Below are 57,671 nucleotides of genomic sequence, written 5' to 3' on the forward strand. Positions count from 1 at the left end.
CCTCGACCCGACCACGGTGCGCGGCGGCGCGCAGCGCCGCCTCGGCGGCCTCGACCTGCCCGAGGAGACCACCGTCGGACCCGGAATCCGGGCCGGCGAAGTCATTCCCGTACATGCCCACAGTGTTACAGCTTCCTGACACACAAGCCAGCACCTGTAACAACTCCGTGGCCGTGTATCACGCAGAGTGAGCGGATCATTGCCTTGTGCGTCACCCGCATCCACTGAGGACAATGAATCACGCCACTTGTGAGATTTAGATTTTCCTTAAGTGTGCAACGCCAAGGCGCCCGAAACAGGGTGTTTCAGGGCGGCTTGTGGACTTTCCACCGATGCCACCAGCGCGTATGCGGCTGTAGCCTTCGAAACGGTCGATCGCCAACCCCCGGCGGTCAGTTACCGAGAGCCACTCCCCGGCCTGAAAACAACCGGAGATCACCCCTCATGCGTCCTCGCGTGGTTATGGTGCTCGCTATCGCCGCATTGCTGCTCGGCGGTGTGCTGTTGGTGCCCGCTGCCTACGCCAAGCTGAACGACGACAGCGGCGCGGGTTCCACCGCCGCCGCGGCAGCCGGACCCGCGCCGACAATTGCCCCGAAGCTCGTCGAACCACCCCAGCCGACGCTCGCGCCCGGCCCCGTCTCGGTCAAGGTCGACGGTTTCTACGCCTGGGCGCTGATGGACCTCAAGTCCGGCAAGATCTCCGGCTCGAAGAACAGCGCCACCCAGACGAGCTCGACCGAGTCGATGATCAAGACCTGGATCGTCTCGGATTACCTCCACGCGCTCGACAAGAAGGGCGCACCGCTCACCAGCAGCGCGAAGAGCATGATCGAGCGGACGATCCGGGACAGCAACGACACCGACGCCAGCAAGCTCAACGCCGCCATGGGCGGCACGGCGCAGACGAAGCGGATGATCAGCACCTGCGGGCTCAAGAACACCAAGCTCGGCACGGTGCCCGACTACGTCGGCTGGTGGAGCTTCACCGAGATGTCCGCGCAGGACGTCACCCGGCTCGGCCAGTGCATCCAGTCCGGCAAGGCGGCCGGCGAGAAATACACGCCGCTGGTGCTCAGCGAGATGAGCAAGGTGCGGGGCACCGTCACCCAGCAGGCCAAGACCCAGGGCGGCGGGCGCTGGGGCATCATCGACGGCCTGCCCAAGGAGATCGTCACGCGGGAAGGGCCGATCAGCATCAAGAACGGCTGGACCCCCCTCGTGTACGACGGCGACTGGCACATCAGTTGCATGGCCATCAGCAAGGACTGGGTGCTCGCGGTCCAGACGCGCTACCCGGCCTCGAAGCCCCTCTCCTACGGCGCGAAGGTGTGCCAGGACACGGCCACCCAACTCGTCACTCCGAAGGTCGGCGCAGCCCTGCGGATCCCCTCGTCCGGCGGCAGTCAAGGCTGAGCATTGAAAACGCCCCCCAGGAAGCGCCGGTCCCGGCGCGCGACCACGATTGTCGCCATATTCGTCGTCCTCGCCGCCCTCGGCGTCGCGGGCATCCGGCTGTTGCCCGGCTCGCCGATGGCCAACCGGGCCGCGGCGCGCTGGGAAACCCCGCCGGGCCTGACGGGCGCGACCGGCGGCCCCGAGTCGGCGGCACCGGACGCACCGCCGGCCGAGCCCGAGAAGGCGCTCGCGCCGCTGCCGGTCAAGGCCACCGACGTCGAGATCGACCACTCCGGCTGGTACTCCTGGGCGCTGCTGGACACCCGTACCGGTGAGATGTCCGGACCTGCCGACCGCACCGAGCTGAGCACGACCGCCTCCCTGATCAAGTCGTGGATCGGCGCCGACTTCCTGCGCCGCTCGGCCGAGCAGGGCAAGGAGCCCAGCGAGTCGCGGATGGCCCAGGTCGAGACGATGATCCGGGACAGCGACAACAACGCGGCGCAGTCGCTCTTCGAGGCCAACGGCGGGACACCGACGATCAAGCGGGCGATCTCCATGTGCAAGCTCGAGGACAGCAAGGTCGCGGCCGACGGCGGCTGGAGCCGCACGATGCTCTCCCCGGCCGACATCACCCGGCTCGGCGCCTGCATCGCGAACGGCACCGCCGCGGGCCCGAAGTGGACCACGTACCTGCTCGACGAGATGCGGGCGGTGCGCGGCACGGGCGACTTCGGCATGCGCAAGGCGTTCCCGGCGGCCGACCAGAAGAAGATCGCCATCAAGAACGGCTGGGTCGACCGGACGCGCGAGCAGGAATACCACGTGAGCTGCATGGCCATCGGCGACGGCTGGGTCATCGGCGTGATGACCAAATACGACATCAGCAAGGGCTACACGTACGGCGCCAACATCTGCAAGCAGGTCGGCGTGCAGCTGCGGGCAGCCGCGACCAAGGGCTAGCTGCCGCGAGTTCCGGACGCGCCCCTGTCCGGCTCGATAGGTTAGCGGTGGTTCATCACCCTTTGTCCGGCGACCCCCGGGGCTGACAGTGAGCGCTAGCCATAGGCGTCGCCGGCATCGGCGCGCCGCGACCGTGACGGCCATCGTCGGAGCGCTCGCCGCGATCTGCGTCGCGGGCACGCTGGTCTGGGCGGCCGGGTCGCCGGTGGTCTTCCGGTCGACCACCCGCTCGCGGCCGCACCTCGGCGCCGCCGACCGGGTCCCCGAGGCGGCCCTGATCGCCCCCGTGGCCACCCCGGCATCGGGGCCCGAGAAGCTGCCGGTGAAGGCGACCGAGATCAACATTCCGCACAGCGGCTGGTTCTCGTGGGCGCTGTTGGACACCCGTACCGGACAGCTCTCGGGTCCGTCCGACCGCACCTCGGTGAGCACCACCGCGTCCCTGATCAAGGCCTGGATCGGCGCGGACTTCCTGCGTGGCGCGGCCGAGCAGGGCCGGACGCCGAGCGCCGACGACCTCGACCAGGTCGAGTCGATGATCCGGGACAGCGACAACGAGGCCGCGGCGGCGTTCTGGGCGGCCAACGGCGAGACCGCCTCGATCGGCCGGCTGATCTCGATCTGCCGGCTCGAGAACGCTCGGGCCGCCGCGGACGGCGGGTGGAGCCGCACCCTGCTCTCCCCCGCCGACATCACCCGGCTCGGCGCCTGCATCGCGGACGGGCGCGCGGCCGGGCCGGCCTGGACGGGCTACCTGCTCGACCAGATGCGCGGTGTCCGCGACGAGGGCGACTTCGGCATCCGAAAGGCGTTCCCCGAGGCCCAGCGCGGCGCGATCGCCGTGAAGAACGGCTGGATCGAGCGCGAGGAGGAGCGGGAGTACCACGTGAGCTGTCTGGCCATCGGCAACGGCTGGACGGTCGGGGTGATGGCCAGATACGAGATCGACAAGGGGTACGGCTACGGCGCCGCCATCTGCGAGACGGTCGGCGCCCGGCTCCGCGAGGCCGCGGGGCGCTAGTCGGTGTAGAAGGCCGGACCCGTCGGGGGCAGTTCCGGGACCTCGCCCGCGAGGGCCGCGCGGCGGGCGAACTCGCGCAGGCCGGCCACCTGGCGGTCGCCGAGCGAGAAGTCGAGCACCCGGAAGTACGACGCGAGCGTGGCGGCGTCGAACGGCTCCCAGCGGGCGGCGGCGGTGGCCACCTCGTCGAGTTCCGCGAGGCTCAACTCGCGCGACCGCAGGAACGCCTCGTGCACCTCCTTGACCTGGCCGGGGTGGCGCTGCGCGAAGTCGCGCCGGGCGGCCCAGACGGCGAACACCATCGGCAGCCCGGTCCACTCCTTCCAGGCCTGGCCGAGGTCGACGACGGTGAGACCGCGGCCCGGCGCCTCGTACATGGCGCGCAGGGCTACATCGCCGATCACGACGGCGGCGTCGGCCTCGAGCAGCATCTGGGTCAGGTCGGGCGGGCAGCGGAAGTACTCGGGCGTCACGCCGTACCGCTGGTCGAGCAGCATCTGCGCGAGCAGCACGCCGGTCCGCGAGGTCGAGCCGAGCGCCACCTTCGCGCCGTCGAGGTCGGCCAGCGGGCGGGTGGTGACCAGGTTGACCGAGAGCACCGGCCCGTCGCTGCCGACCGCGAGGTCGGGCAGCAGCACGAGGTCGTCGGCGTTGCGCAGGTATTCCACGAGGGTGATCGGTCCGATGTCGAGGTCACCCGCGACCAGGTCGGCGCTGAGCTTCTCGGGGGTGTCCTTGTGCAGGTCGACGTCGAGCAGGGCGCCCGAGCGCATCAGGCCCCAGTAGATCGGAAGACAGTTCAGGAACTGGATGTGCCCGACGCGGGGCCTGCGAATCTCCGGCATGGTGCCCCACGCTATCCCGAGCAGTGGGACGCCGCTCAGGCAACCGCTGCGGATGTGACTTCCTGCTGGCGGATCGCCCTGGTCACCGGCACGGCGGCGGCGAGGACGGCCAGGACGCCGGCCAGGCCGAACGCGAAGACCAGGGCGCGGGGTGAGAACGGGCCGAGCAGGGCGCCGGCCAGGACGTAGCCGAACATGGCTCCGCCGTTGGCGGCCGCGTTGAGGCCGGCGAAGGCGCGGCCGCGGGCGCGTTCCGGCACCCGGCGGGCGACCAGGATGTTGCTGAACACCCCGAGACCGCCGTTGAGCAGGCCGCCGGCCAGCCAGAGCAGCACGACCAGCCAGACGCCGGGTGCGGCCGCGCTGATCACGACCGGCACGCAGGTGGCGCCGAGCAGCAGGAGCACGCCGCGGGCCAGCGCGTTGTCGTCCTCGTACCGGCGGATGATCCGGGCGAAGACCCACGCGCCGACCGCCATGCCCGCGGTCCACGACGCGGTGACCAGGCCGAACGCCGACGCCGAGGCGCCCAGGGTGTCGCGGACGAAGAAGACCTCGATGACGTTGACGGCGCCGACGCCGGCGACCACCACGCCGAAGGCGATGAACGTGGCGAGCAGCAGGCCGTCGGCGCGCAGCCGCCAGGGTGTCTCGGCCTCGGCCGCGGCGTCGACCGTCGCGGTGGCACCGCCGCGCCGCGTCCGCAGCAGCAGGCCGGCGCCCGCGACGGCGAGGTAGGTGAACGCGTCGATCAGCAGCGGCGGCCGGGTGCCGAACGCGCCGACCAGGAACCCGGCCGCCGCCGGGCCGAGCAGGGTGCCGATCATCGACGCGGTCTGCCCGATGGCGCTGGCCCGGGGCAGGTCGTCGCGGGTGACCATGGACGGGACGAGGGCCGCGAAGGTGGGGTTGGTGATCGCGAGGCCGGCGGCGAGCAGCGCGATCAGGCCGATCATCGCGAGCGGGGCCGACACGAAGGCCAGCGCGGTGCAGACGACGGCCTGGGCGAGGCCGGTGCAGACGAGCAGCGTACGGCTGTCGAAGCGGTCGGCGAGCCGCCCGGTCAGCGGGGCGAGGGCGACGATCGGCAGGGTCGCCGCGAGCCAGAGCCCGGACACCGCGAGGCCGCCGGCGCCCTGGTCCTGCAGGGCGAGCGCGAGCGTCGTCGCCGCCAGCGCGTCGCCGGCCATCGACAGCGCCCGCGACCCGGCGGTGAGGTAGACGTCGCTCCAGCGCGAACGCGTACCCGCAGATGTGAAGGACATACTTCGAAAGTAATCCTTCACATCTCTGCTTCGCAACCCCTCAGTCAGTCATCGGGGAAGAGCGCGATGTGTACGCGCACGGTCCGCGCCCCCGGCGGCGCGGTGTCCTTGCGGTCCCGCACCCGCAGCGGCTGGATCATCTGCTCCATCCGCGCGAAGAGGTCCTGCAACTCGTCGGCGGTCGCGAGAATCGTCGACGTGTTCAGCCCGGCGGCGTCCCGCCACTCCGCCGACTCGTCCCGCGACCGGGACATGAAGGCCTGCAGCCGGGCATGATCGCGCTCGACGTAGACGGCCACCAACGCGTCCTCCGCGGCCCGGGCCTCCGCGTCGGCGCCGGGTTGGAGGTCGACACCCCAGGAGTGCACGGGGCTCTGCCAGACGCGCTCGCGCCCGTCACCCCGGCTGGGCGCCTGCTCGATCATGCCGACCTTGGCCAGCTCCCGCAGGTGATAACTGGTGGCGCTGGGCGACAACCCGACGATCTCGGCCAACTCGGTGGCCGTACGCCCCTCACCGGTCGTGTTCAGATCCTCGATGATCGCCACCCGCGCCGGATGCGCCAACGCCCGCAACACCTTCGGATCCGAGATCCGGCGCCGCTCCTGCCCGACCTCCGTCATACGCCCATCGTCCCACCGTGCTCCACGACCGCCCGCCGGGCTCACGCGATCGCGGCGACGTCTCCATCATCGAAGTAGATGGCCTGCTGTAGTCGGCCACCGAGGGCTACCGCGAAACGGGCCACCACGTCCTGGCCCGAGATCTGGCCCTGCTCGATCTGCGACACCCGCCCCTTGGTGACTCCCATCCGGTCCGCCACCTGCTGCTGGGTGAGTCCACGGGCGCGGCGGATGTCGGCCAGTCGCCGCCCGACGACCTCAGCCAGCAACTCCTCCTTGCCTTCGGCGACGGCGGCCTCGCCACCCGCCCGCCGCACGTGCTCATCGCGGATGTCCTTCCACCGCACGTAACTGCTCATCGGCATCCTCCTGCTCCGTGCGTTCTTTCACGTAGATCTCGTACCGCTGCTCGGCCGGGTATAGCAATCGCTATACCCGCGCACGATATTCGGTGGAACGATCTCGGGGGGCGGCGTAGCGTGGATCGCCGCCGCGCTGTGGGTGCGGTTACCGGGCACTGCCGGCACCGGCGGGCGTTTGCGAGCGCCTCGCATGGAGTTCCGGGCGGCCCAGGTCTTCCCGATACAAACCCCGGAAGGTTTCTCGGATGACCCTGCCCGCTGATCGTCTTGTCAATGCCGACGCCACCGAGCCCGCGACCGATCTCGAGACCGACCTCGGCGCCGAGCGTGCCCATCTCGGTGCCTCCCGGGCCGCGCTGCAGCGCATGCGCCTGCGCGCCGAGGCCCTGTTCAGCACCGGCGGCAACGTCGCCGGTGACTCCTACACCGCCGAGACCCTCGGGCGTACGCTCGCCCGCCGCGTCGCCGAGCTGGCCGACGACCCGGACACTCCGCTGTTCTTCGGGCGCCTCGACTTCGGTTTCGGGCCGGCGGCCGAGGACCACGCCGGGCACCGCTACCACGTGGGTCGCCGGCACGTGACCGACGACGACGGCGAGCCGATGGTGCTCGACTGGCGGGCGCCGGTGTCCCGGTCGTTCTACCGCGCCAGCGCCCGTGACCCGCAGGGCATCGCGGTGCGCCGCCGGTTCGGGTTCAGCGCCGGGCTGCTGACCAGCTTCGAGGACGAGCACCTCGACCGCGGTGAGGAGCTCGGCACCAACAGCCGGATCCTGACCGCCGAGATCGAGCGCCCGCGCGTCGGGCCGATGCGCGACATCGTCGCGACGATCCAGCCGGAGCAGGACGAGCTCGTCCGGGCCGACCTCGACGTCTCGATCTGCGTGCAGGGCGCGCCCGGCACCGGCAAGACGGCGGTCGGCCTGCACCGCGCGGCGTACCTGCTCTATCTGCACCGCGAGCGGCTCCGCCGGTCGGGCGTGCTGGTGGTCGGGCCCAACCGGGCGTTCCTGTCCTACATCTCGGCCGTGCTCCCGGCCCTCGGCGAGGTCGAGGTCGAGCAGGCCACCGTCGACGACCTGATCGCCGCGGTCCCGGTCCGGGCGCAGGACACCCCCGCCGCCGCCGCGGTCAAGCACGACGCCCGGATGGCGACCGTGCTCGCGGCGGCCCTCGAAGCGCACATCCGGACCGAGACGGAGCCGATGACGGTGCCCGACGGCTCGTACCGGTGGCGGATCGGCGCCGAGGTCCTGCGCCGGCTGGTCGAGGAGGTCCGCGCCGAAGGGCTGCCCTACGGCACGGCCCGCGAGCGGGTCCGGGCCCGGGTGGTCAGCCTCCTGCAGCGCCAGTCCGAGGCGCGCCGCGGCGACTCGCCGAACGACGCCTGGCTGCGCCGGATGGGCAAGGCCAAGCCGGTCACCGATTTCCTCGACCAGGTCTGGCCCGCGATGACACCGGAAGGGCTGGTCGCGGAGATCCTCACGGACCCGCCGGCCGGCGTGCTCTCCGACGAGGAGCGCGACCTGATCCGCTGGGCGGCGGCGCCGCGTTCGCTGAGATCGGCGAAGTGGACCACCGCCGACCTCGTGCTGATCGACGAGGCGGCGGGTCTGATCGAGCGCCGGCCGAGCTTCGGCCACGTGGTCGTCGACGAGGCCCAGGACCTGTCGGCGATGCAGGCCCGGGCGATCGCCCGGCGCAGCGAGCACGGCTCGATCACCCTGCTCGGCGACCTGGCCCAGGGCACCGCGCCGTGGGCGGCCGCCGACTGGAAGGAGACGCTGCGGCACCTGGGCAAGCCGGACGCCGAGGTGGTCCCGCTGACGATCGGCTTCCGGGTGCCGGCCGCGGTGGTCGCGTTCGCCAACCTGCTGCTGCCGGCCCTGGCGGTCGACGTGCCGGTGGCCCGGTCGCTGCGGCACGACGGCGGCCTGACCATCGACGCGGTCACCGACCTCGACACGGCGACCGCCGCGGAGGTCCGCGCGGCCCTGACCCACGACGGCTCGGTCGGCGTGATCGCGGCCGACGCCGCGGTGGCGCAGGTCCGCGCGGCGCTGAGCGCCGCGGGCATCGACTCCGCGACGGCCGACGACGTCGAGTCGCAGGCGCGGGTCACGGTCGTGCCGGCCTCGGTCGTCAAGGGCCTGGAGTACGACCACGTGGTGGTCGTCGAGCCGGCCGAGATCGTCGCCGCCGAGCCCCGCGGCCTGCACCGCCTCTACGTCGTCCTGACCCGCGCCGTCAGCCGCCTCTCGGTGCTGCACACCCAACCGCTGCCGGGCCCGCTCGCAACTGATCCTGACTAACCGAGGGATACGGCACGAAGGGAAGTCCGGGAGGCGACATAAATGAACGGTCCCGGCTGGTTGAGCAGGGCGGCGATAGCCCGCCACTGGCACATCACGATTTCCAACTGCTCGAACGTCCCGTGGGCCTGCCCTGTCGCTAGGGCAACCATCCGCGCGCCATGCTTTCGCACCGCATTCAGCTCAGCGGAGTGAGCTTGGATCTGACCATCCCTGGTGATGATCAGCCAACCCATAGCGCTCACTGGTCCGATCCAGTCAACGTCCAGCTGATGCGGACCCTCCACAATGCATGCCGGCCTTTCCTTCCGGTGAACAACCCCGCCCGGGTCTCCCGGGTAGGTCACATCCGGACGGAGACGAGCGAGAACATGGCCGAGCCCGAGAATGTCGGCGTCTATGTAATACCGAACTTTTGCGGGCTTCAGCCTGCTCACGCGGCCGAGCGAGCCGATTCGGCTCGCCTTGAGTTCTCGTATGCCAAAGCCCAGCGGACGTCGGCTATCGAGAGTTCGTATAGGTTGGCCAGCGACTCGACATCTTCGCCGGAGTCTTCCTGCTCCCAGATCGCAGCAGTGCTGATGCCGCCCACCGCAGGGCGCCCGAAACGTGCGCTGGGCCGGATGCGGACGGTCGAGGCTTCGTCCTCCGCCGGGCGCCACCCCGCGGGACTGTCGCCATCCCAGTCGACCCGCTCGTAGAACTTCTCGGATGGGGCCGTCAAGATTAGCTGTCCGCTGATCTGAGCGACGAGGTGGAACTCCGGATCGAGGCCGCTCGACTCCTGCGCTCGGAGGACGAGTTCACGGTTGATCACGTAAGGGCGTCGATCCGCGAGCGGATAAGGCACCCCGAGCCCTTCACGCATAAGTCCGATGAAAGCGCGAAGCTCAGCCATTGGGACGTTCTTCTCCCGACGGTACTGCCCGAGAAGTCCCGCCTCCACAAACTCAGCCCACGTAACCACGCGTCGACCTAGCGGCTCGGTACGAAGGATGGGCTTGTATTCCCGGCCGCGCCGCTCTCCACCCTCGAGCCAGTAATGCAGCGTGCCCTGACTGACCCGCAGGAGCCGGGCGGCTTCTGCTTCGGAGAACATCTCGCGGTCGAGAACGGTGGCCACATCAACAGTTTGGCACCGACATGCTGCCGTGACAGCCCCACCGTCAGCTCCATGATGCCAACCTTCATCGATCGTGCTCCCCGGCGCAGTTGCCTACCAGCGCAACCTAGCGATGCGGCCCTGTTCGCCGGAGGCGAAGCAGACCGCCAGGCCCGCGCACTCCACCGCGTCGAAGCTGCCGCTGTCGAAGAGCGACCAGTGGCGGCCCCCGTCGAAGGAGATGTCGCTGCCCGTCGGGCCGACCGCGAGCACCGGGCCCAGCCTGGTCATCCAGGCCGCGCCCGAGCGGTACTCGCCCGGCTCCCGGGGCGCCGGCGTCCAGGTGCGGCCGCCGTCGCGGGTCAGTGCGACCCCGTCCGGTGCGGCGGACGGGGTCGCGTAGTCGCCGCCGACGGCGACGCCGTGGTCGCGGTCGCGGAACGCCAGCGAGTAGATGCCCGCCGACGGGCCGCTGGGCACCGGCGTGTCCGACACGGTCCAGGTGCGGCCGAGGTCGTCGCTGCGGAAGACCCGGGCCGTCGCGCCACCGCCCGTCGCGAAGTAGGCCCGGCCGCCGACCGAGACCAGGCACGTGCCGCTCGCCGCGAACGCGAACTCGCCCGGCAGCGCCGCCGGCATGCCGGCCGACGGGACGACCGACCACGAGCGGCCCGAGTCCGCGGTGGCCAGGATGCGGAACCTGCCGTCGACGGGGTCCGACAGCGCCAGGCCGTGCCGCTCGTCGAGGAACGTCAGGCAGTCGTAGAACGCGGCCGGGTCCTCGTTGCGGAACGTCTCGGCCCAGCTTCGCCCGCCGTCGGCCGTGCGGTAGACCCGGGAGTCCGTGCCCGTGCCGATCGACAGCGCGACCGCCCGGCGGGCGTCGAACGCCGCGATGTCGCGGAACTGCAGCGCCGCGGCGGACGGTGGGCCGACCGACGACCAGGTGCGCCCGCCGTTGACCGTACGCAGCACCGTGCCCTCACTGCCGCTGGCCCAGACGGTGCTGGCGCTGACCACGGACAGGCCGCGCAGCCGGGCCGTGCTCCCGGTCGGCGACAGTTCCCACGACGGCGACGGGCTATGGGTGAACCCCGCCGAGACGGCCAGCACGCCGAGTGAGACGGCGGCCATCGACGCTCTCCGCATCCACATGCCGTGTCAACTTACCCGCGATATCGACCTACTTCCACGCCCGCTCCGCCAGGTCGCCGAGGCGCCGTAGGGCGTTGGCCCGCGAGCCCAGGGCACACAGGCTGCCGAGGATCACGTCCTTGTCCCGATCGGACGGTCGCAGGTCGCCGAGGATCCGCTTGGCGCCGTCGGCACCGAAGCCGCGGGTCCAGCCGTTGTTGTCGAAGAAGTGGATGCGCGCGATGGCCTCCCGCAGCGCCGCGCTGCGGGTGTCCGCGGTGACCTCGCCGGTCGTCAGGTCGAGGGCCCGCGTCTCCATCGCCCAGCCGATCAGTGGAGTCCCGCCCGACTCCACCGCGGCGAACGCACCGAAGCGCGCCGCCTGGATCGCTGTGCAGACGTCGTGGTAGTCGGGTTGGACGGCGAGCACGGCGTGACCTCGCCCGGGGTGGCCCTCCACGAGGCGCAGGAGGGGCTGGAGCGCGTGGGTGCGCGCCTGGTCGAGCACCCACGCTGCCGCCAGGTCGGCGGCGTCGTTTCGAGGGGTGAGGTCGTTCGGCACCCATGCGGTGCGGTAAGCAACACTCACGAATGCTGACGTAACCACGAAACGCGTCGAAACTCACGAATGACTACTAGTCATCTCGGCCAATCTCTACTGACCGGACGGATTACCTCGATACGGGACAACGAGCGGGCCGTCGACGCTGTCCACCACCCGCACGCGGGCGCGGTAGAAGCGCGACAGGATCTCCTCGGTCAGCACCTCGCGCGCGGTCCCCGCGGCCACCACGACGCCCTCGGCGAGCAGCACCAGGCGGTCCGCGTACCCGCCGGCGATCGACAGGTCGTGCATCGTCGCCACCACCGTCAGCCCCTGGTCGCGCCGCAGCGTGTCGACCAGTTCGAGCACCTCCTGCTGGTGCCCGATGTCCAGCGCGCTGGTCGGCTCGTCGAGCAGCAGCAGCGACGGCTCCTGGGCCAGCGCGCGGGCCAGGAACACCCGCTGCCGCTCGCCGCCGGAGAGGGTGTCCAGCTCGCGGCCGCCGAACCCGGCCAGGTCGAGACGGTCCAGCAGCGCGCGCACCGCGGCCAGGTCGGTGGCCGACTCCCGGCCGAGCAGCGAGACGAACGGCGTCCGGCCGAGCAGGACATAGTCGAAGACGGACATGCCCGGGGGTACGACCGGCGCCTGCGCGACGGTGGCCACGGTGCGCGCCCGGGCCCGCCGCCGCATCCGCTCCACCGGCGTGCCGAGCAGGGAGACGGCGCCCGCCGTGGGCAACAACCCGCCGAGCGCCCGCAGCAGCGTCGACTTCCCGGCCCCGTTGGGCCCGATCACCGCGACCCACTCGCCCGCCGCCACCGACAGGTCGATGCCGCGCAGGATCGGCGTCTTCCCGAGGGTGACGTGCAGGCCGTGCACGTCGACGGCGGCGGTCACGTCAGCACCCGCTTCGCGGTGCGCAGCACGAGCACGAAGAACGGCCCACCGACGAACGCCGTGACCACGCCGATCGGGATCTCGGCGGGCGCGGCGAACGTCCGCCCCGCGAGGTCGGCCAGGGCCAGGAACGCGCCGCCGAACAGCATCGACAGCGGCAGGATCGACCGGTAGCTGCCACCGGCGAGCATCCGCACGATGTGCGGCACCACGATGCCGACGAAGCCGATCAACCCCGAGACCGAGACCGCCGCCGCCGTGCCGAGCGAGGCCGCCGCGATCAGGATGTAGCGGGACCGCTGCGGGTGCAGGCCCAGCCCGCTCGCCTCGTCGTCACCGACGGAGAGCACGTCGAGCTCGCGGCGCAGGGCGAGCACGACGACCGAGGTCACGACGGCGTACGGCAGCAGCAGCCGCACCTCGTGCCAGCCGTTGGTGGCCAGCCGCCCGAGCAGCCACGAGTAGATGGCCCGGATGTCGTCGGCGTTGCGCTGCATGAGATAGGTCTGCCCGGCCGCGAGGAACGCGGACACCGCGACGCCGGCCAGGATCAGCGACGCCGGGCTGCGGTCACGGCCGGCGACGCCGAGCAGATAGGTCAGCCCGACGGCGACGAGGGCACCGGCGAAGGCCGCCAGGGGTACGCTCGGCGGCAGCGCGCCGATGTCCATGTCGGACCCGCGGAACGCCACCACCGCGGTGACCGCGAGACCGGCGCCGGCCGCCGCGCCCAGCAGATACGGGTCGGCCAGCGGGTTGCGGAACGCACCCTGGTAGCAGCCGCCCGCCAGGGCCAGCATCGCGCCGGCGAGCAGCGCCAGCACCACCCGCGGCAGCCGGAGCTGCAACAGGATCGCCGCGTCGCGCTCCGAGAGTCCACTGTGGATGTCGACGCCCGGGATCAGGTCGAGCAGCTCGGCGGCCACCCCGCCGGGCGGCAGCGAGACCGGGCCGAAGGCGAGCCCGGCGATGGCCGCGACCACCACGGCGAGCACACCGCCGAGCAGCCACGGCCACCGTACGCCGGGGATTTTCAAGGGTTTCAGGCCGGCACCTTCGAGACCGCGTCGGCGACCTGGCGGAGCAGGTCGACGGTGCGCGGGCCCCAGCGCGAGCCGATGTCGTCGTTGAGCGGCACGATCTGCCCGGCCTTCACCGCGGTGATGCCGGCCCAGCCGGGACGGGCCTTGACCGTGTCGGCGCTCTGCTGGCAGCACACCGTGTCGGACAGGAAGATCAGGTCGGGGTCGGCCTTCACCAGCGCCTCGGCGGAGAGCTGCGGGTAGCCGCCGTTCTTGCCGTCGGCGTCGGCGGGGTCGGCGATGTTCTCCAGGCCGAGCTGGCCCAGCAGCGAGCCGACGAAGGTCTTGGAGGTCAGCGAGTAGAGCTCCGGGCCCAGCTCGTAGTAGTAGGTCAGCTTGGTCGCGCGCTTCGGGACGTCGGCGACGAGCTTGTCGACCTCCTCCTTCATCCGCTTGGCCAGGTCCTCCGCGGCCGGCTTGTTGCCCGTCAGCGCGCCCAGGTCGGTGATCTGCCGGTACGTGTCGTCGATCGTCTTACCGGCCGCGGCGAGGTACACCGGGATCTTGAGCTGGGTGAGCTGGGCGACAACGTTGTTGGTGTCGTTCGAGACGACCACGAGGTCGGGCGACTTCCCGGCGATCGCCTCGGCGTTGGGCTGGAAGCCCGACAACTCGCTCTTGGGCGCCTCGGCCGGGAAGTTGGACTGGTCGTCGACCGCCAGCACCTGCTGGCCGGCGCCGACGGCGAAGAGCATCTCGGTCGCCGTCGGCGAGAGCGAGACGATCTTGGTGGGCTTGGCGGCGACGGTGACGTCACCGATCGTGACCGGGAACTCGGCCGTCGCGCCGACGTCCTGGTTCGGGGGCGTGCCGCCGTTCTCCGTGTTGCCGCCCGACCCACAGCCGGCGAGCGCGAGGGCCGCGCCGAGGGTGAGGGTCAGCAGACGAGCCTGATATCGCATCGATGCCTCCTGTCGGTCGAGGTCTGGTGCTTCGCCGACAGGGGTTCCGCCCGTCCGCGAGGCGCCCTTCCTCGAGAGCGCTGGTTCGCGACCTCGGCAGGCGACCTGGCTTGTCCCCTTCCACGAAGAAAAGGGGCATCACAGTTGCGGGACAGCGCCGGGTTCACACCGGCTTCGCTGCGGTCGGTCGGGAGCACGGTAACCCAGTGGTCACCATGGTCGGGAGAGCGATTGCGCCCTCGTTAGATACGCCACCGGCGCCCCGCCGCGGATCGGACGGGACGCCGGTGGCGTGGGATGCCTAACTCCGGGTGATCCGGACGTCGTCGACGCCCGCCTCGACGAGGGACGCGGTCGACGCGTCGGCCGCCTCGATCAGGATCCGGACCGACTGCCCGGCGTACGCGGACAGGTTGGCGTTGGCCACCGCCCAGGCGCCGTTGCGGTTGGTGGCCGCGCCGGCCTGGCTGAACACGGCCGTGGTGCCGCCGTTGTGCTGCACGCTGACCCGGAAGTAGTCGGCCGACGACGAGTTCGAGCCGTGCGCGAGGTACCACGACAGGCTCAGCGTCAGCGTCCCGCCGGTGGGCAGCGTGATGGCCGACGAGCGGATGCTGGTCACGCCGCCGTCGACGTCGAAGTCGCCCGCCGCCGAGCCGGCTGACGCCCCGGTGACCAGGTCGTTCGTGCCGCTGACGGTCGTGCCGAGCTGCTTGGCACCGCTGGACGTGGTCGCCGCCGGGTCACCGCGCACCCACTGGCCGCTGGTCGCGGTGTCGGTGCCGGACGGGTTCGCGGCCCAGCCGGTCGCCGACTCGAAGGTGTCGGAGTAGACCGTGGTGCCGCCGCCACCGCCGCAGTACTGTGCCTCCTTGCCGATCACGCGGTACGGGCAGTCCGCCTGCTCCGCGAGCATCAGCACGGCCTCGCGGTTGCGGCTGGTCTGCGCCGGGATCACCTCGTCGGGCGGGTAGAAACCGCCGCCACCGGACGAACCGGGATACATCTCGAACGTGTACGCCCAGATCTTGTGGGTCGCCCACATCCAGTCGATGCTGTCGCCGTCGGTGATGTAGAGGTCGGACGACTGCTCGGGTGTGTAGCCGTTGGTCGCCGCCATCTGCTGGCCGAGCGTGGCGAACGTGTTGTATTCGTCGGCCGTCATCCCGGGCGCGGTGTTCGCGGTCGTGTAGCCGTAGGGCCAGAGCACGAGCTGCGAGTACGTATGGAAGTCGATGTTCGCCTTGATCTGCTGCACGCCGCTGACGACCCGGCTGTTGACGAAGTCGCGCAGGCGCGAGGTCTCGGGCGCGCTGAACGCCGACGGGCCGCGGTAGGTCTCGGAGCTGGTCGTGCCCGACGAGCCGCCGCAGCAGCCCCAGTTGTAGCTCCAGTTGCGGTTGAGGTCGGTGCCCACATTGGACGATCCGGCGTTCGGCTGCCGGTTCTTGCGCCAGCTCCGGTAGGAGCCCGTGGCGATGTCGTACTCGCTGCCGTCGGGGTTGACCGTCGGCACGATCCAGATCTCCCGGCTGTTGACGATGTTGGTGATCCGGGAGTCCGAGCCGTAGCTGTCGGTCAGCAGGTTGAGCAGGTAGATGGCCATCTCGACGGTCAGGTGCTCGCGGGCGTGCTGCTGGGCGTTGAACAGGATCTCCGGCTCGGCCTCGTCGAGGTTGACGTTGTCGGAGATCTTGATCAGCATCAGGTCGCGGCCCTCGTACGAGCTGCCGATCGAGAGCTTGCGGGCGATCGACGGGTGGTCCGCGACGACCTGGTTGACCACGGCCGTGAGCTCCGCGTAGTCGTGGTAGTTCGAGTCGGCCGGCGGGAACGCCAGCGTGGTCGGCCCACCACTGGCCGCGGGCGGCGTCACCTTCTCCAGCGTGAAGCCCAGCCGCCCGATGGCCGCGGCCTCGCTCGCGGTGGCGGTGACGTTGAGGACCCCGTGCTCGACGTAGTCGATGGCAGCGCCGGTGCGGGCGACCGCGTTGCGGTCGGCGACGGTCTTCGGGCCGAGGACGCGGTATTCGGCCGAGGTCGCCGCGGCGCCGCCGCCGGGCGCCGGTGCGTGCGCGCCGACCGGATTGGCCGAGGCGACGAGCAGGCCCACGATCGCGGCGCTGACCAGTGCGGTAGCGACACGACGCCGACCCAGGGAGTTGGCCATGCATGACCTCCGGGGGTTGGTGGAGGAACGATGGTCGAACTCCACCACCGGATTCATGGTCATATCAATATGGGTCTTTGCGCGAATCCATGCCAAGCCGATCATCCTGCCGGCAATGAACTTCAGCGGAACGAACTCTGGTGAAACTTCCTTTCAACAGCGATAGTGACAGCCATGAACGCTTCAGCACGGGCGGCCGTCGCTATCTGCGGGGCGGTTGCCTTGATTGCCGGGATGGCGGCGCCGGCCGGTGCCGCCGTTACCCCGACGCCCGTCCATGACGAGCAGATCACGTATCAGGGCTGGTCGACCTATCGCGACTGGCGCACCGGCACCCACCAGGGCACCCTGGCGCTGCCGGGCATTCCGGGCGTTCCCGGCCTGCAGGGTGGTGTCACCATCCTGCGTCCACAGGGGACGACCGACTACGCGGACCCGCACACCGGTGTCACCCGGAGCTGGAACTACGCCACCTGGACCTCGCCGAAGCGGGAGGTCGGGTTCGACGCCAGCGAGCTGATCGCGTCGTGGAACGCGGAGACGCCGCGCGGCACCTGGATCCAGGTCGAGATGCAGGGCACCTACAACACGGGCAACCTCACCCCGTGGTACGTCATGGGGCGCTGGGCCTCCGGCGACGAGGACATCCGGCGCACGTCGGTGAACCGGCAGGGTGACCCGTACTCGACGATCTGGACCGACACGTTCTCGATCGACGACGTGGCCAACGGCGTGATGCTGAGCGCCTACCAGCTCCGGCTGACCCTCTACCGGGCGCCGGGCCAGCTCGCCTCGCCGCGGGTCTGGGCGCTCGGCGCGATGTCGTCGTACGTGCCGGACCGGTTCGAGGTGCCGGCCAGCGCCGGGCGGATCGCCTGGGGCAAGGAGCTCGCGGTGCCCCGCTATTCACAGAACATCCACGAAGGGCACTACCCGGAGTACGACGGCGGCGGCGAGGCCTGGTGCTCGCCGACCTCGACGGAGATGGTGGTCGAGTACTGGGGCCGTAAGCCGTCGGCCGCGGACACCGCCTGGGTCGACCCCACCTACCCCGACCCGACCGTCAACCACGCGGCCCGGATGACCTACGACTACACCTACGACGGCGCCGGCAACTGGCCCTTCAACACGGCGTACGCGGCGTCGTTCGCGGGTCTGGAGGGCAAGGTCACCCGGCTGCACTCGCTGGACGAGGCCGAGCGCTTCATCGCGGCCGGCATTCCGCTCGTGACCTCGCAGTCGTTCCTGGCCAGCGAGCTGGACGGGGCCAACTACGGCACCTCCGGGCACCTGTTCGTGATCGTCGGCTTCACCAAGGACGGCGACGTCATCGTCAACGACCCGGCCAGCTCGTCGAACGACGTGGTGCGCAACGTCTACAAGCGCAGCCAGTTCGAGCAGATCTGGCTGCGCACGAAGCGGATCAACGCGTCCGGCGGCGTCTCGGGCGGCACCGGCGGCATCGCGTACCTGATCAAGCCGTGGTGGAAGCCCTGGCCGAAGGTCGCGGGCTCGACCAACTGGTAACGAGTAAGGAACGGTCCGTTGTTAACGCATAGCGTTAACAACGGACCGTTCCTTACTCGTCGTCGTCGCCGGCCAGCGCGGAGCGCAGCTTGGCCTTGTCGGCGCGGCGCTTGTCGACGCTGTCGGCGAGCTGCTGCGCCATCTGGTCGCGCCAGGTGCGCAGGAAGAACCACGAGACCGCGGCCGAGAAGGCCAGCGCCAGGATGAGCTTGAGGAACAGGCCCATCGGTACGGGCAGCAGCGCGGCGAAGACGACCACGAACAGGCCCAGCCGGGCCAGCGTGTACTTGACGGTGGGGCTCACGACATCACGTCCTGGGGAGTGGCGCGGCGTTCGGCCAGCGACGGGGCGGCGTCGTACTCACGCACGACGTTGTAGCGGGTGTCCCGCTCCACCGGGCGGAAGCCGGCGTCCCAGATCAGGTCGAGCAGGTCCTCGCGGTGCATGGTGTTCGGCGTGCCGTACGAGTCGGCGTCGTGGGTGATCTTGTATTCGACCACCGAGCCGTCCAGGTCGTCGACGCCGAAGTTGAGCGAGAGCTGGGCGACCGACAGGCCGTGCATCACCCAGAAGCACTTCACGTGGGGCACGTTGTCGAACAGCAGGCGGGACACCGCGAAGGTCTTGAGCGACTCCGCCGGAGAGGCCATCGTCGTACGCGCCTGCAGCTTGTTGCGGACCTTGCCGTCCTGCGAGTCGACGAAGTCGTGCTGGTAGCGCAGCGGGATGAAGACCGCGAACCCACCGGTCTCGTCCTGCAGCTCGCGCAGCCGCAGCACGTGGTCGACGCGGTGCCGGGGCTCCTCGATGTGCCCGTACAACATGGTCGACGGGGTCTTCATGCCCTTGCTGTGTGCCAGCTTGTGGATCCGCGACCAGTCTTCCCAGTGGGTGTCGTGGTCGACGATGTGCTGCCGGATCTCCCAGTCGAAGATCTCCGCGCCGCCGCCGGTCAGCGACTCGAGGCCGGCGTCCATCAGCTCGTCGAGGATCGCCTCGGCCGGCAGCCCGCTGATCTTCTCGAACCACTGCACCTCGGTCGCCGTGAAGCACTTGAGGTTGACGTTCGGCAGCGCCGCCTTCAGCTCGCGCAGCACCTTGGGGTAGTAGCGCCACGGCAGCGTCGGGTGCAGGCCGTTGACGATGTGCAACTCGGTGAGCTGCTCGCTCTCCATCTCCTTGGCCTTGCGGACGGCCTCGTCGATGCGCATCGTGTACGCGTCCTTCTCGCCCGGCTTGCGCTGGAACGAGCAGTAGGCGCAGCTTGCCGAGCAGACGTTCGTCAGGTTGAGGTGCCGGTTGATGTTGAACATCACCCGGTCGCCGTTGAGCTCCGTGCGCTTGTGGTGAGCCAGCCGGCCGAGCCAGGCCAGATCGTCGCACTCGTAGAGGTCCACACCGTCCTGACGGGTAAGTCGGATCCCGGCGTAGACCTTTTCCTCGAGCTCGTGCTTACGTGCCTCGTCCATGCAGGCGAGCGTACGTGTCGGCGGCTGGTGATCACCGTTGGGCCACAGCCGTTCATCCGTTCACAGCGTCTCGTTACCGCTGCTGCCATCGACAGTCGCCACAGTTTTGCGGTAGTAACGAGTGTGACGGGATACACCAGACGGGCGCTCGGCAGCCAGCCGGTGCGTAAGGTGCCGCGTGGTGTTCGGTCGTCACAAAGCGACATATCGGGGAGGATCATGTCGAGCCGGCAGCCCAACAGCCGCGACTACCCGCTGCACATGCGGGTTTTGAGACCCGTGGCCTGGGCAGCGTTGCTGACCGCGACCGCGACCGCTGCGGCCGGTTTCGGCACGCCCGCGTTCGCCGACCCGCCCTTCCCCGCCACCGCGCCCGACGACGGCGCCCGCCCCCAGGCGATCGGCACGGTCCAGGTGCCCGGCCAGGCGCCGGTCACGAGCCTCCCGCAGGTGCCGCCCGCGACCACCAGCGGCCCGCTGGCCGCGCGGATCAACTCCAGCCAGATCGAGGTCGCCGCCCTGGGCGAGCAGGTCCTCGAGATGCGGCAGCAGCGCGACCAGGCCGAGACCGACCTGCAACTGGCCGACGCCAACCTGCGCCAGATGCGCGACGCGCTCACGCAGGCCCAGCGCAACGCCGACAGCGCCGCGGGGGAAGCCCTCAAGGCAGCGGCCGCGATGCCGCCCGGCGTTTACGACCGCGACCTGCAGGACCTCGACATGCTGCGGCGGATGGTCACCGGCCAGTCCGCCGGCCCGCACCCGGAGATCGCGGGCGACGGGGTCGAGCGCGCGCGGGTCGCCGAGCAGAACGCCACCGCCTACTACGCGGCGATGCGCACGAAATACGACGAACTGGCCAAGAAGACCGGTGATCTCGAGAAGACGCGTACGACGAAGGAAGCCGCGCTGCGCCAGTTGCGGGCCGACAACGTCGAGGAGCTCGAGGAGATCGAGCGCGCCGAGGACCGGGCCGAGCAGCGCAACGGCGCCCAGTGGGTCCAGAACGAGAGCGCCGCGGGCATGCGGGCCAACCCCCGGGCGCTCAAGGCGGTCCAGTATGCGCTGGCCCAGCTCGGGGATCCGTACGTGTGGGCGGACGAGGGGCCGAACTCGTTCGACTGCTCCGGCCTGATGTGGGCCGCCTACCGGTCGGCCGGCTACCAGCTCCCGCGGGTGGCCCGCGACCAGTACTACGCCACCCGCACCCGGACGGTGCCGCAGGGCGCGATGCTGCCCGGCGACCTGATCTTCTTCAACTCGGGGCCCAACTGGTCGACCATCTATCACGTCGGCATGTACCTGGGCGGCGGCAAGATGGTCCAGGCACCGACCACGGGCGACGTCGTGAAGATCTCGTCCGTCCGGTGGTCACGGTTCTACGCGGCGACGCGGGTGTTCCCGGCGATTCCGGCGCCCACGACGCCGCCAACCACGCCGCCGACGAAGCCCCCGACCACGCCGCCCACGAAGCCGCCGACCACGCCGCCGACGAAGCCGCCGGTCCAGGGGACGAAGCCGCCGACGCAGGAGCCGACGAAGCCGCCCACCGAGGAACCGACGAAGCCGCCCACGGAGGAGCCCACCAACCCGCCCGCCGAGGAGCCCACCACTCCGCCCGCGGGCGAGGAGCCGACCGACCCGCCGGCTCAGGAGGAAGAAGAGCCCACCACCCCGCCGGCGGCACCCTCGGCGACCCGCGACAGCACGCCGTCGAGCGATTCGGCGGCCACGCCGACGGGCACGTCAGGGAGTTGAGGCCGCTTCCCGGCGAACCGGGGTGTGCGGTTGTGCCACGATGTGGCATTGGCACGCCACGCCGGGCGGGCATCTGCGCGCCCGGCGGTGGGCAGGGAGGCAGCGATGGACGACAAGCCGCAGCGGTCCAGCGACGCACGACCCGACCCCGAGGTCGACGAGTCGGCGCCGCCCGGCAGCCTGGCCGCGGAGCTACCGCCGCTGCCACCACCACCGCCGGTGGGCACCGCGTTGCCTGAGCAGGTGGTGGAGGAGCTGCCGGACGCGTACGAGCCACCCCCGCCGCCGGCCGGCGGCGGGGCACTCTGGCCGTCGGGCGCGCCGGGTGCCTCGGGCGCCTCGGGCTCGGGCTCGGGCGACAAGCCCGGCTGGACGCGGCCGACACCGGTGTCCGAAATTTCGTATATCCCGACCGCACCCGCGGGCGGGACGCCGACCGGCGCGGCCGGACGGGCGTCGGTCCGCACGAGCGCGGCGCCCGAGGGTGGATATGTCGCTCCGCCGGCAGTGCCGGGCACCTACCGGGCGGGCGAAGCAGCGGCGGCCGCGGCTGCGCCGCCGACCGCGCCCGCGGCACCACCGACCACGCCCGCCGCACCACCGACCGCGCCCGCCGCACCGCCGGCCTCGCCCGCCGCCGGCCCGATCCAGCCGTTGCCGGCCAGGGGTCCGGTGCCACCGCTCGACCGCCGGGTGCCGAAGGTCCCGGTAGCCGACGAGTCGCCGTGGTCGGGTTTCGCGGTGCCGTTCCGCAAGGCGGAGCAGGCGGAGGCCCAGGGCTATGTGCGCCCGCCGGCCGAGCCCGGTCCGCAGGCCGAGGCGCCGAGCTATGGGCGCTCTCCCGCTGAGGCCAGTCCGCCGGCGGAAGCCCGCGCCTATGGACGCCCGCAGACGGAGGCCGGGTCGCCGGCCGAAGCCGGGGGCTATGGGCGCCCGCAGGGCGAGGCCGGTCGGAGCGCTCCGCCGACAGCGGCCGGCTACTCGCTGCCGGGCGTCGAGCCGGTGGCCAGCGAGGGCGAGGCGCCATCAGCGGAGCCCGCCGCGTCCGCCATCCCGGCCCAGCGGACGGGGTGGTCGGCCAGCACGCCGGCTGGGCTACCCACGACCGACGCGCCGGCCGACGAGGCCGCGGTCAAGGCGCGCGCCACGGTGCCGGGCACCCGCCGGCCCTCGGTGGCGGAACTCGCCTACGGCGTGCCGGCCGTAGCCAGCGGCAGCGCCAAGGTCTACCGCGCCGGCGCGGCCGACCTGCTCGCGGGCCGCGGCGGCGCACCCCGCCAGACCTCGGGCGGGCCCGCGGGCACAGGCAGGCCGGACGAGTCAGGCCCGGACCCCGACCCCGACCCAGCCCACCCAGGCCCCGACGCCGCCCAACCCACCGCCAACGAGCCGTCCCAGGACGACCTGAACCCTGCGGCCGCCGACGCAGATCCCGGCGACCCGCACGCCGCTGACCCGGAGCGCGACGAACCGCAGCTCGCCGACCCGCAGCCCGACCAACCGTTGTCCGGCAAACCGCAGCTCGGCGACCCGCGACCAGGCGAACCGCAGCTCGGCGACCGGCGTCTCGGCGACCCGCAGCCCGACAAGCCGCAGTTCGGCGAAACGCGGCTCGGCGACCCGCGCCCCGGAGAACCGCAGCCTGACCAGCCCCAGCCCGGTGAGCCAGAGCCCGGCGAACCGCAACCCGACGAGCCAGCGCCCGGCGAACCGCGGCCCGGTGAGCCACAGCCTGGTGAACCGCGGCCCGGTGAGCCGCGGCCGGGTGAGCCGGAGCCTGAGCCGGGTGAGCCCGGTCCCGGTCGTCCTACGCCGGGTCGGCGGCCCACGCCGGCGCCGACCGAGCCCGAGCCGGAGCCGCCGCTGCGGCCGCAGCCGCCGTTCCCGGGCCCGGAGCCGACGCCGGGACCGGCCCCGTCGCCGTTCCCGCCTGCGCCGCAGCCGCCGGGTCCTGGACCGACACCGCCTGGGCCGACACCGCCTGGGCCCCCGCCTGTGCCGCCCTCGCCGGTGCCACAGCCGCCTCCCTCGCCCGTTCCGCCGCTGCCGGAACCGCGCCCACCGGTCCCGCCCGGGCCGCCGGTCCCGCCACCCGGCCCACCGCCGGGTCCGTCGCCGGCGCCGCCGTTCCCGCCGCCACCGGCGGTGGTCCGGCCGACCGGAACCGCACCCGCGCCCGCCCTACCGAGCTGGTCCGATACGGCCGGCCCGGGCTCGACCGGCGCACCGGACGTCGGTCGGCCGGTCGAGGCGGCGCCGCGCTGGTCCGAGTCGACCAACCCAGCCGCGCCCGGCGCGCCCGCGGTTGGGCGGCCCGCCGAGGCAACGCCGGCCGCCGCCCTGCCGAGCTGGCCCGAGCCCACCAACCCCGCCCCGCCCGGCGGACCCGCCGCTCGGCGGCCCGCCGAGGCAACGCCGGCCGCCGCTCTACCGAGCTGGCCCGAGCCCACCAACCCCGCTCCGCCCGGTGCACCCGCCGCTCGGCGGCCCGCCGAAGCAGCCCCAGCCGGCGCCGCCCTGCCGAGCTGGCCCGAACCCGCCAACTCCGCCTCGCCCTCGGGTGGGCCGAACGCCGACGCCGCGCCGACCGCCGCACTGCCCGGCTGGCCGGAGCCAGCCAATCCGGCCCCGCCCGCTGGGGCCTTGCCTAGTTGGCCCGAGGCGACCAATCCCGCCGCGCCGGGGGCGTCCAACGTCGCCGGGGACTATCACCGGTGGGCGCAGGGGCAGCGGGGTGGGCGGCTCTATGGGCAGCAGGACGAGCAGGCCACTTCCGCCTACCCTGCCGCCACCCTGGAGAACTCCGGGTCTTTGACCGGGCACATTCTGGCTCAGGGCACCAGCACCGAGGGGATTCCGGTCAAGCGGTCCAATGCCAAGGTCATCCTCTTCCTGCTGATCGCCCTTGGGGTGTTGGTGGGGTTCGGCGTGCTGGTGGTGCTCTTCGTCAGCAACTCGATCACCGGCTTCCTGGGGTGACCACTCACCCGCTCGCGTGATGCCGCACACGGGAGGCCGCCTCGATGCGGCGTCGGGCGGCCACGCACCGTACACTCGTCAAGTTCATCGACCGGCGCGCCGCAGCGCGCGCCCCATGGGCGATCTTGCCGAGCGTGCACCCCCGGACCTGACGCGCGAGATGGCCCACCACGAGAGGCCCTACTTGACCGCGTTCGCTGACCCCAGCACGTTCCCGTCCATTTTCGACGCCGCACAGGCGGAGACCACGACCCAGAGCACGACCGAGAGCACGACAGAAACCACCACCACCGAGGACGACGGCTTCGGCGCGCTCGGCCTGCCCCGCAAGCTCGTCCGGGCGCTCGCCCGCGAGAACATCGTCACGCCCTTCGAGATCCAGAAGGCCACCGTCCCCGACGCGCTGGCCGGCAAGGACGTGCTCGGCCGCGGCCAGACCGGCTCCGGCAAGACGCTCGCCTTCGGCCTGCCCGTGCTCGCCCGCGTGGCCCGCGGTGAGCGCGCCCGGCCGCGGCACCCCAAGGCCCTCGTCCTGGTGCCCACCCGCGAGCTCGCGATGCAGGTCAACGACGCACTGCTCCCGCTCGGCAAGGCGCTGGGCGTGTTCCTCAAGACCGCCGTCGGCGGCGTCCCGTACGACCGGCAGATCGACGCCCTCGAGCGCGGCGTGGAGATCATCGTCGCCACGCCCGGCCGGCTCGGCGACCTGATCAACCGCGGCGTCTGCGTGCTCGACGACATCGAGGTGACGGTGCTCGACGAAGCCGACCAGATGGCCGACATGGGCTTCCTGCCCGAGGTCACCGAACTGCTGGCCAAGACGCCGGCGGGTGCGCAGCGGCTGCTCTTCTCCGCGACGCTCGACAACGACGTGGACACGCTGGTGCAGCGGTTCATGACCGACCCGGTCACGCACTCGACCGAGCCGGCCGTCGCCACCGTCACCACCATGGACCACCACCTGCTGCTGATCCCGCCGCACGACAAGTTCCGGGTCACCGCCTCCATCGCCGCCCGCGAGGGCCGCACGATGATGTTCGCGCGCACCCAGATGGGCGTCGACCGGCTGGTCGAGCAGCTCACGGCGGTCGGCGTACGGGCCGGCGGCCTGCACGGCGGCAAGACCCAGCGGGCCCGCACCCGTACGCTCGCCGAGTTCAAGGAAGGCCGGACCACCGTCCTGGTGGCCACCGACGTCGCCGCGCGCGGCATCCACGTCGACGGTGTCTCCCTCGTCGTCCACATCGACCCGCCGCGCGACGCGAAGGACTACCTGCACCGCGCCGGTCGCACGGCCCGGGCCGGCGAGTCCGGTTCGGTGGCCACGCTGGTGCTGCCCAAGCAGCGGCGCAGCACCCTCGCGATGCTCGGCAAGGCAGGCGTGGAGCCCGAGGAGACCCGGGTACGGGCCGGCGACGCCGCGCTGGCGGACCTGACCGGCGCCCGTGAGCCCAGCGGTGTCCCGGTGCCGCCCGACGAGCCACGCCGACCGCACCGCCCGGCCGGCGACCGCCGCCCCGGCGAACACCGCCACAGCGGCGACCACCGCCACGGCGGCGACCACCGGCACAACGGCGAGAAGCGCTTCAGCGGCCCCCGCGGCCCGCGCAGCGGCCCGCGCCGCACCCACTGAACGGCGCTCCTTCGGTAACGTGATCGCATGGCGACGTTGCCGAAGGTTCTGCTGTGGACCCGCACCGACGTGCCCGGCGCCGAGACGGTCGTCTTCGACGACCGGCGCGGGCTCGTCGCGCGGGGCATCCAGCAGGCGGTCGACCCGATCCCCTACCAGGCCCGCTACGAGCTGATCGCCGATGACACCTGGCAGACGGCACGCCTCGACGTGACCTGCGAGGGCGCCGGCTGGATGCGCACGATCCGGATGCAGCGGGCCACCGGACGCTGGCGGGCCACCACCGGCGAGCAGGGCGACCTCGACGCCGCCCTGGTCGCCGCGGGCCAGCGCCGGGTCGGCTTCCCGGGCATCGAGGAAGCCTCCCGGCTCGAGCGGGCGCTCGACGTCGACCTCGGCGGCTCGCCCCTGACCAATACGCTGGTGATCCGCCGGCTGGGCCTGCTCAACGCGACACCCGACCGCTCCCACACCGTGCAGGCCGCCTGGGTGCTGCTGCCCAGCCTGGAGATCATCGCGGCTGAGCACACCTACACCCCGCTCGGCGGAAACAAGATCCGCTACGAGAGCGACACCTTCCGCGCCGACATGACCGTCGACGACGCCGGCTACGTCCTCGACTATCCCGGCCTGGCCAAGCGGGGCTAGGCGGGCCAGTCCCCCGTCGCCAGGAACCGGTCCACGACCGCCCGGTGCGGCGTCAGGTCCAGGCCGGCGGCGGCCACCCAGTCGTCCGCGTAGTAGGTGTCGGCATACCGTTCCCCGCCGTCACAGAGCAGGGTCACCACCGATCCGCGTACGCCCGCCGCGCGCAACTCCGCGATCAGGGCGAAAGCCCCCCACAGGTTCGTACCCGTGGAACCTCCGACGCGGCGGCCGAGCACCGCGGACGCCGCGCGCATCGCGGCGAGCGACGCGGCGTCCGGCACGGCGATCATCCGGTCGACGACCTGCGGCTGGAACGACGGCTCGACCAGCGGGCGACCGATCCCCTCGATCCGGGAGCCGAGGCCGGTGACCACCGACCAGTCGCCGGCGGCATAGGCGGGATAGAAGGCGGAGTTCTCGGGGTCGACCACGCACAGCTTCGTGGGGTGCCGTTGGTACCGGACATAGCGGCCGATGGTCGCGCTGGTGCCGCCAGTGCCCGCGCCGACGACGACCCAGGCGGGCACCGGGTGCCGCTCCCGGGCCATCTGGCTGAAGATCGACTCGGCGATGTTGTTGTTGCCGCGCCAGTCGGTGGCCCGCTCGGCGTAGGTGAACTGGTCCATGAAGTGGCCACGCAGGTCCGCGGCGAGCCGGCGGGCGGTGTCGACCACCGCGGACGGGTCGTCGACCAGGTGGCACTTGCCACCCTGGAACTCGATCAACGCGATCTTCTCGGCCGAGGTCGACGCCGGCATGACGGCGATGAACGGCAGGTCCAGCATCCGGGCGAAATAGGCCTCCGAGACCGCCGTCGACCCCGATGACGCCTCGACCACCGTGGTGCGGGGGCAGATCCAGCCGTTGCAGAGCCCGTACAGGAACAGCGATCGGGCCAGCCGGTGCTTGAGCGAGCCGGTCGGGTGCACCGACTCGTCCTTGAGATAGAGGTCGACGCCCCACTCCCGGGGCAGCGGGAAGGGCAGCAGGTGCGTGTCGGCGGACCGGTTCGCGTCGGCCTCGACCGCGGCGATCGCTTCGGTCACCCAGGCACGTTCGGTGTCACTGCATCGATCGAGCTGTTCCATGTGACGCAGGTTAGGCGGTCGGCGGCGTCAGCGGTCGCGGGCGGTTCTCCCATTTGGCCGACAGAGCGATGCCGGTACGCGTCGAAGCCACCCCGGGTGTCCGGTTCAGCCGCACGATGAGCCGCTCGAGCTCGGCGATGGTGCCCACCCGCACGGTCAGCAGGAACGACTCGACACCGGCCATGAAGTAGCACGACTCGATCTCCGGCAGCTCCTTGAGCAGCGCCTGCAGGTCGTCGGCGTCGGTGGTCGACTCCTCGACGACGCCGATCAGCGCGGTCACGCCGAGCCCGACGGCATCCGGGTCGACGTCGGCGCGGTAGCCACGGATCACACCGGACGATTCGAGCTTTCCGACCCGCTCGTGCACCGCCGGGGCCGACAATCCAACCTGACGGGCCAACTCGGCGAAGGACAGCCGGGCGTTGGTACGCAACAACTCCACGAGGCGGAGGTCGATGGCATCCACGGCCTGTAGACCCTAACGGGGGCGGTGAGTGGACGATTCGTCGGTCGGCGTGAAACATGGGCAAAGGCGAGTACGGCTCGCAATTCTACCGGCCAACTTCCCACACAGTGCGTTTTCCCCGATTCCAGGACAGTGCACGCTCACGGTGCTCTAATGGCCGTACGTCCCTATGAAAGCCTCTCGCGCACTGCCGGGGCGCACATCTGACCAGTTCGAGAGGCTTTCGCTGACGCGAGGAGGGGACCGTGGACACTGGAGATCGTCTGCTGACGCCGGGCGAGGTGGCTGCGCTCTTCCGGGTGGACCCCAAGACCGTGACGCGATGGGCTGCGGCTGGCCGGATCGGGAGCATCCGGACACCAGGTGGGCATCGGCGCTTCCGCGAATCTGAGGTCCGTGCCCTGCTCGAGGGCGAAGGCGTTCTTGACGACCTCGACGACGGAGCCGACAACCGTCCTCGCAACTCCGGGCCGCCCCAGGGCGGCACCCACGGGCCGACCAACGCCGGCCTGCATTGAGGAAGTGGCCGAGGGCCCGCCTGGCTAGCCTGAGGCGGGCCCACCGCCGATGACACCGGTCCAGCGCCGCGAGAGATCGTGCGGCACGCCGAGGGTGTCGAGGATCTTGCCAGCGACGAAGTCGACGAGTTGCGCCGCCGTCGCCGTGGCACCCGCACCGTAGAAGCCCGGACTCGCCGGCAGCACCACCGCGCCGGCCGCGTCCAGTTCCAGCAGATGCAGCAGGTGACTGCGGGTCACGGGGGTCTCCCGGGGCACCAGCACCGTCGGACGGCCCTCCTTGAGACTGACCTCGGCCGCGCGCTGCAGCAGGTCCTTCGACAACCCCAGCGCGATCCCGGCGCAGGCGGCCGTGCTCGCCGGCACCACCACCATCCCCTTCGCCGGGTAGGAGCCGCTGCTCGGCCCCGCCGCGAGGTCACCGGCCGGCCAGAACCCCACGTCGGCGCCGCCCAGGTCGCGGCCGAGCCAGCCGGCCAGGTCGTCCTTCCAGTGCGCGTCCCGGAACGGCGCCCCGGTCTCGTCGAGGATCGTCAGCCGGGCGGCCCGCGAAACCACGAGATCGACAGGCTCCCCGGCATCGAGCAACCCCCGCAGCACCGAAGCCGCATATGGCGTACCAGATGCTCCCGAGACTCCTACCACCCACGGCGTTCGCATACGGTCAAGCGTATGAGCCGGGGGTGCCCCACCCGGTCCAGCCCTCCGGAGGCCGCTGCATGGTGACGCCCGGTCTGTTCTGCCCCATCCCCCCGCGGATCTCCCCGCACACCGATGACGTCGAGGATTGGCTGGTCAGCTGGCTGGTCGAGCGCGGGGTGGCCGCCGAGACGGCGGGGCGGCTGCGGGACAGCGGTTTCGCCCGGTACGCGGGCCGCCTCTACCCCGACGCCAGCCCGGCTGACCTGCAGTTGGTCACGGCGCTGTTCACCTGGTTCTTCCTGCTCGACGACACGGTCGACGGGCATGCCACGCCGCCGCTGGAGCGGGTCCGGGCGACCGTCGACGGGGTCTTCGCCACGATCGACAGCGACGGCCGGCAGCCCGCGCCGGGCCTGAGCGAGCCGATGCGGGCGCTGCTGCTCGACTCGTGGCGCCCGATCACCGGGACCCTGTCGGAGGTCTCGGTCGACCGGATCAACGACGCGTTCCGCCACCACCTCGACGGCATCCTGGTGGAGGCCAGCAACAAGTGGGTCGGCCGCCGGCCCGGCATCGTCGAATACATCCAGCTCCGCCGGGCCACCTCGGCGGCGTACGTGTCCTATGCCCTGATCGAGTTCGCCGGCGCCGGCCGGATGCGGATCCCGGAGGCGGTCTACCACCACCCGGTCCTGCGCGAGATCAGCGCGGCTGGCAACGACCTGCTCTCGTGGTTCAACGACCTGGTCTCGCTGGAGCGCGACGAGCGCACCTCGGCCGGGCACAACCTGGTGCTGGCCACCGCCCGGGAGCGCGGCCTGTCCAGGGACGCCGCGACGCTCGAGGTGATCGGCCGCTGGCAGGAGCGGATGACGCGGTTCGTCGAGTTGCGGGCGGCGGTGCCGGCCTTCGGAGCCCGCATCGACGCCGCGGTCCGCCGCTACGTCGAAGGTGTCGCCGACTCGGTCCGGGGCACGATCGACTGGTCGCTGGAGTCGCCCCGCTACCCGATGCCGCCGCTGGTCGAGGACTGGGTCAGCGCCAACTGAGCCCTTGCAGGGCGGCCAGGTCGAGCAGGGCGAAGACGAACAGCACGATGCCGATCACGCCGTTGGCGGTGAAGAAGGCGCGGTTCACCCGCGACAGGTCCGTCGGCTTGACGATGCTGTGCTCGTAGACCAGGACGATCGCGGTGATCGCGACGCCGGTGAGCCAGAGCCAGCCCAGGTCGGCGAGCAGACCGAACCAGACGTAGAACGCGACCGTCACCACGTGGGTGACCGCCGAGATGATCAGGGCGCCGCGGACGCCGTGCTTGACCGGCACCGAGCCGACGCCGATCCGGCGGTCGGCGTCGAGGTCCTGCACCGCGTAGATGCAGTCGAAGCCGCCGATCCAGGTGCCGACCGCGATGCCCAGCACGAACGCCGGCCAGGACCATTCGCCGGTCACGCCGATCCAGGCGCCGACCGGGGCCACCGCCTGCGCCGCCGCCAGGAAGAACTGCGGATAGTTCGTGAAGCGCTTCGCGTACGAGTAGATGACCAGCAGGAACAGCGCGATCGGGGAGAGCACCAGGCAGAGCGGGTTGAGCGCGGCGGCGGCGCCCTCGAAGACGGCCAGCGAGACCAGCAGACCGACCCAGGCGGTACGCATGGAGACCGCGCCGGTGATCAGCTCGCGGTTCGCCGTACGCGGGTTCTGCGCGTCGATCCGGCGGTCGATGATCCGGTTCGCGGCCATCGCGACCGTCCGCGCCGACACCATGGCCAGGGTGATCAGCGCCAGTGTGCCCCACTGGACGTGGCCGCCGTCGAGCCGCATGGCGGCCAGAGCGGCGACGTAGGCGAACGGCAGGGCGAAGATCGAGTGCTCGATCATGACCAGCCGCATGAAGGCCCGTACCCGGTTCGGCGCCGGTGCCGCCACGGCCACCATCAGATGCCGTACTCCTTCCACCGCTTGTCGACCAACGCCGTGATCTCCGGCGACATGGTCATCTCGTCCGGCCAACCGCGGGTGTAGCCCTCGGTCGGCAGTTTCCGGGTGGCGTCGACGCCCGCCTTGCCACCCCAGAACTGCTGGTACGACGCGTGGTCCAGGTGATCGACCGGACCCTGCGTGAGCAGCAGGTCGTGCGCGTAGTCGACGTTGCCGAACGCGCGGAACGCGACCTCGGCGTAGTCGTGGACGTCGCAGTCGTCGTCGACGACCACGATCAGCTTGGACAGCGACAGCAGGTGCGCGCCCCAGATCGCGTTCATCACCTTCTGCGCGTGCTTCGGGTAGCGCTTGCGGATCGAGACGATCACGCAGTTGTGGAACACGCCGGCGGACGGCAGGTCGTAGTCGATGATGTCCGGGATCAGCAGCCGCAGCAGCGGCAGGAAGATCCGCTCGGTCGCCTTGCCGAGCCCGTGGTCCTCCTGCGGCGGCTTCGACGTGATGATCGAGTGGTAGAGCGGGTCGCGCTGCATGGTGATGCACTCGACGTGCATGACCGGGAACGGCTCGACCGGTGTGTAGAAGCCGGTGTGGTCGCCGAACGGGCCCTCGGGCAGCCGCTCGCCGGGCTCGATGTAGCCCTCCAGCACGATCTGCGCCTGCGCGGGCACCTGCAGCGGCACGGTCAGGCAGTCGACCATCTCGACCCGCTCGCCGCGCAGGAAGCCCGCGAACAGGTATTCGTCGATGTCACCGGGCAACGGGGCGCTGGCGCTGTAGCTGACCACCGGGTCGGCGCCGATCGCGATGGCCACCGGCAGCCGCTCGCCGCGCCGCTCCGCCACCGCGTGGTGCGCGGTCGAGTCCTTGTGGATCTGCCAGTGCATGCCGAGCGTGTTGTGCGAGTGCTGCTGCAGCCGATAGAGGCCCAGGTTGCGTTTGCCGGTCTCGGGGTGCTTGGTGTGGGTGAGGCCGAAGTTGTGGAAGATCCCGCCGTCGCCCGGCCAGACCTGGAGCCCCGGCAGCCGGTTGAGGTCGACGTCGGCGCCCTTGTAGACCACCTGCTGGCAGGGCGCCGTCTTGACCTTCTTCGGGGGTACGGACTTGAGCTGCATCACCTTGCCCAGGCCGTCCCGGATCCCCGACCAGCCCACCGGCAGGTCCGGCTTGACCAGCGCGCCGATCCGGTCGCCGATCTCGTCGAGCGACTCGACGCCGAGCGCCAGCGCCATCCGCCGCTCGGTGCCGAACAGGTTGACCGCCACCGGCATCTCGCCGCGGGTCGGCCGCTCGAACAGCAGAGCGGGGCCGCCGGCCCGGACGGTGCGGGTCACCACCTCGCTGATCTCCAGCGTCGGGTCGACCGGCACACCGACGCGCCGCAGCTCACCGGCGCTCTCCAGCGCGGCGACGAAGTCCTTGAGGTCCGGGTACGGGAAGTCGCGGGCCATAGGTAGCAGTTTCGCCTATGACCGAGGCCGCTCCGTCCCGGCCCCCTGTTTCAGAAGGTCAGGTCGTTCGCGGACTCGGGCAGGCCGGTGGACGGGCCGAGGTAGACCCGCTGTGGGTAGATGCCCTCGAGGGGGTCGATCACCCTGGTCACCGCGCCGCGCAGGTCGACGACCCAGTACTCGTCGGACTCGGTGCGCGGGTCGGACGTGCGCAGCACGAGGTGGTCCTCGTCGGCCCAGCCGACGAAGACGCCGTTGCGCGACATCGCGACCCGCGCCCGCACCTCGCCGGTCTCCGGATCGACCACCACGACGTGCATCGGCCCGGGCTCGAACATCGGTCGGGCCAGGGCCAACCGGCCACCCGGCGAGAGCACCGGCGTGTCCCAGAGCCTGCCGTCCGGGAGGGGCAGGGTGCGCCGCAGCGTGCCGTCGAGCCCGTAGAACCGGATCCCGTTGGGCACCTCGGTGGCGCCCTCGCCGGCCAGCAGCATGGCGAAGCCTGTCGAGTCGGCGGTCGGCACCGGGCCTTCGCCGCCCGCCAGGTCCGGGAGCGGCAGGAACTGGGCCCGCAGGGTCTCCGCGTCGACCACGACCACGCCGGGCGGCCCCGCCTTCGGCTGCAGGTGGAACAGGATCCGCCGGCCGTCCGGCGTCCACCTGCCGTCGGCGGTGGTGCCGGGGAACCCGGCGACCTGGCCGGCCGCGACCCACCGGGTCGCGCCGCTGTCGCGGTCCAGGACGCCGACCCGCGCCGGCTTGCCGAAGCTGTCGTCGCCGTCGCTGACGAGCACCCGATCGCCGTCGGGGGACGGCACCGCCGACCGCACGTCTATGCGGCGGTAGGTGCCGGTCTCCCGGTCGAGCAGCAGCGAGTAGCTGTCGCCCGGGCCTGGATCGTCGATCTTCGGATCGTCGATGTCGCTGTAGGTCAGTATCGCCGTCCCGCCGGGGCCGGCGGCCACCTGGCTGCCCCGCTGTCCGGCGCCCCCGAGAGCCACGCCGGCGAGCGCCACGCAGGCCAGCGCGAGGCCCGCGCCGATCCGGGCGCGACGGCTGCGCCGGGCTTTGGTCAGGGCCGCGCCGGCCAACTCCGGCGGCGGCCCACCGTCGTCGGCCAGCCGCTCGAACGTCTCCCGCAACGCTCCCGCCAGTCGATCGGTCATCGCGACGCGGCCTCCTTCGTGGCGTGCCGGGTGAGCTCCGGGGCGAGCTCGCGCAGCCGGGCGAGGGCGCGGGCGGCCTGGCTGCGCACGGTCGACTCGGCGCAGCCGAGCACCTCGGCGATCTCCGCGTCGGACCGGTCCTCGAAGTAGCGCAGCACCAGCACCGCCCGGTGCTTCGGCGCCAGCCGCGTCAGCGCCTGGCGCAGGGCGAGGTGCAGGTCGACGGTGGCGGTCGGGTCACCGGCGACGGCCCGCTCCGGCACCGCGGCGGTGCTCACCTCCGCCCGCCGGCGCAGGCTGCGCCACCAACTCGTCTGCTGGCGGTAGAGCGCGGTGCGCAGGTAGGCCTCGGGCGCGCCGGTGCGGATCCGCGGCCAGTGCCGCGCCCCCTTGACGAGCACGGTCTGCAACAGGTCCTCGGCCTGCTGGCGATGCCCGGTCAGCGCGAGCGCGGTGCGGAACAGCGCGTGCGACCGGGCCGCGACGAAGTCGCCGAACTCGGCCTCGAGATCAGCGTCCATGCGCCTGCCCATCCCTCATACCCCTGACAACGCCCCCCGCACGGCCGCTGCTGCTTCGCCGGCGGAAGGATTTCAGGGACGAGGTCAGGACAGGTAGAAGCCCGCCTGGTCGACGAGGACGTCGACGGTGCTCTTGCCGCCGTTGTAGACCAGGAAAGAGTCCTCGCCGAGTCCGGCGGTGAACAGGCTCGCGACGGTCTGGCCCGCGGCGAAGTTCAGCACGGACTGGGTCGGGCGGTCCTGGCCGTCCGGGTAGACGGTGAGGTAGCCGCTGCGCTGCGCGCCGGTCGCGGTCAGGTTCGCCACCACCGCCGTCCGCGGGCCGCAACCGATCGCCCCGCACGCGGCGGTGTCCACCCGGACCCGGACCGTCTGCCCCGGGCCGACCGGCGTCGACGTCGAGCGGGTGTCGAGCAACCGGGTCGGTGAGGTCGGCAGGTAGGCGTCGCCGGCACCCGGAGCGAACCAACCCGCCAGGTCCACGATCAGCTGCACGGTGCCCTTACCGGTGTGGGCGAACGCCACCTTCCCGTCCACCACCGGCGCGATGACCATGTTGTTCACCGTCTGGCCGCTCACGAAGTTCAGGTTCGACGCGGTCGGCACAGCCGCGCCCGGCGGGAACGCCGTGAACAGGCCCGTGTTCGTCGGGCTCGTCGCCGTCAGGTTGACGACCGCGGCCGTGGTGCCGGCCGGCAGCCGCGACGACAGGTCGACCGTCACCGTCCCATGAGGACCGATCGGAGCCCCGGCGCGGGTGTCCAGGACCCGGGCCGGCGCCGCTGCGGCCAGACCGTTGCCGGTGTTGGCGTAGTAGCCGGCCAGGTCCGCGAGCACGTGCACGGCGCCGCGACCGCCGTTGCGGACCCGGACCTTGCCGTCGTTCACCTTCACCGTGACCAGGTTCGCGATCGTCTGACCGGCCGCGTAGTTGAGGTTCGACGCGGTCGGTTCGGCATCCCCGGCAGGGTAGACCTTCAGATAGCCGGACGCCGACGACCCCGTGGCCGTGATGTTGAGGACGACCGCGCTCGCGCCGGCGGCGGCCGCCGGCACGGCGAACTCGACCTCCGCGTCGGGACCCACCGGGCTCGCGCCAGGCGCACCGAGCGCCGACCGGGTGTCCAGCACCCGCTGCGGCGGCACGGCGTTGTAGTTGGCGCCGAGGACCGTGCAGGTCGGCTGGTCCGGGCCTGCGTGCCACGCGCCCCGGAAGCCGTCAGGACTGACGATCACCTTCGCGCAGGCCTGGCCCGCACGCGCGAAGGCGAGCCGCGCGCTCCCGGTCCGGTTGACGATCGGTCGTTCGTCGCCGGTCGCGAAGCTGTAGGTGCCGATCGGCCCGTCCGCGGTCCAGCCGTTCGTCACGCCGGCGGTGACCACTGTCTCCAGTGGACCGCTATCCGGCGCGGGCGCGATCGTGGCCGTGGCGACCATGCCGGCCGGCATGAGTTCGACGGCGCCGCGGTCGACGTACCCACCGCCGCTGTTCGGGCTGTCGGGCTTGTCGGCGTGGGCGTTGCCGCGCAGGTCCCGCGCCTGGATCCCGGGCGCGGTGGCCAGCGCCGAGTCGATGACCGGCGAGGTCGCCCGCGGGACCCAGCCGTTGACGGGGCCGGCGAGGTCGGGCTCCGCGTTGATGTCGTGCGCGCCCTGGCCGGTAGCGGCGTGGAACGCGGCCTGGTTCGCGTAGGTCGCCCCGTCCCACGCGTAGGACGCGCCGCCGTGCACCGGGTTGACCACGTTGTAGTCGACCCGGCTGTCGGTGCTCGCGGCACCGGCGACCGTCAGGGGCGTCACGCTCGCCGGGTCGGGTCGTGGCAGCAGGACGCACCTGTTCGGATACGAGGAAAGCGAATGGAGCAGGGTGCTCACGACCGAGTTGTAGAGCGCGAACCCGCCCGAGGATCCCGTGACCGTCACGGCGTCGAGGCAGTCGGTCGCGACGGTGTTGTTGGTGATCGTGGTCCGCGGAGCGTCGGCGACCGCGATCCCGGGGCCGACCGGCGCGGTCGCGCCCGTCCGGAGCACCTGTGCCGTGTTGCCGGCGAGCAGCGTGTCGGTGGCACCCGACGTGACCGCGAACACGGGTGCGCCGGCGGTGGTGGATCCCGCCATCGCGCTGACCGTCACCCGACGGGAGCCGTCCTTGATCTGGACGGCGGCGACACCGTCCGCGGTCACGCTGCCATTGGTGATCGTGACGTCGCTGGAGTTCTCGATGACCACGGGTGCGCCCGGGTGCAGCAATCGCCCGATCGAGAACCCGTCGATGACGACGTTGCTCACCCCGGAGAGCAGGAAAGCCGGCCCGTCGCCCGGCAGCACCGTGACGCGACGGTTCGGCCCTCGGTACGCGCTGAAAGTGATGGGCCTGCCGGGCTGTCCGGACGGCACGACGACCGACTCGGTGTAGACGCCCTCGTCCACGGCGACGGTCTGGCCCGGCTGGACGACCTCGGCAGCGGCCCGGATCGTGCAGTAGGGGCGCGCCCGTGTCCCGTCGGCGTCGGCGCCGCAATCTGTGGAGACGTGGATGGTCGATGGCGGCTCGGCCGCCACCGCGGCACCGCCACCGAGCACCGGCAGGCCCACGGATGCCAGCACACCGACCGTGAACAGGCTGAGGCCGCGGCCAACCCGCATGTCGTTACCCCCGCGTCGCGAAAATGATCAAGCGGATCGTAACGAGCGGATCGGCCGCGGCCCATGGCCGAACGGCCAGGGATCAGCCGGCACCGAGATAGAACCCGGCCTGGTCCACCAGGACGTGCACGGTGCCCTTACCGCCGTTGTAGACGAGGAACGAGTCCTCCGCGCCGAGGCCCACGGTCACCAGGCTCGCGCCCGTCCGGCCCGCCGCGAAGTTGAGCACCGACTGGGTCGGGCGCGGCTCGCCGAACGGATACACCGAGAGGTAGCCGCTGCGGTCCGCGTCGGTCGCCGTCAGGTTCGCGACGACAGCCGAGCGCGGCGGGCAAGCGGTGCCGCACTCGGTCGTGTTCACGAAGACGCGTACGGTCTGGCCGGGGCCGACCGGCGTACCCGTGGTCCGGGTGTCGACGACCCGCGTCGGTGCGGTCGGCAGGTAGGTGTCGTGCGCACCCGGCGCGAACCAGCCGGCCAGGTCCACCAGCAGGTGCGCCGTGCCCGAACCCGTGTGCGCGAACGCGACCTTGCCGCCGACGACCGGCGCGAGCACCATGTTGTTCACCGTCTGCCCGGCGACGAAGTTGATGTTCGACGCGGTCGGCACCTCAGCGCCCGGCGGGTACGCGGTGAACAGCCCGCCCTTTGTCGGCTCGGTCACCGTCAGGTTCAGCACGGCGGCCGTGGTGCCCGCGGGCACCCTGGCCGACAGGTCGACCGTGACCCGCCCGTTGGCGGGCACCGGCGCGCCGCCGGGAGCGCTGCGCGTGTCCAGCACCCGGGCCGGCGGGGTCGCCTCCAGCCCGGCACCGGTGTTGGCGTAGTAGCCGGCCAGGTCCGCCAGCACGTGCGTGGTGCCACGGCTGCCGTTGAGGATCCTCACCCGGCCGTTGCGCACCTGCACGGTCACCAGGTTGGCCATGGTCTGGCCGGCGCCGAAGCTCACGTTGGATGCCAGCGGGAGGACGCCGTCGCTCGGATAGACCGTCAGCTGACCGGAGGCCGAGGACTGCGTCGCGGTGACGTTCAGGACCACCGCGCTCGCGGTCGCCGCCGCACCCGGCAGCGAGAACTCGATCTCCGAGAAGGGAGCCACCGGCGCGGTGCCGCCCACACCGAGCGCCGACCGGGTGTCGAGCACCCGCTGCGGCGTGACGGAGTTGTAGGCGGCGCCGAGGATCATGCACGGAGTCTGGTAGGCACCCGCGGCGGGGAAGCGGAACGCGCTGGCGCTGAACGTAGCCGACACGCACGCTTTTCCGGCCCGGTCGAAGGTGATCCTGCCCTGCCCCGTGCTGCTCACGACAGCCGGAAAACCCGTGCGCTGGAAGCTGAAGGCCCCGGCGAGCGGTCCGTCGAAGGGCCACAGGTAGGTCACGGTGGCCGTGGTCAACGTCTCGAAGGCTCCTCCGCCGACCGCCCGCGTGATCGTCGCCGTGACCTTCGGGTCCGGAACGTATTCGAGGGCGCCACGGTCTACGAACCCATCGCCGCTGTTGGCCACCGCGGGGCTGTCGGCGTGCGGTAGCCCCCGGAGGTCCCTGGCCCGGATGCCCGGTGCGCGGGCGAGACCGGAGTCGATCGCCGGCGACGTGTGCCACGGGGTCCAACCCGCGGTGGCCGAGCCCGTGACCCTCGGGTCGGCGCCGATGTCGTGCGCACCCTGCCCCGTGGCGACGTTGAACGCCGCGGGCGTCGCGAAGGTCGCGTCGCCCCACGAGTAGAGCGGCCCACCGTGCCTCGTGTCGATGAGGTTGTAGTCGAGATGGCTGTCGGTCGTGGCCGACCCGGCGACCGCCAACGGACGCACGCTCGCCGGGTCGGTCTCCGCCGCGGCGCCACACGTGGCCTGCGCGCCCGGCAGGGTGGTTGTCAGGATCGAGTTGTAGAGCGCGAACCCACCGGACGCTCCGGACACCGCGATGCCAGTGAGACAGTCGGTGACGACCGTGTTGTTGGTGATCGTGGTGTCGGGTGCGTCGATGACCGTGATGCCCGCGATCGACGGGCCGCCAGCGGATCGCCGAACGGCGAGACTGTTGCCCGTCAGCAGTGTGTCGGTGGCGCGGGGGCCGACCGCGAACGCGGTCGTGTCGACGGCACCGACCAGCATGCCGCTGACGGTCACCCGGTGCGAGTCACCGGTGATCTCCACGGCGGGGGCTCCGCCAACGTTCGCCGCGCCGTCGACGATCGTGATGTCGCTCGAATCCGCGACGAGCACTCCCGGTCGGTCGGTCGCCCCGGTGCCGATGTCGATGCCGTCGATGACGACGTCGTGCACGCCGGAGACGACAAAGGCCGGCCCGTTGGTTCCCGGCTGCACCTTCGTGCGGCGCCCCGGCGCGAGGAACCCGCTGATCGTGATGGGCTTCCCGGGCTCACCCGACGGCACCACGACCGACTCGGCGTAGACGCCGTCGTCGACCTCGATCGTCTGTCCAGGTTGGACGACCCGGACAGCGTCGGCGATGCGGCAGTACGGGCGCGACTCGCTGCCGTCCGCTGGCATGCCGAAGCAGTTGTCGGAGACGTGGATGGTCGGGGGCAGGTCGGCGGCAGCGGCGGCCGTCGCACCGACGACGGGTAGTCCCGTCAGTGTCACCAGACTGCCGGCCAGTACGGCCAGGCCGCGTCTTACGCGCATCTCGCATTCTCCCCCGTGGTTCCGGTAATCAGTTTGTGGCCAGGTAGAACCCGGCCTGGTCGACGAGGACGTCGACGTTGCCCTTGCCGCCGTTGTAGACCAGGAACGAGTCCTGGCCGAGGCCGACCGTGAACAGGTTCGCCACCGTCTCGCCCGCGGTGAAGTTGAGCTGCGACACCGTCGGCCGCTCCTGCCCGTACGGGTAGACCGCGAGGAAGCCGCTGGACTTCGTGTTGGTCACCGTCAGGTTCGCCACCACCGCCGTACGCGGGCAGGGGTGTGAGTCGCAGACGGTCGGGTCGACGGAGACCCGCACCGTCTGGCCCGGGCCCACCACCACGCCGGTCTCGCGGGTGTCGACGAGCCGCGTCGGTGCGGTCGGCAGGTAGGTGCCCGTCGCGCCCGGCCCGAACCAGCCCGCCAGGTCGGCCAGCAGGTGCACGGTGCCCTTGCCGGTGTGCGCGAACGCGACCTTCCCGTCCACCACCGGCGCGATCACCATGTTGTTCGCGGTCTCGCCCGCCAAGAAGTTCAGGTTCGACACCGTCGGCACGGCCGCGCCGGGCGGGTACGCCGCGATCAGGCCGCCGTTCGTCGGGCTGGTCACCGTCAGGTTCAGCGCGACGCTGGTCGTACCCGCCGGCACCCGGCCCGACAGGTCCAGCGTCAGCTTTCCGTTGGCGGCGACCGGCGTCGTGCCGGGGACGCCGAGCGCGGCGCGCGTGTCGAGCACCCGCACCGGGTCGACCGCCGCGAAGCCGTTGCCCGCGTTGGCGTAGTAGCCGGCCACGTCGGCGATCACGTGCGTGGTCCCCGCACTGCCGTTGTAGAAGGCCACCTTGCCGGAGCCGGTCGGGACGGTCACCAGGTTCGCGATCGTCTGCCCCGTCGAGAAGTTGAGCGTCGACGCCAGCGGTCGGGAGGCGAATCCTTCGTAGACGGTCAGGAAGCCGCGCGTGCTGGGCTGGGTGACCGTCACGTTGAGGACGACGGCGGACGCGGCCGTGGGCACGTCCAGCACGACGGTCTCGCCGGGACCCACGGGCGTGCTGGTCGGCACGCCGACGGCGGACCGCGTGTCCAGCAACCGCTGCGGGTTCGCCGGCGTGAAGGAGGCGCCCAGCACCACGCACGGCGTGGAGCGGTGCTCGACGGCCGGCGTACGGAACCCGTCGGAGGTGACCGTGACCGTCACGCAGGCGACGCCGGCCTTGGCGAAGGTGAACCGCGAACTGGTGGTGTAGCCGACGCGAGGATCGCCCGGGCCCTCGAAGATGTAGGTGCCGATCGGCCCGTCCGTGGCCCACGGCACGATCGTCCGGGCGGTGGCGACGGCTTCGAGGCTGCCGCCGCCGGGCGCGCGGGTGAGCGTCGCGCTGATCTTCGGGTCCGGGATGATCTCGGCCGAGCCCCGGTCGACGTACCCGCCGCCGGCGTTGGGCACGTCCGGGTCGTCTGCGTGCGGGTGGTCGCGCAGGTCGCGACCGAGCAGGCCCGGCGCGGTCGCCAGCGCCGAGTCGATCGCCGGCGAGTCGGCCGCGAGGGACCACCCGGTGGCGTACGGGTCGACGGAGTGGACCATCTTGGCGTCGGTCACGATGTCGTGGCCGCCCTGCCCGGTCGCGGCGGTGAACGCGGCCTGGCTCGGATAGGCCGTGCCGGCCCAGGAGTAGAGGTCGCCACCGTGCGACGGGTCGACGACGTTGTAATCGACGTGGCTGTCGGTGGCCGCCGCGCCCGCGACCGACACCGGGATGGCGGTCTTCGGATCCGGTGCGTACGGCGGCAGGCACACGCCCGGCCGGTCGGTCCAGGTGGTCCGGATGATCGTGTTGTAGAGACCGAAGCCGGCGGACGCGCCGGAGACCGCGACGCCCCCCACGCAGTCGGCGACGATCGTGTTGTTTGTGACGGTCGTCCGCGGTGCGTCGGCGACGGTGATCGCGGCCGCGCGGCTGGCGAAGCGGTGCAGGTAGACGCTGTTGCCGGTGAGCAGCGTGTCGGTGGCACCGGCGCCGACCGAGATGACGGCCGCGTCGTGACCGCGGACGACCGTGCTGCTGACCGTGACCCGGTGCGAGTCACCCGTGATCTCGACGGCGGCCACCGAGGAGTTGGCCGTCGCCCAGCCGTTGGTGATCGTGACGTCGCTGGAGCCCTCGACGACCGCGCTGGGATAGCCGCCCGAGGTGCCGCCGATGTCGAACCCGTCGATGACGACGTCGTGGACGCCGGTCAGCCGGAACGCCGGCCCGCGCAGCCCGACCACCTGGGTCCGGATGCCGTTGGACTCGCGGACGGCCTTGATGGTGATCGGCCGGCCCGGCTCGCCGGCCGGCACCACCACCGACTCGTTGTAGACGGCTCGGCGCACCTCGACGGTCTGCCCCGGCACCACCACCGCGAGGGCGTCGCCGATCGAGCAGTACGGCCGGGTCACGCTCCCGTCCGGCGGGAGGTGGCAGTCCTTCGAGACGTGGATGGTGGCCGGTGGTGCGGCGGCGGCGCTGCCAACCATGACGGGCAGCCCTGCCGCCACCACCGCACCGACCGCGAACAGTGCCAGACCGTGACCGATCCGCATCTCGTCCTCCCCAGGTCCAAGATGATCTTCGCGGAGGATCGCTACTCGACCTGTGCGAGGTAGAACCCGGCCTGGTCCACGATCACGTCGACGGTGCCCTTGCCGCCGTTGTAGACGAGGAACGACTCCTCGCCCAGGCCGACCGTGACCAGGCTGGCCACGGTCTGGCCCGCGGTGAAGTTGAGCACCGACTGGGTCGGCCGCGCCTGGCCGTACGGGTAGACGGAGAGGTAGCCGCTCTTCTGCGGCTTGGTCACGGTGAGGTTGGCCACGACCGCACGCGGATCACAGTTCACCGAACCGCACGCGCTCGCGTTGACGACGACCCGCAGGGTCTGGCCCGGCGCGACCGAGGCACCCGTCGTGCGGGTATCGACCAGCCGGCTCTGCCAGGTTGGCAGGTACGTGTCGTGGGTGCCCGGTGCGAACCAGCCCGCCAGGTCCGCCAGCAGGTGGGCGGACCCCTTCCCGGAGTAGGCGAACGCGACCTTGCCGTCCACCACCGGCGCGATCACCATGTTGTTCACCGTCTGCCCCGCGACGAAGTTGAGGTTCGACGCCGTCGGGACCGAGGACCCCGGCGGGAACGCGGTGAACAGGCCGGTCGTCGTCGCCTCGGTTGCGGTCAAGTTCAGCACGGCCGCGGTCGTGCCGGCCGGGACGCGGACCGACAGGTCGACGGTGACGTTCCCGGTGGCGGTGACGGGCGCGGTGCCCGGCACGCCGATCGCCGCCCGGGTATCGAGCACGCGGGTCGGCGTGCCCGTCTCCAACCCGTTGCCGGTGCCCGCGTAGTAGCCGACCAGGTCGGCGAGCACGTGGGTGTGGCCCCGGCCCCCGTTCTTGATCCGCACCTGGCCGCCACGCGGCTTCACGGTCACCAGGTTGGCGATCGTCTGCTGGGCGGCGAAGTTGAGGTTGGACGCATTGGGCTCGAGTTCGCCGTCCGGCCAGACCTTCAGGTATCCGGACGTCACCGGTTGGGTCGCCGTGAGATTGAGAACGACCGCGCTGGCACTCGACGCCGGCGCCGGCAGGCTGATCGTGATCTCGCGGTTGGAACCCACGGGCCCGGCGCCGGACCGGGTGTCCAGAACCCGCTGCGGGGTGAGGGAGTTGTAGCCGGCACCCAGCACGACGCACGGAGCGTCGTACACCGGCGACGCGTACGTCCGGAAGCCGTCCACATTGAACTCGATCGTCATGCAGGACGCATCGGCTCGGGGGAAGGTGAACCGCGCGGTACCGGTGCGGTTCTCGGCCACCCGCTGACCGGACGCGCTGAAGTGGAAGGTGCCGATCGGACCGTCCGTCGCCCAGGGATACGTACGCGTGACGGTCGTGATCGTGTCCAACGGCCCGCCGCCGGGCACCCGCGCGATCGTGGAACTGATGGTCGGGGTCGGCACGAGCTCGACGGCGCCACGGTCGGCGTACCCGCCGCCGCTGTTGGCCGTGTCGGGCTTGTCGGCGTGCGCGTTCCCGCGCAGGTCGACGGCGAGCGCGGCCGGTCCGCCGGCCAGTGCCGAGTCGATCGCGGGTGAGTCAGCGGTCAGCCCGAACCCACCGTCGACCCGGGTGCTCTGGCCGAGCTTCGCGTCGACGCCGATATCGTGCGCGCCCTGCCCGGTGGCGGCATGGAACGCGCCCGGGTCCGGATAGGTCGTGCCGGCCCACGAGTACAGCGGCCCGCCGTGCGCGGGGTCGATCACGTTGTGGTCGACCCGCGCGTCCGCGGCCGCCGCACCCGCGACCGTCACCGGCCGCGCGGCGGCGGGATCGGCGCACGGGCCGGTGACGCCGACGTTCCTGGTGCGGACGATCGAGTTGACGAGGGCAAACCCCGCCGAGGCACCGGTGACCTCGACGCCTGCCAGGCAGTCGGTGACGATCGTGTTGTTGACGACGGTCGTCCGCGGCGCGTCGTCGATCCCGATCGCCGGGGCCGCCGGCACGTTGGCGATCCTCGCCAGCCGCACGCTGTTGGCGGCGAGCACCGTGTCGCTCGCGCCGCCGCTCACCGCGAACGCCGCCGTGCGGCCGACCGTCAGCGCCATTCGGCTGATGGTCACCCGGTGCGAGTCACCCTTGATGTCGACACCGCCGTACGCGCTGAGCAGCGTCCCGTCTGTGATTGTGATGTCACTCGAGTCCTGGACGACGACGACGGCGCCCCCGGAGCCCACCAGGTAGAACCCGTCGATCACGACGTCATGCACCCCGGAGAGGCGGAACGCCGTCGGGACCGAGGTCCCACCGACCTGGGCGCGGGCGCCCCGCTCCTGGTAGCCGGTGAAGGTGATCGGCCTGCCCGGCTCCCCGGACCGCGGCACGACGGTCTCCGCGTAGGAGCCCTCTCCCACGGCGATCGTCTGACCGGGCCCGGCGACCTCGACGGCCTGCGCGATCGTGCAGTACGGGCGGCTCTCCGACCCGTCCTGCCCGGGGCCGCACCACTTTCCGACGTGGACGGTCGCGGGAGGTGCGGCCGCGGCGGCGGTCGCCACCGGCAGGCCGGCCGTCGCGAGCAGGCCGGCGGTCAACAGCGCCAGACCGCGCATCTCAGTTGCCTCTTCCGAGGTAGAAGCCCGACTGGTCGACGAAGACGTGGACGGTGCCCTTGCCGCCGTTGTAGACCACGAACGAGTCTTGGCCGAGGCCCACGGTGACCAGGGTCGCGACGGTCTGGCCGGCGGCGAAGTTCAGCATCGACACCGTCGGGCGGGGCTGCCCGTACGGGTAGACCGACAGGTAGCCGCTCTTCTGCGCGTCGGTCACGGTCAGGTTCACTACCGCGGCGGTACGCGGAGGGCAGTTCGCACCGCATTCGTCCGCGCGGACGAGGACCCGCATCGTCTGGCCCGGTGCCAGCGGCACGCCGCTTCCGCGGGTGTCGACGAGCCGCGTCGGCCAGGTCGGCAGGTACGTGTCGGTGGCGCCGGGCGCGAACCAGCCCGCCAGGTCGGCCAGCAGGTGCACGGTGCCGCGGCCCGTGTGCGCGAACGCCACCTTCCCGTCGACCACCGGCGCGATCACCATGTTGTTGACCGTCTGCCCGCCGACGAAGTTGAGGTTCGAGGCGGTCGGGACCGGGGACCCCGGCGGGTACGCGGTGAACAGGCCGCCGTTCGTCGCGTCGGTGACCGTCAGGTTGAGCACGGCCGCGGTCGTGCCGGCCGGCACCCGGCCCGAGAGGTCGACGGTGACCCGACCGTCGGGGCCGATCGGGGTGGTGCCCGGCACGCCGACGGCCGCGCGGGTGTCCAGCACCCGGACGGGTGCCGCGGAGCCCAGTCCGTTGCCGGAGTTCGCGTAGTAGCCGGCGAGGTCGGCGAGCACGTGCGTGGTGCCGTTGCCGCCGTTGCGGATGCGCACCTTGCCGTTGCGTACCTTCACGGTCACGAGGTTCGCGATCGTCTGCTGTGCGGCGAAGTTGACGTTCGACGCGTTCGGCTCGACGTCGCTGTCGGGCCAGACCTTCAGGAAGCCCGACGCCGTCGGCTGGGTCGCCGTGACGTTGAGCACGACCGCGCTGGCACCGGCGGCGACGGACGGCAGGTCGAACACGAACTCCGATTCCGCGGGCACCGGTGCGGTGCCGGCCCGGCCCAGCCCCGATCGCGTGTCCAGCACCCGCTGCGGGGTGACGGCGTTGTAGGCGGCGCCGACGGTCACGCAGGCGGAGTCGTAGTAGGCCAGCGTCGGGCTACGGAACCCGTCCACGCTGACCTTGACCGTCACGCAGTTGGATCCGGCGCGCTCGAAGGTGAACCGCGCGGTGCCGGTCCGGTTCACGACGGGCTGCCTGTCACCGTTTCGGAAGCTGAACGTTCCGGACGGCCCGTCCATCGTCCACGCGTAGCTCGGCGTGACCGTGGCGAGCCTCTCCAGGGCACCGCCGCCGCGCCGTTCGAGCGTGGACGTGACGACGGGAGGCGGCACGAGTTCGACGGCGCCACGGTCGACGTACCCGCCTCCGGAGTTGGCGGTGTCGGGCTTGTCGGCGTGCGCGTTGCCGCGCAGATCCTGCGCCAGCAGACCCGGGGCCGCGGCCTGTGCGGAGTCGATGGCAGGGGAGTCGGCGGCCAGGGACCAGCCGATCGCCAAGCCATCGGTGGCGTTGGTGAACCTGGGGTCCGCGGCGATGTCGTGCGCACCCTGACCGGTCGCCGCACGGAAGGCGTCCAGGTCGGCGTAGGTCGTGCCGGCCCAGGAATAGAGCGCGCCGCCGTGCCCTGGAGCGACCAGGTTGTAGTCGAACGTGCCGTCGCCGGCCGCCGCACCCTCGACCCTCAGCGGGACAGTGCTCGCCGGATCGGGAGAGGTCGAGCCACCGCACTGGGCCCGCTGGGTCAACGTGGTGGCGACGATCGTGTTGCGGAGGGCGAACCCGGCCGAGGCGCCGGTGACGGCGATGCCGTCAAGGCAGTCGGTCACGACCGTGTTGTTCGTGATCGTCGTGCGCGGCGCGTCGGTGACCGTTACCGCCGGGGCGTACGGGCCGGTGGCCGAGCGTCGCATATGGACGCTGTTGCCGGTCAGGAGCGTGTCGGTCGCTCCCGCGCGGACAGCGAAGATCTCGGAGTTGAAGCCCCACGAGACCATGCCACTGACCGTTACCCGACGAGAGTCGCCCTTGATCTCGATCCCGGGTGCCCGGCTGGCGGCGATCAGGCCGTTGGTGATGGTGACATCGCTCGAGTTCTCGATGACCACGCTGGTGCGGGTGGGGGCGTTCCAGCCGATGTTGAGGCCGTCGATCACGACATCGTGGACTCCGGATAGGACAAAGCCCGGCCCTTCCGCCGTCGACAGGACTCGGGTGACGACGTCCTGCTCCCGGAAGCCGGTGAACGTGACGGGCTTGCCCGGCTCGCCCGACGGCACGACCACACTTTCCGCGTAGTCGCCCTCGCCCACTGCGACCGTCTGGCCCGGTCGGACGACCGCGGCCGCCTCGCCGATCGTGCAGAAGGGCTTGGCCGGCGTGCCGTCGGCCGTGCTGCCGCAGGTCTTCTGTGCGACATGGATGGTGGTCGCCGGATCGGCAGCAGCGGCGCCGGTGCCGATCGGCAGCCCCGCGATCACCACCAGGCCGGCAATCAGTATCGCTGTGCGGCGCATCTCAGTTCCCCGTTCCGATGTAGAGGCCGGCTTGGTCCACGATCACGTCCACTGTTCCTTTTCCGCCGTTGTAGACCAGGAACGAGTCCTCGTCGACGCCGACAGTCGCCAGGGTGGCCACGGTCTGACCCGAGGCGAAGTTCAGCACCGACTGGGTCGGGCGAGGCTGGCCGTACGGGTAGACCGACAGGTAACCGCTGCGCGCGGCGTTGGTCGCGGTCACGTTCGCCACGACGGCCGCCGGCGCCGGACAGCCCTGGGTCGGGCAGGCGGCGCGGCTGATCGGCACGCGCACCGTCTGGCCCGGGCCGACCGGCGTGCCGCGCGTGTCCAGGATCCGCGTCGGCTGGGACGGCAGGAAGAACTGGTGGGCGCCGGGCGCGAACCAGCCCGACAGGTCGGCGATCAGGTGCACCGTGCCGCTGCCGGTGTGGGCGAACGCGATCTTCCCGTCGACCACCGGCGCGATCACCATGTTGTTGACCGTCTGCCCGGCGACGAAGTTGAGGCTCGACGCCGTCGGCACGTCGGCACCCGGCGGGTACGCGGTGAACAGGCCGCCCTTCGTCGGGCTCGTCGCGGTCAGGTTCAGCACCGCCGCCGTGGTGCCCGCCGGCACCCGCGCCGACAGGTCGACCGTGACCCGGCCGTTGGCGGCGACCGGGGCCGTGCCCGGCACGCCGACCGCCGCCCGGGTGTCGAGCACCCGCGCCGGCGCCGTCGTCTCCAGCCCGTGCCCGGCGTCGCCGTAGTAGCCGACCAGATCCGCGAGCACGTGCACGGTGCCCCGGCCACCGTTGCGGATCGCGACGGGCGTGTGGTTCAGCGACTTCACCGTCACGAGGTTGGCGATGGTCTGCCCGGCGGCGAAGTTGAGGTTGGACGCCTCCGGCTCGGGGTCGGCACTCGAGTAGATCTTCAGGAACCCGGATGTGGTCGGCTGGGTCGCGGTCACGTTGAGGACCGCCGCGCCACCGCTCGGCACGTCGACGAAGACCGTGTCGCCGGGGCCGACCGGGACGGCGCCGAGCCGCGTACGGGTGTCGAGCACCCGCACCGGCGTGACGGCTTGGTAGGCGGCGGCCAGCAGCAGGCATGGCCGTTCGGTGTGTACGGCCGTGTTGGTGCGGAACCCGTCGAGGCTGAGCCGGACGTACACGCAGAGGTTGCCGGGCCGGTCGAAGGTGATGCGGGCGGTGCCGGTGCGGTCGAAGAACGGCGACTGCCAGTCCCCACGGAACTGGAAGGTCCCGATAGGACCGTCCGTCGCCCACGGGTAGGTCCGCGTGGCGGTGGTGACGGTCTCGAACGCGCCGCCGCCCGGCGCGTTGGTGAAGGTGGTGGTCACCGTCGGCGTCGGCACGACCTCGACGGCGCCCCGGTCGACGTATCCGCCGCCGGCGTTCGCTGTGTCCGGCTTGTCCGCGTGTGCGTTGCCGCGCAGGTCGGTCGCCAGCATGCGCGGCGCCGTCGCGAGCGCGGAGTCGACGGCGGGCGAGTCAGCCGCCAGTGCCCACCCCGCCCACTGCGGGTTGGTCGTTGTCAGCTTCGGGTCGGCACCGATGTCGTGTGTCCCCTGGCCGGTCGCTGTCGCCAGCGCGGCGGGCGTCGGGAAGGCCACACCGCCCCACCCGTACAGCGGCCCGCCGTGGCCCGGGTCGATCACGTTGTAATCGAGCCGACCGTCGGTGCTGGCCGCACCGTCGACGGTCACCGGCGTCACGCTCGCGGGATCCGGCCCGGGTTGGACCTGGCATTGCCCAGGGCGGACGAGGCCCGTGGTCCGCACGATCGAGTTGTAGAGAGCGAATCCCGCCGAGGCTCCGGTGACGGCGACGCCGACCTGGCAGTCGGTCACGATCGTGCTGTTGACGATGGTCGTCCGCGGGGCGTCGGCGACCGTGACTGCCGTCGTCTGCGGGTAGCCCGCCGCCCGCCCCGCCCACACGCTGTTTGCGGCGAGCAGGGTGTCGCTCGCCCCTCCGCCGACGGCGAAGAGCGGGGCGGTGGCGCCGGTCGCCACCATGCCGCTGACCGTCACGCGGCGCGAGCCGCCGCTGATCTCGACCCCCGGAGCTCCGATCGCGACGACCCTGCCGCCGGAGACGGTGATGTCGGTCGAGTTCTCGGCGACGACGGCAGGGGCACCGTCCTTGCCGCTCCACGCGTCGATGCCCTCGATGACGACGTCATGAGCCCCGGAGATCAGGAAAGCCGGCCCGGCGGGGCTTTCGACGACCGTGCGGTGACCGTCGCCCCGGTAGCCCACGAACCTGATCGGCTTGCCTGGTTCGCCGGACGGCACCACGACCGTTTCGGCGAACGTGCCGCGATCGATCTCGATGGTCTGGCCGGGCCGGACTCGCTCGACCGCGTCCGAGATGCTGCAGTAGACGTCGCTTCCGTCGCCGCACGACGTGGAGACGAACAGGGTGCCCGGCTCGGCGGCCGCGGCGGTGCTCGCGGTCACCACCGAGAGCCCAGCCGTCAGCGACAAACCGGCGCACAGCAGCGCGAGGCGGCGAGCAGTCCGCATGGTGGATCCCCCGTTGCTCAAAATGATCAACAGAAGATTAGCGATTGGATCGGCCGACCCCAATGGCCGAACGGTCAGAGGTCGGCCGGCGCCAGATAAAACCCGGCCTGGTCGACGATCACGTCCACCGGCCCTTTGCCGCCGTTGTAAACCATGAACGTGCCACTCACCCGCAGCCCGGTCGTGAACAGCGTGGCCGTGGTCCGGCCCGCCGCGTAGTTGAGCACCGACTGGGTCGGGCGGTTCGTCTCGTCCGGGTAGACGGTCAGGTAACCACCGCGCTGCGCCCCGGTCGCCGTCAGGTTGGCCACGACCGCGCGCGGCCGCCAGAAGCAACCGTCCGAGGCGCACAGCGTCGTGTCGGGGCGCACCTCGACCGCCTCGCCGGGACCGAGCGTCGTGCTCGTCGCGCGGGTGTCCAGGATCCGGGTCGGCGCCGTCGGCGCCAGAGTTCCGCCGGAGCCGGGTGCGAACCAGGCCGCCAGGTCGGCGATCAGGTGCACCGTGCCCTTGCCCGTGTGCGCGAACGCGACCCTTCCGTCGACCACCGGCGCGATCACCATGTTGTTCACCGTCTGACCGCCGACGAAGTTGAGGTTCGACGCGGTCGGCACGGCGGCGCCCGGCGGGTACGCGGTGAACAGGCCGCCGTTGGTCGCGTCGGTCGCGGTCAGGTTCAGCACCGCCGCCGTCGTGCCGGTCGGGACGCGGGTCGACAGGTCGACGGTGACGCGCCCGTCGGGGCCGATCGGTGTCGTGCCGGGCACGCCGACCGCGGCGCGGGTGTCGAGCACCCGGGCTGGGTTGCCCGCCGTCAGGCCGCTGCCGGTGTTGCCGTAGTAGCCGGCGAGGTCGGCGATCATGTGCGCGCTGCCGCGCCCTCCATTGTGGATGTGTACGTTGCCGTTGCTCACCTTGACCGTCACCAGGTTCGCCACCGTCTGCCCGGCCGCGAAGTTGAGGTTGGACGAGGTGGGCAGGGGGTCCGCGGCGCCGTGGACCGTCAGATACCCGGACGTCGTCGGCTGGGTCACCGTGACGTTGAGGACGACCGCGCTGGCGGCCGCCGCCGTTGCCGGCAGGGCGAACTCGATGCCGGCGTTCGGGCCGATCGGCGCGGTGCCCGGCACGCCGAGAGCCGACCGGGTGTCCAGCACCCGCTGCGGGGTGACGGCCGTGTAGGCGCCACCGACGACGACGCAGGCCTTGTCCTTGACCGAGGAGGTGGTGCGGAACCGGTCCTCACTGAACTCCACCGTCACGCAGACGTAGCCGGCGCGGTCGAAGGTGAACCCGGCGCTGCCCGTCTGGTTGATGACCGCCCGTCCACCACCGGTCGGGACGAACGCGAGCTCGCTGACCGGCCCGTCCGTGGCCCAGGGAAACGTCAGCCGCCCCCTGGCGACGGTCTCGAGCGCGCCGCCGCCGGGCACCCGGGCGATCGACGCGTCGACGGTCGGCACCGGCAACAGCTCGACGGCGCCCCGGTCGGCGTACCCACCACCGCTGTTGGGAACGTCGGGCTTGTCGGCGTGCGCGTTGCCGAGCTGATCGGAGGCCGGTCGGCCCGGCGCCGCGGCCCAGGCCGAGTCCACGGCCGGTGAGTCGCCCGCCAGGCGCCAGCCGTTCAGTCCATCGTCCACGTTGGCGAGCTTCGGGTCGGCGCCGATGTCGTGTGCGCCCTGTCCGGTGGCCGCGTGGAACGCACCGGGGTTCGTGTAGGTCGTGCCCGCCCACGAGTAGAGCGGCCCGCCGTGTCCAGGGTCGAGCACGTTGTGGTCGACCGTCGCCGTGCCCGTGACGACCACCGGGACCGCGCCCGCCGGATCCTGACCGTCGGCCCGGCAGCGACCAGGGTTGCGTGCCAGGGTCGTCCGCACGATCGAGTTGTGGAGCCCGAACCCCGCCGAGGCGCCGCTGACGGCCACGCCCGTGTGGCAGTCGGTCACGATCGTGTTGTTCGTGACGGTCGTCCGCGGCGCGTCGGCAACGGAGATGGCCGGCAGGATCCCTTCCTCCGGCTGCCGGTAGAACGTGACGCTGTTGCCGACGAGCGCGGTGTCGGTGGTGCCGGCCCCGATCGCGAAGACCGGCGCGCGGGAACCGCTGGCCGACAGACCCCTGACCGTCACCCGCTGCGAACGCCGCACGTCGATGGAGCCGTTGAGCCGGCCGTTGGAGATCGTCACGTCGCTCGCGTCGTCGATGACGACCTGGGCCTGGCCGGTGACGCCGGTGACGCTCGGCCCGAGGTCGAAGCCGTCGATGACCACGTCATGAGCGCCGGAGATGACGAGATGTGGCTTGTCGGTGCCGCCCACGCGGGGCCTGCCCTCGCCCACCCGGCGGTCGGCGGCGAAGGTGATCGGCTTGCCGGGCTCGCCGGACGGCACGACCACCGACTCCGGATAGATGGCCGCCCGCACCAACACGGTCTGGCCCGGGACGGCGACCGCGGCGGCGTCCCCGATCCAGCAGTAGGGCCGGCTCGCGCTGCCGTCCGCCGTCGCGCCGCACCTGCGGTCGACGTAGATGGTCGGCGGCGGGTCGGCCGCCGCGGCGGCGCCCCCGCTAACCACCGACAACCAGGATCGTCTCAGCTCTCCGGACCGACGTAGAAACCAGCCTGGTCGACGAGGACGTCGACCGGCCCCTTGCCGCCGTTGTAGACCAGGAACGAGTCCTCGCCGAGGCCGACCGTGACCAGGGTGGCCACCGTCTGTCCCGCGCCGAAGTTGAGCACGGACTGGGTCGGGCGGGGCCCGCCGTACGGGTAGACGGACAGATAGCCGCTGCGCTGCGCGTTGGTGACGGTCAGGTTCGCCACGACGGCCGAGGGCGGCGGACAGCCCCGGACCGGGCAGGCGCTCCTGCTGATCGAGACGCGCACGGTCTGCCCCGGGCCGACCGGCGTGCCGCGGGTGTCGGCGATCCGGGTCGGCATCCACGGCAGGTACAGGTCCCGGGCGCCGGGCGGGAACCAGCCGGCCAGGTCCGCGATCAGGTGCACCGTGCCGCTGCCGGTGTGCGCGAACGCGACCTTCCCGTCGACGACCGGCGCGATCACCATGTTGTTCACCGTCTGCCCGGCGACGAAATTGAGATTGGACGCGGTCGGCACGGCCTGGCCCGGCGCAAACGCCGTGAACAGGCCGCCCTTCGTCGGACCCGTGACGGTCAGGTTGAGCGCCGCGGCGGTGGTGCCCGCCGGCACCCGCGTGGACAGGTCGACCGTGACCTTCCCGTTGGCGGCGATCGGGGCCGTGCCGGGCACCCCGACCGCCGAGCGGGTGTCCAACACGCGGGCCGGAGCGCCCGCCGCGAAGCCGTTCCCGGTGTTGGCGTAGTAACCCGCCAGGTCCGCCAGCACGTGGACCGTGCCCCGGCCACCGTTGCGGATCCTGATCCTCGCGGTCTTCTCCTGCACCCGCACCGTGACAAGGTTGGCGATCGTCTGGCCCGCCGCGAAGTTGACGTTGGAAGCGTCCGGCTCGGCGTCGAGGTGCTCGTAGACCTTCAAGAAACCGGACGTCGTCGGCTGCGTGGCGGTGACGTTGAGGACGACCGCGCTGGCGGTCCACAGCGGATTGTTGACGTAGAAGTCGACGGCCGCGTCGGGGCCGATCGGGACGGGACCAGCCGCGGGCACGACGCCGAACCCCGACCGGGTGTCCAGCACCCGGCGCGGCGTGACGGGGTTGTAGGCGGCGGTCAGCATGATGCATTCCGAAGCGAGACCCCGTAACACGTTGCTGCGAAACCCGTCGAGACTGAGCCGGACGTGTACGCAGACGTTGCCGGCGAAGTCGAAGGTGGTCCGCGCGCTGCCGGTGCGGTCGAGGACCGGGTCCTCCCCGTCGCCGGTGAACTCCAAGGTGCCGATCGGCCCGTCCGTGGCCCAGGGAGATGTCCGCGTGGTGGTGGACAGGGTCTCGAGGGCGCCGCCGCCTGGGGCGTGCGCGACCGCGATGCTCAGGTTGGGCGTCGGCACGAGCTCGACGGCGCCGCGGTCGACGTACCCGCCGCCGCTGTTGGCAGTGTCGGGCTTGTCGGCGTGCGGGTTGCCACGCAGGTCGGTGGCCTGGACGCCGGGCGCGGCGGCCAGCGCCGAGTCGATCCCCGGCGAGTCGGCCAGCAAGCTCCATCCAACGTCGCCGGGGTCGGCGTCGGCGATCTTCGGATCGGTGCCGAGGTCGTGTGCCGCCTGCCCGGTGGCCGCCCGCAACGCGCCAGGGGTCGCATAGCTCGCGCCGGCCCACCTGTAGAGCGGGCCGCGGTGTCCGGGGTCGAGCGCGTTGTAGTCGACGCGCCCGTCGGTCGCGGCCGCACCGGCGACCGTGACCGGCGTGCTGCCCGCCGGATCGATGCCCGGCTCCGCGCACCGCCCAGGGCCGCCGACCTCGGTGGTGCGCACGACCGAGTTGTGGAGGGCGAACCCTGGTGATGCCCCGGTGACGGCCACGCCGTCGTGGCAGTCGGTTACGACCGTGTTGTTGGTGACGATCGTCCGCGGCGCGTCGGCCACCGCGATCGCGGCGAAGTTCGGGTCGGCCGCGGTCCGTCTGGAATGGGTGCTGTTGTTGGCGAGCAGCGTGTCGGTGGCGCCAGCACCGACCGAGAAGACGGGCGAGCGGTAGCTCGATGCCGACATCCCGCTGACCGTCACCCGGTGCGAGTCGCCCTTGATGGCGATGGCCGGCGCCTGGACTTCGTCGATCCAGCCGTTGGTGATGGTGATGTCGCTCGAGTTCTCGACTAGCACCCCGGGCTGGAACGGGGCCGGGCCCAGCCCCGGCCCGACGTCGAACCGGTCGATGACGACGTCGTGGACGCCGGAGACCCGGAACGCCGGCGAGGTGCGCGTGCCCTGCAACTCCGCGCGGCGGCTGCCGGGACTCTGACCTCCGCGCAACGTGATCGGTCTGCCCGGCTCGCCGGACGGCACGACCACGGTCTCCGGATAGAACCCTGGCGCCACCTCGATGGTCTGGCCGGGGCGGACGACGTCGATCGCCGACCAGATCGCGCAGTAGGGCCGGTCCTTGCTGCCGTCGCGCGGACCCGTGACACCGCAGGTGTCCGCGGCGACGTAGATCGTCTCCGGTGGATCGGCCGCTGCGGTGATTCCGGTCAGTCCTCCAGATAGAACCCCGCCTGGTCGACGATCACGTCCACCGCGCCCTTGCCGCCGTTGTAGACCAGGAACGAGTCCTCGCCGAGGCCCACCGTGAACAGGCTGGCGGCGGTCTGGCCGGCGGTGAAGTTGAGCACCGACTGGGTCGGGCGGGCCTGCCCGTCGGGGTAGACCGTGAGATAGCCGGTGCGCTGCGGATCGGTCACCGTCAGGTTCGCCACGACGGCCGTCCGCGGGCCACAGCCGACCGATCCACACTCGGCGGTGTTCACCTGGACCCGCACCGTCTGCCCCGGACCGACGGGAGTCGACGTCGTGCGTGTGTCGACGAGCCTGGTCGGCGCGGTCGGCAGGTAGTTGTCGCCCGCGCCGGGCGCGAACCACCCGGCCAGGTCCGCGATCAGGTGCACCGTGCCCTTGCCCGTGTGCGCGAACGCGACCTTCCCGTCCACCACCGGCGCGATCACCATGTTGTTCACCGTCTGACCGCCGACGAAGTTGAGGTTCGACGCGGTCGGCACGGCGGAACCCGGCGGGTACGCGGTGAACAGGCCGGTGTTCGTGGGGCTGGTCGCGGTCAGGTTCAACACCGCCGCCGTCGTGCCGGCCGGCAGCCGCGTCGACAGGTCGACGGTGACGCTCCCGTTAGGACCGACGGGCGCGGCACCGTCGCGGGTGTCGAGAACGCGGGCCGGCGTGGCCGCCGCCAAGCCGTTGCCGGTGTTCGCGTAGTAGCCGGCCAGGTCCGCGATCGCGTGCACGGTGCCGCGACCGCCGTTGCGGACCCGCACCTTGCCGTTGTCCACCTTCACCGTGACCAGGTTCGCGACCGTCCTCCCGGCCGCGAAGTTCACATTGGACGCGGTCGGCTCGGTTCCGCCGTCCGGGTAGACCTTCAGGAAGCCGGACGTCGAGGGTTGGTCGGCCGTGACGTTCAGGACGACCGCGCTGGCACCCGCCGCCACGGCGGGCAGCGTGAACTCGACCCAGCCGTCGGGACCGATCGGCGCGGTGCCCGGCACGCCCAGCGCCGAGCGGGTGTCCAGCACGCGTCGCGGCGCCACGGCGTTGTACGCGGCGCCCAGCATCACACACGGCGTCTCGGTCAGCTGTTTGGAATGGGCGTTGCGGAACCAGTCGCGGCTCCACGTGACGGTCACGCAGGCCGCGCCCGCGCGGTCGTGGGTGAGCCGCGCAGTGCCGGTGCGATTGACGGTCGGGAGGCCGGCGCCGGTCGCGAAGCTGAAGGTTCCGGATGGGCCGTCCATCGCCCACGGGTGCGTCGTCGTGGCGGTGGTGACCGTGTCGAACGCGCCACCGCCGGGCGCCCGCGCGATCGTGGTGCGCATCGCGTCCGGGATCGGCAGGTATTCGATCGCGCCGCGGTCGCCGTACCCGCCACCGCTGTTGGGGGTGTCCGGCTGGTCGGCGTGTGAGTTGCCGCGCAGGTCCACGGCCAGGACGCCGGGCGCGGTGGCCAGCGCCGCGTCGACGCCCGGCGACCACGCGGTCGGGCTGTAGCCGTCGTAGGTGCCGATGAGGCCCGCGAGCGCCGGCCACGCACCGATGTCCTGCGCACCCTGCCCGGTCGCCGCGTGGAAGGCGGCCGGATCCGCGTAGGTCGTGCCGCCCCACGAGTAGAACGCCCCGCCGTGCGACGGGTCGATCACGTTGTAGTCGACCTGGCTGTCGGTCGTGGCGGCACCGCTGACGACCAGCGGCGTCACGGTCGCCGGGTCGGGGTACGGCGCGTTGACGCACCTGGCCGGCACGGCCTCCACGGACATCAGCGTGGAGCTCAGGATCGAGTTGTAGAGCCGGAACCCGCCCGAGCCGCCGGTGACCTCGATGGCGGTGAAACAGTCGGTCACGATCGTGTTGTTGGTGATCGTCGTCCGCGGCGCGTCGGTGACGGTGACTCCCGGCCCGATCGGCACCGTGCGGTTGGTCCGCCGCAGCTGCATGCTGATGCCGGTGAGCAGCGTGTCGGTGACGCCCGCGCGGACCGCGACGGCCGGTGCGCCGCCGCTCCACGCCGTCATGGCGCTGATCGTCACGCGCCGCGAGTCGCCTCTGATGTCGACACCCGCGGCGTCGTCCGCGATGAGGCTGCCGTTGGAGATCGTGACGTCGGTCGAGTTCTCGACGAGCACGACCGGGATCGGATGCACCGGCTCCCCGATCTTGAAGCCGTCGATGACGACGTCGTGCACCCCGGAGAGACGGAAGGCCGGGCCACCCGCCTGGCGCACCAGCGTGCTGCGGTTCGGTCCGCGGTAGCCCCTGAAGGTGACGGGCTTGCCAGGCTCACCCGACGGGACGACCACCGACTCCGCGTAGTAACCAGGGCCCACCGCGACGGTCTGCCCCGGCCGGACGACCGCGGCGGCGTCGCCGATCTCGCAGAACGGCCGAGCTTCCGTGCCGTCCGGCGTGCCGTTGCAGGCCGTTGCGACGTAGATGGTCGACGGCGGACCAGCCGCGGCCGCGGTGCTCCCGACGGCGAGCGGCACGCCGGCCGCCAGCAACACACTGACACCGAGCGGCGCGAGGCCGCGGC

The 57,671-nt window shown here is 71.7% G+C and carries 41 protein-coding genes, 1 pseudogene and 1 riboswitch (1 of these 43 running past the window's edge); of the genes and pseudogenes, 11 read left to right on the forward strand and 31 right to left on the reverse strand.

What is annotated here, in order from left to right; genetic code table 11:
• A pseudogene (locus Asi02nite_RS42575) lies at nt 1-121 on the reverse strand (1,2-phenylacetyl-CoA epoxidase subunit PaaA); the annotation flags it as partial.
• A gap of 323 nt (nt 122-444) precedes the next feature.
• On the opposite strand from Asi02nite_RS42575, the gene Asi02nite_RS18845 reads away from it, so the two are divergent.
• From Asi02nite_RS18845 to Asi02nite_RS18855, 3 genes are all read left to right on the forward strand, one after another.
• Nucleotides 445-1,416, forward strand: a complete 972-nt coding sequence (locus Asi02nite_RS18845) for a hypothetical protein (protein ID WP_203714655.1) — start codon at nt 445-447, stop codon at nt 1,414-1,416.
• Nucleotides 1,417-1,419: 3 nt separating this feature from the next.
• On the forward strand, nt 1,420-2,361 hold the full coding sequence (locus Asi02nite_RS18850) for a serine hydrolase (RefSeq protein ID WP_239126813.1): 942 nt from the start codon (nt 1,420-1,422) through the stop codon (nt 2,359-2,361).
• A 133-nt stretch (nt 2,362-2,494) separates the two neighbouring features.
• Entirely contained in the window at nt 2,495-3,382 is an 888-nt protein-coding gene (locus Asi02nite_RS18855) for a serine hydrolase (RefSeq protein WP_239126814.1), read from the forward strand.
• On the opposite strand, the gene Asi02nite_RS18860 is transcribed toward Asi02nite_RS18855, so the two are convergent.
• From Asi02nite_RS18860 to Asi02nite_RS18875, 4 genes are read right to left on the reverse strand one after another with little or no spacing between them, the layout of a single operon-like run.
• On the reverse strand, nt 3,379-4,227 hold the full coding sequence (locus Asi02nite_RS18860) for a menaquinone biosynthetic enzyme MqnA/MqnD family protein (RefSeq protein ID WP_203714658.1): 849 nt from the start codon (nt 4,225-4,227) through the stop codon (nt 3,379-3,381). The two genes, Asi02nite_RS18855 and Asi02nite_RS18860, sit on opposite strands and share 4 nt — an antisense overlap.
• A gap of 35 nt (nt 4,228-4,262) precedes the next feature.
• Nucleotides 4,263-5,492 (reverse strand): MFS transporter, encoded by a 1,230-nt coding sequence (locus Asi02nite_RS18865; RefSeq protein WP_203714659.1) that lies wholly within the window; start codon nt 5,490-5,492, stop codon nt 4,263-4,265.
• Between the two features lie 44 nt (nt 5,493-5,536).
• The gene (locus Asi02nite_RS18870; RefSeq protein ID WP_203714660.1) at nt 5,537-6,115 is read right to left on the reverse strand and encodes an ArsR/SmtB family transcription factor; all 579 of its coding nucleotides are present in this window, start codon (nt 6,113-6,115) and stop codon (nt 5,537-5,539) included.
• Between the two features lie 41 nt (nt 6,116-6,156).
• A complete protein-coding gene (locus tag Asi02nite_RS18875) occupies nt 6,157-6,474 on the reverse strand; it encodes a helix-turn-helix domain-containing protein (RefSeq protein WP_203714661.1) in 318 nt (105 codons plus the stop codon).
• A gap of 248 nt (nt 6,475-6,722) precedes the next feature.
• On the opposite strand from Asi02nite_RS18875, the gene Asi02nite_RS18880 reads away from it, so the two are divergent.
• Nucleotides 6,723-8,789 carry a HelD family protein gene (locus tag Asi02nite_RS18880; RefSeq protein WP_203714662.1) on the forward strand — a complete coding sequence of 689 codons (2,067 nt, stop codon included), beginning with the start codon at nt 6,723-6,725 and terminating at the stop codon, nt 8,787-8,789.
• On the opposite strand, the gene Asi02nite_RS18885 is transcribed toward Asi02nite_RS18880, so the two are convergent.
• The 8 genes from Asi02nite_RS18885 to Asi02nite_RS18920 all read right to left on the reverse strand — a co-directional run bounded on the left by Asi02nite_RS18885 (nt 8,786) and on the right by Asi02nite_RS18920 (nt 16,623).
• Nucleotides 8,786-9,226 carry a PIN-like domain-containing protein gene (locus tag Asi02nite_RS18885; protein ID WP_203714664.1) on the reverse strand — a complete coding sequence of 147 codons (441 nt, stop codon included), beginning with the start codon at nt 9,224-9,226 and terminating at the stop codon, nt 8,786-8,788. The two genes, Asi02nite_RS18880 and Asi02nite_RS18885, sit on opposite strands and share 4 nt — an antisense overlap.
• Nucleotides 9,223-9,912, reverse strand: coding sequence for a DUF433 domain-containing protein (locus tag Asi02nite_RS18890; RefSeq protein WP_203714665.1), 690 nt, complete (start codon nt 9,910-9,912; stop codon nt 9,223-9,225). The genes Asi02nite_RS18885 and Asi02nite_RS18890 overlap by 4 nt, the downstream gene beginning before the upstream one ends.
• Before the next feature lie 93 nt (nt 9,913-10,005).
• Complete coding sequence (locus Asi02nite_RS18895; RefSeq protein ID WP_203714666.1) at nt 10,006-11,025, reverse strand: WD40/YVTN/BNR-like repeat-containing protein; 1,020 nt, start codon at nt 11,023-11,025, stop codon at nt 10,006-10,008.
• Nucleotides 11,026-11,074: 49 nt separating this feature from the next.
• A complete protein-coding gene (locus Asi02nite_RS18900) occupies nt 11,075-11,614 on the reverse strand; it encodes a hypothetical protein (RefSeq protein ID WP_203714667.1) in 540 nt (179 codons plus the stop codon).
• Nucleotides 11,615-11,680: 66 nt separating this feature from the next.
• Complete coding sequence (locus tag Asi02nite_RS18905) at nt 11,681-12,469, reverse strand: ABC transporter ATP-binding protein (protein WP_203714668.1); 789 nt, start codon at nt 12,467-12,469, stop codon at nt 11,681-11,683.
• Nucleotides 12,466-13,515 (reverse strand): FecCD family ABC transporter permease, encoded by a 1,050-nt coding sequence (locus tag Asi02nite_RS18910; RefSeq protein ID WP_203714769.1) that lies wholly within the window; start codon nt 13,513-13,515, stop codon nt 12,466-12,468. The genes Asi02nite_RS18905 and Asi02nite_RS18910 overlap by 4 nt, the downstream gene beginning before the upstream one ends.
• A complete protein-coding gene (locus Asi02nite_RS18915; RefSeq protein WP_203714669.1) occupies nt 13,512-14,453 on the reverse strand; it encodes an ABC transporter substrate-binding protein in 942 nt (313 codons plus the stop codon). Before Asi02nite_RS18915 ends, Asi02nite_RS18910 begins: the two co-directional genes overlap by 4 nt.
• 78 nt (nt 14,454-14,531) lie before the next feature.
• A riboswitch (cobalamin riboswitch) is annotated at nt 14,532-14,686 on the reverse strand.
• Nucleotides 14,687-14,754: 68 nt separating this feature from the next.
• On the reverse strand, nt 14,755-16,623 hold the full coding sequence (locus tag Asi02nite_RS18920) for a M14 family metallopeptidase (protein WP_203714670.1): 1,869 nt from the start codon (nt 16,621-16,623) through the stop codon (nt 14,755-14,757).
• 174 nt (nt 16,624-16,797) lie between these two features.
• Between Asi02nite_RS18920 and Asi02nite_RS18925 the strand changes: the two genes are divergently transcribed.
• Complete coding sequence (locus tag Asi02nite_RS18925; protein ID WP_203714672.1) at nt 16,798-18,150, forward strand: C39 family peptidase; 1,353 nt, start codon at nt 16,798-16,800, stop codon at nt 18,148-18,150.
• Between the two features lie 52 nt (nt 18,151-18,202).
• Here the strand turns inward: Asi02nite_RS18925 and Asi02nite_RS18930 are convergent, their stop codons facing one another.
• Together Asi02nite_RS18930 and mqnE are read right to left on the reverse strand one after the other, a co-directional pair.
• Nucleotides 18,203-18,454 carry a DUF4229 domain-containing protein gene (locus Asi02nite_RS18930; protein WP_203714674.1) on the reverse strand — a complete coding sequence of 84 codons (252 nt, stop codon included), beginning with the start codon at nt 18,452-18,454 and terminating at the stop codon, nt 18,203-18,205.
• Nucleotides 18,451-19,620 (reverse strand): aminofutalosine synthase MqnE, encoded by a 1,170-nt coding sequence (gene mqnE, locus Asi02nite_RS18935; RefSeq protein WP_203714683.1) that lies wholly within the window; start codon nt 19,618-19,620, stop codon nt 18,451-18,453. The genes Asi02nite_RS18930 and mqnE overlap by 4 nt, the downstream gene beginning before the upstream one ends.
• A gap of 219 nt (nt 19,621-19,839) precedes the next feature.
• On the opposite strand from mqnE, the gene Asi02nite_RS18940 reads away from it, so the two are divergent.
• From Asi02nite_RS18940 to Asi02nite_RS18955, 4 genes are all read left to right on the forward strand, one after another.
• A complete protein-coding gene (locus Asi02nite_RS18940) occupies nt 19,840-21,378 on the forward strand; it encodes a C40 family peptidase (protein WP_203714684.1) in 1,539 nt (512 codons plus the stop codon).
• Nucleotides 21,379-21,483: 105 nt separating this feature from the next.
• Nucleotides 21,484-24,357, forward strand: coding sequence for a hypothetical protein (locus Asi02nite_RS18945; RefSeq protein WP_203714690.1), 2,874 nt, complete (start codon nt 21,484-21,486; stop codon nt 24,355-24,357).
• Nucleotides 24,358-24,472: 115 nt separating this feature from the next.
• Nucleotides 24,473-25,990, forward strand: a complete 1,518-nt coding sequence (locus Asi02nite_RS18950; RefSeq protein ID WP_308440164.1) for a DEAD/DEAH box helicase — start codon at nt 24,473-24,475, stop codon at nt 25,988-25,990.
• A 27-nt stretch (nt 25,991-26,017) separates the two neighbouring features.
• Complete coding sequence (locus Asi02nite_RS18955) at nt 26,018-26,638, forward strand: putative glycolipid-binding domain-containing protein (RefSeq protein ID WP_203714693.1); 621 nt, start codon at nt 26,018-26,020, stop codon at nt 26,636-26,638.
• On the opposite strand, the gene cds1 is transcribed toward Asi02nite_RS18955, so the two are convergent.
• Nucleotides 26,635-27,726 (reverse strand): L-cysteine desulfhydrase Cds1, encoded by a 1,092-nt coding sequence (gene cds1, locus Asi02nite_RS18960; RefSeq protein ID WP_203714694.1) that lies wholly within the window; start codon nt 27,724-27,726, stop codon nt 26,635-26,637. The genes Asi02nite_RS18955 and cds1 overlap by 4 nt on opposite strands.
• 10 nt (nt 27,727-27,736) lie before the next feature.
• A complete protein-coding gene (locus Asi02nite_RS18965; RefSeq protein ID WP_203714696.1) occupies nt 27,737-28,195 on the reverse strand; it encodes an Lrp/AsnC family transcriptional regulator in 459 nt (152 codons plus the stop codon).
• Between the two features lie 245 nt (nt 28,196-28,440).
• On the opposite strand from Asi02nite_RS18965, the gene Asi02nite_RS18970 reads away from it, so the two are divergent.
• Nucleotides 28,441-28,713: a BldC family transcriptional regulator gene (locus Asi02nite_RS18970; protein ID WP_203714698.1), complete on the forward strand. Its 273-nt coding sequence runs from the start codon at nt 28,441-28,443 to the stop codon at nt 28,711-28,713.
• Between the two features lie 24 nt (nt 28,714-28,737).
• Here the strand turns inward: Asi02nite_RS18970 and Asi02nite_RS18975 are convergent, their stop codons facing one another.
• Nucleotides 28,738-29,373: a UbiX family flavin prenyltransferase gene (locus tag Asi02nite_RS18975; RefSeq protein WP_203714700.1), complete on the reverse strand. Its 636-nt coding sequence runs from the start codon at nt 29,371-29,373 to the stop codon at nt 28,738-28,740.
• Nucleotides 29,374-29,432: 59 nt separating this feature from the next.
• On the opposite strand from Asi02nite_RS18975, the gene Asi02nite_RS18980 reads away from it, so the two are divergent.
• On the forward strand, nt 29,433-30,404 hold the full coding sequence (locus Asi02nite_RS18980; RefSeq protein WP_203714701.1) for a terpene synthase family protein: 972 nt from the start codon (nt 29,433-29,435) through the stop codon (nt 30,402-30,404).
• Here the strand turns inward: Asi02nite_RS18980 and mqnP are convergent.
• The 13 genes from mqnP to Asi02nite_RS19045 form a co-directional block, all read right to left on the reverse strand.
• Nucleotides 30,391-31,293: a menaquinone biosynthesis prenyltransferase MqnP gene (mqnP, locus tag Asi02nite_RS18985; protein ID WP_203714702.1), complete on the reverse strand. Its 903-nt coding sequence runs from the start codon at nt 31,291-31,293 to the stop codon at nt 30,391-30,393. The two genes, Asi02nite_RS18980 and mqnP, sit on opposite strands and share 14 nt — an antisense overlap.
• Nucleotides 31,293-32,750, reverse strand: a complete 1,458-nt coding sequence (locus Asi02nite_RS18990) for a menaquinone biosynthesis decarboxylase (protein WP_203714703.1) — start codon at nt 32,748-32,750, stop codon at nt 31,293-31,295. The genes mqnP and Asi02nite_RS18990 overlap by 1 nt, the downstream gene beginning before the upstream one ends.
• 50 nt (nt 32,751-32,800) lie before the next feature.
• Nucleotides 32,801-33,916, reverse strand: a complete 1,116-nt coding sequence (locus tag Asi02nite_RS18995; RefSeq protein WP_203714704.1) for a TolB-like translocation protein — start codon at nt 33,914-33,916, stop codon at nt 32,801-32,803.
• Nucleotides 33,913-34,437 carry a SigE family RNA polymerase sigma factor gene (locus Asi02nite_RS19000; protein ID WP_203714705.1) on the reverse strand — a complete coding sequence of 175 codons (525 nt, stop codon included), beginning with the start codon at nt 34,435-34,437 and terminating at the stop codon, nt 33,913-33,915. Before Asi02nite_RS19000 ends, Asi02nite_RS18995 begins: the two co-directional genes overlap by 4 nt.
• Before the next feature lie 84 nt (nt 34,438-34,521).
• A complete protein-coding gene (locus Asi02nite_RS19005; protein WP_203714706.1) occupies nt 34,522-37,083 on the reverse strand; it encodes a right-handed parallel beta-helix repeat-containing protein in 2,562 nt (853 codons plus the stop codon).
• 82 nt (nt 37,084-37,165) lie between these two features.
• Nucleotides 37,166-39,733 (reverse strand): hypothetical protein, encoded by a 2,568-nt coding sequence (locus tag Asi02nite_RS19010; protein ID WP_203714708.1) that lies wholly within the window; start codon nt 39,731-39,733, stop codon nt 37,166-37,168.
• 28 nt (nt 39,734-39,761) lie between these two features.
• Complete coding sequence (locus Asi02nite_RS19015) at nt 39,762-42,317, reverse strand: right-handed parallel beta-helix repeat-containing protein (RefSeq protein ID WP_203714710.1); 2,556 nt, start codon at nt 42,315-42,317, stop codon at nt 39,762-39,764.
• A 41-nt stretch (nt 42,318-42,358) separates the two neighbouring features.
• The gene (locus tag Asi02nite_RS19020; protein WP_203714711.1) at nt 42,359-44,878 is read right to left on the reverse strand and encodes a right-handed parallel beta-helix repeat-containing protein; all 2,520 of its coding nucleotides are present in this window, start codon (nt 44,876-44,878) and stop codon (nt 42,359-42,361) included.
• A 1-nt stretch (nt 44,879) separates the two neighbouring features.
• Complete coding sequence (locus Asi02nite_RS19025; RefSeq protein ID WP_203714712.1) at nt 44,880-47,441, reverse strand: right-handed parallel beta-helix repeat-containing protein; 2,562 nt, start codon at nt 47,439-47,441, stop codon at nt 44,880-44,882.
• A 1-nt stretch (nt 47,442) separates the two neighbouring features.
• Complete coding sequence (locus Asi02nite_RS19030) at nt 47,443-49,977, reverse strand: right-handed parallel beta-helix repeat-containing protein (RefSeq protein ID WP_203714713.1); 2,535 nt, start codon at nt 49,975-49,977, stop codon at nt 47,443-47,445.
• Between the two features lie 74 nt (nt 49,978-50,051).
• Nucleotides 50,052-52,556 carry a right-handed parallel beta-helix repeat-containing protein gene (locus Asi02nite_RS19035; RefSeq protein ID WP_203714719.1) on the reverse strand — a complete coding sequence of 835 codons (2,505 nt, stop codon included), beginning with the start codon at nt 52,554-52,556 and terminating at the stop codon, nt 50,052-50,054.
• A gap of 17 nt (nt 52,557-52,573) precedes the next feature.
• Complete coding sequence (locus Asi02nite_RS19040) at nt 52,574-54,955, reverse strand: right-handed parallel beta-helix repeat-containing protein (protein WP_203714720.1); 2,382 nt, start codon at nt 54,953-54,955, stop codon at nt 52,574-52,576.
• Nucleotides 54,956-55,107: 152 nt separating this feature from the next.
• A protein-coding gene (locus Asi02nite_RS19045; RefSeq protein WP_203714721.1) for a right-handed parallel beta-helix repeat-containing protein crosses the window boundary here: on the reverse strand, nt 55,108-57,671 show its 3' portion. Its footprint extends 10 nt past the window's final position; 2,564 of the gene's 2,574 nt are visible here — the last part of the coding sequence; its start codon lies off the right edge, out of view; its stop codon occupies nt 55,108-55,110.

The sequence above is a fragment of the Asanoa siamensis genome, assembly GCF_016862555.1.
GTDB lineage: Bacteria > Actinomycetota > Actinomycetes > Mycobacteriales > Micromonosporaceae > Asanoa > Asanoa siamensis.

Coding starts and splice junctions, on each gene's coding strand:
- Asi02nite_RS18845 (WP_203714655.1), top strand. CDS start 445: ATGCGTCCTCGCGTGGTTATGGTGCTCGCTATCGCCGCATTGCTGCTC.
- Asi02nite_RS18860 (WP_203714658.1), bottom strand. CDS start 4,227: ATGCCGGAGATTCGCAGGCCCCGCGTCGGGCACATCCAGTTCCTGAAC.
- Asi02nite_RS18865 (WP_203714659.1), bottom strand. CDS start 5,492: ATGTCCTTCACATCTGCGGGTACGCGTTCGCGCTGGAGCGACGTCTAC.
- Asi02nite_RS18870 (WP_203714660.1), bottom strand. CDS start 6,115: ATGACGGAGGTCGGGCAGGAGCGGCGCCGGATCTCGGATCCGAAGGTG.
- Asi02nite_RS18875 (WP_203714661.1), bottom strand. CDS start 6,474: ATGAGCAGTTACGTGCGGTGGAAGGACATCCGCGATGAGCACGTGCGG.
- Asi02nite_RS18880 (WP_203714662.1), top strand. CDS start 6,723: ATGACCCTGCCCGCTGATCGTCTTGTCAATGCCGACGCCACCGAGCCC.
- Asi02nite_RS18895 (WP_203714666.1), bottom strand. CDS start 11,025: ATGGCCGCCGTCTCACTCGGCGTGCTGGCCGTCTCGGCGGGGTTCACC.
- Asi02nite_RS18915 (WP_203714669.1), bottom strand. CDS start 14,453: ATGCGATATCAGGCTCGTCTGCTGACCCTCACCCTCGGCGCGGCCCTC.
- Asi02nite_RS18920 (WP_203714670.1), bottom strand. CDS start 16,623: ATGGCCAACTCCCTGGGTCGGCGTCGTGTCGCTACCGCACTGGTCAGC.
- Asi02nite_RS18925 (WP_203714672.1), top strand. CDS start 16,798: ATGAACGCTTCAGCACGGGCGGCCGTCGCTATCTGCGGGGCGGTTGCC.
- mqnE (WP_203714683.1), bottom strand. CDS start 19,620: ATGGACGAGGCACGTAAGCACGAGCTCGAGGAAAAGGTCTACGCCGGG.
- Asi02nite_RS18940 (WP_203714684.1), top strand. CDS start 19,840: ATGTCGAGCCGGCAGCCCAACAGCCGCGACTACCCGCTGCACATGCGG.
- Asi02nite_RS18945 (WP_203714690.1), top strand. CDS start 21,484: ATGGACGACAAGCCGCAGCGGTCCAGCGACGCACGACCCGACCCCGAG.
- Asi02nite_RS18950 (WP_308440164.1), top strand. CDS start 24,473: ATGGGCGATCTTGCCGAGCGTGCACCCCCGGACCTGACGCGCGAGATG.
- Asi02nite_RS18955 (WP_203714693.1), top strand. CDS start 26,018: ATGGCGACGTTGCCGAAGGTTCTGCTGTGGACCCGCACCGACGTGCCC.
- cds1 (WP_203714694.1), bottom strand. CDS start 27,726: ATGGAACAGCTCGATCGATGCAGTGACACCGAACGTGCCTGGGTGACC.
- Asi02nite_RS18975 (WP_203714700.1), bottom strand. CDS start 29,373: ATGCGAACGCCGTGGGTGGTAGGAGTCTCGGGAGCATCTGGTACGCCA.
- Asi02nite_RS18980 (WP_203714701.1), top strand. CDS start 29,433: ATGGTGACGCCCGGTCTGTTCTGCCCCATCCCCCCGCGGATCTCCCCG.
- mqnP (WP_203714702.1), bottom strand. CDS start 31,293: ATGGTGGCCGTGGCGGCACCGGCGCCGAACCGGGTACGGGCCTTCATG.
- Asi02nite_RS18990 (WP_203714703.1), bottom strand. CDS start 32,750: ATGGCCCGCGACTTCCCGTACCCGGACCTCAAGGACTTCGTCGCCGCG.
- Asi02nite_RS18995 (WP_203714704.1), bottom strand. CDS start 33,916: ATGACCGATCGACTGGCGGGAGCGTTGCGGGAGACGTTCGAGCGGCTG.
- Asi02nite_RS19000 (WP_203714705.1), bottom strand. CDS start 34,437: ATGGACGCTGATCTCGAGGCCGAGTTCGGCGACTTCGTCGCGGCCCGG.
- Asi02nite_RS19005 (WP_203714706.1), bottom strand. CDS start 37,083: ATGCGGGTTGGCCGCGGCCTCAGCCTGTTCACGGTCGGTGTGCTGGCA.
- Asi02nite_RS19010 (WP_203714708.1), bottom strand. CDS start 39,733: ATGCGCGTAAGACGCGGCCTGGCCGTACTGGCCGGCAGTCTGGTGACA.
- Asi02nite_RS19015 (WP_203714710.1), bottom strand. CDS start 42,317: ATGCGGATCGGTCACGGTCTGGCACTGTTCGCGGTCGGTGCGGTGGTG.
- Asi02nite_RS19020 (WP_203714711.1), bottom strand. CDS start 44,878: ATGCGCGGTCTGGCGCTGTTGACCGCCGGCCTGCTCGCGACGGCCGGC.
- Asi02nite_RS19025 (WP_203714712.1), bottom strand. CDS start 47,441: ATGCGCCGCACAGCGATACTGATTGCCGGCCTGGTGGTGATCGCGGGG.
- Asi02nite_RS19030 (WP_203714713.1), bottom strand. CDS start 49,977: ATGCGGACTGCTCGCCGCCTCGCGCTGCTGTGCGCCGGTTTGTCGCTG.